The organism is Caballeronia sp. J97 (assembly GCF_905220305.1).
Classification (GTDB): Bacteria; Pseudomonadota; Gammaproteobacteria; order Burkholderiales; family Burkholderiaceae; genus Caballeronia.
Genome location: NZ_CAJMZL010000039.1, coordinates 1 through 56750 on the forward strand (window position 1 = coordinate 1; position 56750 = coordinate 56750).

The window sequence follows — 56750 nt, forward strand, 5'->3', positions numbered from 1 at the left end:
TAAATGCGGACCGACGGTCGGCCCGGGTTGCGAGCGCGATTTTGTCGTTCGAGATCGATCAGGTCTTGTTCTACGTTTGTCACATCCTAACGCATGAAAGTTTGACTTTCAACCAAATGTTCGACTTGTGATCATAGGGGTGTTCCCCAATCGCTCATGATGTTTGCTCGAAAGGAGTTGGCGACGACCGCGCGAAGGGAGCCGCTTGGCGCGTGTTTTCGTCTGTCGCATGGCGGTTGCACGGGTTCGTCCGCCGGTATTTCGGGGTACGCGAAAGATGGAATACAAGCGATGGATGACGGTAAAAGTCGAACAATCCGCCGATAAGCGTCGCAATCTGAAAGGCTTGATGTAAAATGTTTAAAGTCGAACACGAACCGACCGACGAGCGCGTGTGCTCTCAGGTCACCATCGAGGACACACCCCATCTATGTCGAGCAAAGAGCAACGGTCCGACCATATCCTCGACATGGTCGGCTCACGGCACTTCATGAGCATTGGCGATCTGGCCAAAGCGCTCGACGTGTCGGAAATGACCATTCGCCGCGACGTGCGCGATCTGGCCGATGCGGGGAAGGTGCGCACGGTCTACGGCGGCGTGGCGTCGCTCGAAAACAGCGGCGGCGTCGCGAGTTACAATGCACAAACCGAACGCACCCAGCATGCCGAAGAAAAGCGCCGCATCGCCCTGGCGGCGAGCCGGCTTCTGAGTCCGGGCGACGTGGTGATTCTCGACTCCGGCACCACGGTCCAGCAGCTCGCGGAATGCCTGCCGGCCGAAGGGTCCTATACCTTCATCTGCTATAGCCTGAACACGATCAATGTCCTGTCCAAGCGCGATGACACGACCGTCATCTCGCTCGGGGGCGTGCTGTCTCCGAAGTCCTTCACCTTCTCCGGGCCGGACGCGGTTCAGGCCATGCATCGGTATCGCGCGAACAAGGCGTTCATCGGCGCGACCGGCTACGAGCTGAAGCATGGACTCACCTGCAGCTATGTCGAAGACTGCTCGTGGAAGCAGGCGGCCATGAAATCGAGCGTCGAACGAATCCTGCTCGTGGACTCGTCGAAATTCGGCAAGGTTTCGACATGCAGCTTTGCCGGCGTGGAAGACTTCGACACCGTGATAACCGATGCAGGCGTGCCCGACCGCTACCGGTTCGATCTGGAATCGAAAGGCCTCAAGGTTTTGATCGCCGAGTGACGTGTGAGTGAAGCGTGAGTGCGCGTGGCTTGACGACCGTGAACGCATCGGTCGCCGTCGGTCAGACCCGCCGCAGAGACCGGCGCAGGTCGGAAAGCTCGCGAAGACCTTTCTCGGGGGTCTCGCGCGAAATGCACATGCTTCCTGCAACGAACATGTCGACCGTGTCCGGTGCGAAGGTGCGGATCGTGTCGGCGGAAACCCGTCCGTCGATTTCGATTGCGGTGTCGAGTCCCTGCCGCCGGATCATGTCGCGCAGCGCGCGAATCTTCCGCTCCGAGTACGGCACTTGTGACTCGCCCGGCACGCCCGCATAGCCGGGGTTCGTGAGCATCAGAAGCACGGTGTCGCAGCGTTCGAGCACGTAGTCGAGCGTCGTGAGCGGCGTCGACGGCTTCAAAGCGACGCCCGCGCGAACGCCCGCCGAGCGGATATGACCCAGCATCCGGTCGACGTGCGGCTCCGATTCGATCTGAAACGTGAGTTGCTGCACGCCGATATCGAGCAGCGCATCGATTAAATAGTCATGCCGCGTTGCCATCACATGCACATCGAACGCAAGGTCCGTTTTGCGCCGCAACTGAGCGATGGTCTCGATGCCGAGCGGCATGCTCGGGCTGAAGTGGCCATCGATGACATCCAGATGGACGACATCGAGCCCGGCCTCGGCAATCGACTGCGTTTGTCGTTCGAGATTGCACAGGTCGAACGTAATGAGCGACGGCGCAATCAGACAAGAACCTTTCCACGCGATGTCCACGTTCAGTGCGCCTCGAAGTCTTCGTTCGCGATGGTGTCGGCGTAGGCCGCGAACAGTTCCTTGTACTGGGCCGCGACGTCCGGGCGCGGCCGCGCGGCGCGCGTCTCGTCGAGCTCGACATAGCGCTCGCAGACATCGTAGAGCGTGACCGACGCGCCTTGTGCCCGCTGATGCACCGTCAGCGCGAGGAGCGCGGCCGCGAAAGCACCGCCTTCGTCGCACTTGACGCGGATGACGTCGAGATCGAACACGTCGGCGAGAATCTGACGCCATGCCGCGCTATTGGCGCCGCCGCCGGTCAGCCGGAATTGCGTCGAACGCTCGAAGCTTTGCGACAGCAACTCATAGCCCCACTTCAGTCCGAGCGCGACGGACTCCGCGCCCGCGCGCATGAGATTCGCGCGCGTCATGTTGTCCGCGGTCAGGCCCTTGACGACGCCGCGCGCACGCGGAAGCGCGGGAATGCGCTCGCCGCTGAAGAACGGAAACATGCGAACGCCGCCCGCGCCCGGCGTGGCCGACGCGAGAAGCTGCTCGACCTCGGAAATCTCGACCTCGAACAGTTGTTGCAGCAGGGTCGTCGTCGACGTCGCGTTCATCGTTGCGATGGTCGGCAGCCAGCCGCCGTCGAGACCGCAGAACACGTAGATGCTCGGGTCGACGGACTCGGCCATCTTGTCCGCGTGAATGTTCAGAACGCCCGATGTTCCGAGGCCGAGCGTTGCCCGGCCCGCGGCAACGTTGCCTGTGCCGAGCGCGCCCATGACGTTGTCGCCGGAACCGCACGCAACCAGCGTGTCCCGTGAGAATCCGAATTCCGCCGCCACTTCCGGCCGCACTTTGCCGATGGGCGCGAGCGGCGACACGACGCGCGGAACCGAACGCTCCAGTCGTCCGGACGGGTCGATCGTGTCGGTCATCTCCCAGGACCAGCTTCGCGAGACGACATCGAAATAGCCCGTTCCCGATGCTTCGCCGGCATCCGTCGCATATTCGCCCGTCAACCAGAAATTGACGTAGTCATGCGGCAAAAGAACGTGCTTGACCTTCTCGTAAGTCTGCGGCTCGTGCTGCCTGACCCATGCCACTTTCGATGCGGTGAAGCCGACAGGAATCGTCGTGCCGATCAGGCCTCGAATGCGCTTTTCGCCGCCGGCCGCGTTGAAGAGCTTCTCGTTCGCCGCCGTCGTCTCGGTGTCGTTCCACAGCTTCACGTTGCGCACGACCGAGCCGCTGCCGTCCAGCAAAACGAGGCCGTGCTGCTGACCCGAGACGGCGATCGCGCGTACATCGGCGGGGCTGCGGGTGGTCTGCGCGAAGAGCGCCTTCAATGACTGGCGCAGCGCGTCGATCCACCATTCGGCCTTCTGCTCACGGCGACCGTTGGCCTCGGAGATGATCGGATGACTGGCATGACCGCGGGCCACGAGCTCGCCGGTTTCCGGGTCTAGCAAAACCACCTTCGTGCCTTGTGTACCGCAGTCGATGCCAAGATACATGCTCTACCCCTGTCTGCCGTTTGAAGTGCGTTATTGAACGTCGATGAGAACCTTGATGACATCCGGCTGCGCGGACGCGGCCAGTTCGAACGCCTCGATGCTGTCCTTGAACGCGTAGCGGCGCGAGATCAGCGGCTTGACATTGATCTGACCGGACGCGATCAGCGCGATCGAACGCTCGTAGTCGTTTGCATAGCGGAAAATGCCGACGGTTTCGATTTCCTTCACCTGCATCGCGACGATGTCCATCGGCACCAGGTCTTGCGGCATGCCGACAAACACGATCTTTCCCGCCGGACGCAGGCAGTGCGGCGCGGCGGCGATGGCCTTCGCGTTACCGCTGCAATCGACGAACAGGTCCGCGCCGTTCGGGAAATGCTGCAGGACGAACTCCTTCAGGTCGACCTTCGCCACGTTGCACGTAATGAGGCGCTCGCCGTAATGCTCCGACAGAAAATCGAGCTTTTCCTGCTTTACATCGGTGATGACGACCCGGCTCGCGCCCGATGCCAGCAGCGCGAGCGCCATCAGCGAGCCGATCGTGCCTGCGCCCGCGACGACAGCGGTATCGCCCGGCGAAATGCCGACCTTGCGGGCGACGTGCGTACCGGAGGTCAGCGGCTCGGCCAGCACGGCTTCTTCGAGGCTGACGTTGTCGGGCAGCTTGAACGTGAGGCTCGCAGGGTGGACGACTGACTCGCGCAGCACGCCGTGAATCGGCGGCGTCGCCCAGAACCTGATGCTCGGGTCCAGGTGATAGTTGCCCTGCATCGCTTCCGGCGAGTTGGGGTCGAAAATGCCCGGCTCCATCGCCACGCGGTCGCCCGCCTTCAGATGCTTCACATTGCTGCCGACTTCCGCGATGACGCCGCTCGCCTCGTGACCGAGGACCATCGGCTCGTTGACGACGAAGTCACCGATGCGGCCGTGCTTGTAGTAGTGGACATCGCTGCCGCACACGCCGACGTTGGCGATCTTGATGCGCACATCGTGCGGACCCAGTTCCTCTTCGATTTCGATGTCGCGAATTTTCAGGTCGTCCTTCGCTTCGAGAACCAACGCTTTCATGTCGCTTCCTTTCATTAAATGAGTTCAGTTGCGGGCGCGAACTTATCCCTTGATGTCGCCCAGCTTCTTGTGCAGCGCAATGCAGCTATCGACGTTGGCTTTCGTGTAAAGCTCGGTTCCTTCGACCTGATGCAATTCGGTCTTCTTGTTCGTGAGAATGTCGTGCGCCATCTTCATCGACTTCTCGGCCAGCTCGTCCGCGCTCTGCAGCGCCGTCGACGTCATCTTGCCGTTCTTGATCAGCAGACAGGCCTCGGCCGTGCCGTCGGTGCCGTACACCAGCGGATACGGATTCATGCCCGAGCCTTTGAGCGCTTCGACGGCGCCGGCGGCCATGTTGTCGTTCATCGAAATCACCGCGTCGATCTTCGGGTTGGCCTGAATCCAGTCCTCCGTCAGTTGCATCGCCTCATCCTTGTTCCAGTTCGCCGTCTGCTCGTTGACGATCTTCACGTCAGGACGCTTGGCGAAGAATTCCTTTTGCCACGCTTCACGACGGCCGAGCGAGTGCGGATTGCCCGGCGGCCCGAGCAGGACCACGACCTTCGCGTCCTTCGGCACTTGCTTGAGCGCCAGTTGCGCATTCACCTGACCCAGCAGATACGGGCTGGAATCGACCGACGGCACCGAGTCGTCCTGGAATTTCGGGTTGGTCGCGACGAACTTCGTGCCGCTCTTCATCGCAGCCTTGACCGGGCCGATCTGCACCGCCGGATCGTACGGCTGAATGATGACGAGGTCGTACTTGTTGGTCACGGCGTTTTCGATGTTCGACTGCATCACCGTATTCTGGCTCTGACCGTCGAACACTGTCAGCGTGATGTCCGGATACTTCTTCGCTTCCTTGACCATCGAATTGGCCAGCCATGCGGCGAACGAATCGCTTTGCGCTCGCGCGAGATAAGCAACACGATACTGCTTGTTCTGTGCGATTGCTGCGCCCGTTGCGAAGACGCCGAGCGCCAGCGCGCATGCCACGAATTTCTTCAACTTCATTTTCTGTCTCCTTCGAGTTACGACGTTATGTGTGCTTCGTCTGAGTGCCGCGACCTGGTGGAACCAGGTCTGCGGCGATGGAATCGCGTTGATTGGTGCGTTAGTTGGTGGCTGCTTTGGCGGGCTCTTGCGTGACAGCCTTTTTCTTCTTCTTGCCGTGCTTCGACGAGATGTCGTAGGCCACGGCGAGCACGATGATGCCGCCCTTGATAATCTGCTGGAGATACGACTGAATGCCGAGCAGGTTCATGATGTTGCCGAGAAAGCCCATGATGAACGCGCCTGCCAGCGTGCCGACGGCCGTTCCGATACCACCCGAGAAACTCGTGCCACCGATGATCGCCGCGGTCATTGCATCGAACTCGAAGCCGATGCCCGCGTTCGGCAGACCCGCATTGACGCGAGACATGTAGAGCACCCCGGCCAGGCCGACGAGCGCACCGTTCACGAGGAAGGCCATCATCTTGATGCGGTTGATGCGAATGCCGGATGCTCGCGCCGCTTCCTGATTGCCGCCTATGGCGTAGATGTATCGCCCGAGTCGGGTGTGGTTCAGGAGATACCAGGTGAGCAATGCAATCGCCACGAGGAAGATGACCGGAGACGGCACGCCCAGCACCGAGCCCTGGCCCCAGCCGACATAGTTGTCGAGCTCGTAGATGTTCTGTCCTTTGGTGAGCATCAACGCCGCCCCTCGCGCCGCTGTCTGCATCGCGAGCGTCGCGATGAAGGCCGGCGTATTGAAGCGCGTGACGATCCAGCCGTTCACCAGTCCGCATGCCGAGCCGATTGCAATGCCGACTATCAGCGACGGCACGAACATGCCCGTTGCCTTGAAGAACATCACGGACAACAGCCCTGACAGCGCGAGCACCGAACCCGCCGAGAGATCGATCAGGCCGCAGATGATGAGCAGCGTTTGACCGAAGGCGAGAATCGTCGTAATCGAAATCTGCCGCGAGATATTCAGGAAGTTCGTCGTCGACAGGAACACTGGGCTGATGATCGAGCTGACGATGATCATCGCCACCAGAATCAGATAGATGCTGTACCTGCCGTTGGAAAACAGCGCCCAGCGAGCGCCCGGGGTTCGCGTAACCGTGTTCAATTTTCGTCTCCACCAAGGGTTGCCAGGCGCATGATTCCTTCCTGGCTGAATTCCGGCTCTTTCAGTTCACCTCTGATCCGGCCGGTCGCCATCACATAAATGCGGTCGCAGATTGCAATCAGTTCCGGCAATTCGGACGAGATGACCACCACCGCCCTGCCTTCCTGCGCGAGCTCGAAAATGAGCTTGTAGATTTCGAATTTCGCGCCGACGTCGATGCCGCGCGTCGGCTCGTCGAGAATCAGGATTTCGGGGTCGCAAAGCATCCACTTCGCGAGCATGACCTTCTGCTGGTTCCCGCCGCTCAGCAGCCCGATTTGCGTATTGAAGTTCGGCGCCTTGACCTTCATCCGGTGGCTCACGCCATCGACCAGCTTCTTCTCGAGCTTCGCGTCGCGATAGCCTCGCTTGATGAACTTGTCGAGCGAAACGAGCCCTGTGTTCTCGGTGATGCTGCGCATCGGCACGATGCCGTAGCGCTTGCGGTCTTCGGACAGCATCGCGATCCTGAGCCGGATCGCGTCCTGCACGGTCTTGATGCGAACCGGCTTGCCGTGCACGCGAACTTCGCCTTCGGTGTACGGATCGAGGCCGAACACGGTCCGGACCACTTCGGTGCGTCCCGCGCCCATCAGCCCGGCGAGGCCGATGATCTCGCCCTTGCGGACATTGAAGCTGACGTTCGAGAAGCGCTCGTCGTCGCCCAGTCCCTTGACTTCGAGCGCCGTTTCGCCGAGCTTGCGGACCGGCTTTTCCGGATACACGTTGTCGAGCTTGCGGCCGACCATCATCTGAATGATGGTTTCGATGTCGATCTGACTGGCGGGCCGCGTCGCGACGTGGCTGCCATCGCGGATCACGGAGATGTCGTCGGCGATCCGATAGAGCTCTTCGAAGCGATGCGAGATGTACACGATCGCCGCGCCCTTTGCTCTCAGCTCGTTGATCTTCTTGAAGAGAACATCGACCTCTTTCGACGTGATGGCGGACGTCGGCTCGTCGAAGATGATGATGTTCGCCTCGCGCGAGACCGCCTTCATGATTTCGAGCATCTGCAGGTCCGAGACGCTCAGCTCCTTCAGTTTCGTGTCCGGGCGGTAGTGCAGGCCTTCGCGTTCGAGCAGCGCCTTCGCGTCCGCATAGACCTTCTTCCAGTCGATCGAGCCCCAGCGCGTTTTCGGTTCGTCGCCGAGAAACAGCGACTGCGCGACCGTGATTTCGGGGATGTAGTTGAGTTCCTGCGTGACCATCGAGATGCGGTACTTTCTCGCGGTCAACGGACTGTCGATTTCGACCTTCTCGCCGTCGATGAATATTTCGCCGGCGTCAGGCTGGTAGATGCCGCTGACGATTTTCATCAGCGTCGACTTGCCGGCGCCGTTCTCGCCGCAAATCACATGCACCGAGCCTCTGCGGACCGAGAAGCTCATGTCTTTCAGGGCAATGACGCCCGGAAAGCGTTTCTCGATTCCGCGCAACTCCAGAAGCGGTGTGTCTCCCATTTCATTCGCCTTATATCTGTGTACAAGGAAGCGTCGAGTTCCGCGCTCACTTCGCGCTAGCGGAAAAGTGACGAGTCGCTCAACCATGAACGGACTTTACTCGTCGAACGTTCACAGTGCAACATGAATGTGATGATATCACCATCAATGTCAGGTGCGACAACAGGTTTAACACCGCGTAACGCATCTTGCAACTCGTTGATTTTGCGTTATTTATATTCGTTTTCTGCGAGTTGATCCGCAATCATCAGATTAGGGAATGCCCTGAAATTTATGGTGAAGATGCACCATTCAAGAATGATGGTGTTATAGTTGGATCAACGGCTTCCCTTTCCCGTCCGACAGGCGAAGCGGCACAAACAGAAGAAGCGCGTTCCCGGGCACCGGACTGCACCTACTTGAAGCGAAGCGTGACCATGACCGATTCGACACAACCGAAATTGCCGAACTTGGCGAGCGAGATACTCGGCGAAATCCAGGCTTCCCTGACCGGCGTGAATGCTCACGACCTCGAGGCGCTCGTGAGCGAGATCGAGCGTGCGCCGAGGGTGTTCTGCCTCGGCGCGGGCAGGTCCGGCATCCTCTTGCAGGCGTTCTGCATGAGGCTGAATCACCTGGGCGTGGAAGCGTTCATGGCGGGCGGCGTGCCGTGCCCGCCCGTGGAGGCCGAGGACCTGATCATCGTTGCGTCGGGGTCGGGCGAAACGCGCAGTGTCTCCGCCGTGCTGGAGCAGGGGCGCTCGGCGGGCGCCAGAGTGGCGCTCTTCACGGCGCGACGCTCAGGCGGCCGTTCGATGACGGCGGATGTGACCGTGGTCATCCCCGCGCCCAGCGGCCTGGTCAATCGCGAGCATCCGCAGAACCTGCAGCCGATGCGCACGCTGTTCGAACAGTCTTTTTTTCTGCTTTGCGAAGCAGTCGTATGCTGGCTGAAGCTGAAGAAGGGTATTGGCGAAGAAGAGATGGCTCAACGCCATGCCAATCTCGAGTGAGCAGAAAGAAGCGGAGCGCCCTTTGCGAAGCGCTCCGAAGAAGCCTCAGTTGACCTTCGCGGCCGCTGCGAGCGCCTGCACCGCGCTCTTGCTGTCCTGCTGCGAATGCATGAACTTCGTGACGACGTCGGTCATCGCGCCGGCGACCGCCTCGCTCTGCGCCATGCCCTGCGCGAGCGACGGCACGAGCGTGTTCGCCTTGATGGCGGATTGCTCGTCGGCATAGGAGCGCTTCGCGCAGTCGTCGAACTTGTCCATCGAAACGCCGACGCGCGCGGGAATCGAGCCTTTATAGAGGCTGAACTGCTCCTGGAACTGCGGCGACATCACCGCTTTCGCCAGCACGAGCTGTCCTTGCGTCGCGTTCTTCTTGCCGTTCTGGCCGAAGAAGGCGAGCGAGTCCGAATTGAACATGTACGAGTTCGCCGTGCCGGGGCGCGGCACGCACAGATAGTCCTTGCCCGGCATCTTGTCGGCGCGCGCGAACTCGCCCTTCGCCCAGTCCGCCATGAACTGCATGCCCGCCTTGCCGTCGATGACCATCATCGTCGCGAGATTCCAGTCGCGGCCGGTCGTGCCGTTGTCGTAATACGTGCCGATCTTGCGAACGATATCGAACACCTGAAGCATCTTGTCGGACGTGAGCGTCTTTTGATCCAGCTCGACGATCGCCTTGCGATAGAAGTCCGCGCCCTGCGAGAGCACCACGCCTTCCCACAGGTTCACGTCCTGCCAGGGCTGACCGCCGTGCGCGACCGCCGTGTAGCCGGCGGCCTTCATCTTGTCCGCGAGCGCGAAGAATTCCGGCCACGTATTCGGCGCGGCGCCGCCGACCTTGTCGAGAATCGCCTTGTTGATCCACAGCCAGTTCATGCGATGAATCTCGACCGGCACGGCGACGTAATGCCCGTCGTACTTGAGGTACTTGCCGACCTGCGGCGGAATCAGCTTGTCCCAGCCTTGCGCCGCCGAATCGATATCGACGAGCACGCCCTGCTCGGCCCAGTCGTGAATCGACGGTCCCTTGAGCTGCGCCGCCGACGGCGGATGTCCCGACACGACATTGGTCTTCAGCACCGTCAGCGCATTCGTGCCGCTGCCGCCCGCCACGGCGAAGTCCTTCCACGTGACGCCTTGCTTCTCGACGTCCTGCTTCAACACGCCGACCGCCTTCGATTCACCGCCCGATGTCCACCAGTGCAGCACTTCGATCTGATCGGCATGTGCGGCATGGAACGCGCCCGCCGCCGCCATGGCCACCAGCAAACTTCGTTTCATCGTCTGTCTCCTCGCTGCGCCCTTTCCGGATGCGATGGTGCGCATGATCGGCTTACTGGTCGTCCCAGCGCGCGACGCTCTGCTCCTGCACGCCGAGTCCTTCGACGGACAGCTTCATCACGTCGCCCGGCTTCAGATATTGCTCGGGCTTCATCCCGAGGCCGACGCCCGGCGGCGTGCCGGTCGTGATGACATCGCCCGCTTCGAGCACGACGAACTGGCTGATGTAGGACACGAGTTTGCTGATCGGGAAGATCATGTCGGACGTCGATGAATTCTGGATGCGCTTGCCGTTGAGTTCGAGCCACAGCGGCAGGTTCTGGACGTCGCCGAGTTCGTCCGGCGTGACGAGCCACGGGCCGAGCGGACCGAAGGTCGGCGCCATCTTGCCCTTCACCCACTGGCCGCCGTGTTCGAGCTGGAACGCGCGTTCGGAGACGTCGTTGCACACGCAATAGCCCGCGACATAGTCGAGCGCGCTGTCTTCGCCGACGTAATGCGCGCGCTTGCCGATCACGAGCGCGATCTCCACTTCCCAGTCGGCCTTGGTCGAGTTGCGCGGCAGCAGCACGCGGTCGTTGGGGCCGCTGATGCACGACGGCGCCTTGTTGAAGAGAATCGGCTCTTCGGGAATCGGCGCGTTCGTTTCGATCGCGTGCTGCACGTAGTTCAGACCCACCGCGATGAAGTTGCCCGGCCGCGCAATGCACGCGCCGATGCGCGGATTGCCTTCGACAACAGGCAATGCGTCGATGTCGAGACCGGCGAGGCGCTGCATGCCGCCTTCGGCGAAGAACGCGGGATCGAAGTCGTCGGTGATCGCGAAGGCATCGCGGATGCGGCCTTCGTCGTCGAGAATGCCGGGCTTTTCCTGACCGGCGTTGCCATAGCGCAGAAGTTTCATGACGTGATTTCCTTGAAGTTGGCGGAGAGCCTGCTGATTTCCAGCACGTAGACATTGCTTGGGTCGGCGTGTGCGCCGTGCCGCGCCCAGTCGGTTGCATCGAGTGTCGTGCGGCATGCTTCAATGCCCGCCTGCGTCGCGGCTTCGATCATCAGCACGCGGCTCGGCACGGTGAACGCGCGTTCCTCGGCTTCCGCCGTCTGCACGTTGCTCGCGGAGTCGTCGGCGCTGAAGAGATGCGCAGCGAGCACGTCGCCGCGTTCGAGCAGTCGCGCGAAGAGCGTGTCGACGGCGAAGCGTTGCAACGCGGCCGATGCTGAATCGTTCGCGCGCAGTTGCATCGTGAGCACATGACCGCCGGTGCTTTCGCCCCGCGTCCCGGCGATGCGGCAAATCGAGCGCGCCGTGTTGCGGAACTCCTTCACCGATGCACGCGTGAGCGGCGTCGGACGATTGAGGCGTTCGAGATACGCGTCGCCGGTGAGCACGTTCATGTCGCGTGCCTCGTAGACCGTGAGCCATTCCGGCGATGCGCGCTCGCCGCGATAACGTCGGCCGCGCAGAAAGCCATCGATCGAAAGACGCTCGGGAATGTGCTCCTTGTCGTGCCATGCGTAGAAGCCGTCGCGCCCTGCTTCGGCGACATCGTTCCAGATCAGCACGACCGCATTGCCCAGCAAAGACATGATGACGTTCCTCGCTTCAGGCCGCGTGAAAGAATTCGAGAATCGCGCCGATCTGGCCGCTGTGCATGTCGATGCCGGTCACGACAGGACAGCCGCATTCGATCGCCTTCGCGATGAGCGCCGTCGGCTCGCCCGGTGGACGCAACACGACATCGCCGACGATCTGCGCGCTGCTGAACGATTCGAACGGCGCGGGCATGCCATCGTCCGCTTTCATGCCGACCACCGATGCATTCACGATGATGTCCGCGTCCTTCGCGTCTGCGTCGCCGGCGACGATCTCGCATCCTTCGCACGATGCCGACAAGTGCGCCGCGAGCGCACTCGCCTTCGCGCGATCCACATCGCACAGCGCGATGCGCGCGGCGCCGGCATCGGCGAGCGACACCGCGATCGCCGCGCCCGCGCCGCCGCAGCCGAGCACAAGCGCGCGCTTCGCCTTCACGTCGTGGCCCTTCGCGAGCAGGCCGCGCACGAAGCCTTCTCCGTCGAACATGTCGGCGTGCCAGCGGCCTTCGTCGTCGCGACGCAACGCGTTCACCGCGCCGATGCGCCGTCCGCGCGAATGCACTTGATCGGCAATGGCGAGCGCGTGCATCTTGAACGGCGACGTCACCAGCAAGCCGTCGAGATTCTTCAGGCGCAGCAGCGAGGGCAGAACCGCATCGATTTCGCCTGCATCGATATGCATCGGCACCAGCACCGCGTCGATGCCCGCTTCCGCGAATTTGCGCGTATAGACCTCGGGTGAGCGCACCTGCGCGACCGGATCGCCGATGATGCCGTAGAGACGCGTGCGCCCCGTGATCGGCGCGGCGCTCATGCGCGGCTCCCGTACCATTCGGCGATGCGCCGCGAACGATGCCGCCGCTCGCGCGCCACCGTTTCTCCCTTGATGCCCATGAGGCCCGCCGCGAAGATGCGCGCGTCCATCTCATGCACGTCCGTGGCGACGGCCGGACGGAAATCCATGTGCGCGAAGACATCGCGTTCGATATCGATGCCCGGCGCGACTTCGATCAGCTCCAGCCCTTTGTCGCCGACACGGAACACCGCGCGCTCCGTGATGAACAACGCGGAGTTGCCGCGCTCGTGCGCGAGCGGCGCGCTGTAGCAGATCTGTTCGAGCGAACGCACGAACTTGCGATGCTTGCCTTCCTGCACGATGCGCGTCTTGCCGTCTTCCCACTGCACATCGAGCCCGCCCGCGGTGAGCGTGCCGCTGAAGATCACGCGCTTCGCGTTCTGACTGATGTTGATGAACCCGCCGACGCCGACGATCTTGTCGCCGAAGCGGCTGATGTTCACGTTGCCGTGCGCATCGACTTCGGCGAACGAAAGAAACGCGAGATCGAGACCGCCGCCGTCGTAGAAATCGAACTGCGACGGCTGCTCGATCATCGCGGCGAAGTTCTGCGCGCCGCCCGAATCGCGGCCCGTGATCGGCGCGCCGCCGATCAGGCCCTGCTCGTTCGTGAGAATCACCGAGTCGAGCAAGTCTTCTTCGGCGGCGACGGTCGAAAGACCCGTCGAAATGCCGGCGCCGAGGTTGCATACGGCATGCGGATACAACTCCATCGCCGCGCGCCGCACGATCACCTTGCGCGGGCCGAACGGGAGCGGACGAATCTCCGAAAGCGGCACGCGCAATTCGCCCGCGTAGCTCGGGTCGTAATCGGTCGCGTAGGTCTGACGCTGCTCCGACTCGACGACGACGAAGTCCACCAGAATGCCGGGAATCTTGACCTGCTTCGGCGGCAGCGTGCCGCGCCGCGCCATGCGCTTCACCTGCACGATGACGATGCCGCCCGCGCGCCGCGTCGCCTGCGCCATCGCGAGCATTTCGCCGAGCACGGCTTCCTGCTCCATCGTCACGTTGCCGTCTTCGTCGGCGGTGGTGCCGCGCAAAAACGCGATATCGATCGGGAAAGGTTTGAAGCGCAGCCATTCCTCGCCGTCGATATGCATCAGCTCGACGAGCATCTCTTCCGTCGACGGACTCTGACGCGCGCCCTGCTGACGCGGATCGACGAACGTGCCGAGACCGGTCTTCGTGATGAGGCCGGGACGGCCGCCCGCCATTTCGCGCATCAGTTGCGAAAGCACGCCCTGCGGCAACGTGTACGCCTCGATGCTGTCGTTCGCGGCCATCGTGACGAGGCCGGGCGAATCGACGAGCGCGCTGGTGATCGCGCGCTTCAACAAACCTTCGTGCGCGAGATGGCTCGCGCCGAGCGCCGCGCGATCGCCGATGCCGACCACGCTGATCGACGTGATGCCGCGCGGTTGCGCGTCGGCGAGAAAGCGCCGCTCCACCGCCGCGAGCAGCGCCTCGGGCACCGCGTGTCCGCCGCCCGATCCGCTGATCAGAATGGAATCGCCCGAGCGCACCAGTGCGGCTGCGTCGTCGCTGGAAATTCGTTCCATGAGTCGCCTCGTCTCCGTTTGTCTTTTGCGAGCCGTCATCCGGCCGACGGTCTCAATGTAACCGGTCTCATGAATGCATTCAAGATGCGTCGCTGGGTTTTCAGGGAATACCACTAGTCCGGCTTTACGAGCACATTTTGTCGAAACCGAGTGCGCTTTACTCGTGCTTTTGTAACCGGTATCATAAATTTCGATATCAACGGAATCGGGAGACAAGAGCATGGCTATCAAGGGTGTCGAGATCGGCGATGAATACCGCTTCGCGAAGACCGTCGGCGAGGTCGACGTGACCTTGTTCGCCGGCCTCACTGGCGACTTCAGCGACACGCACATTAACGAGCAGTACATGCAGGAGAAGTCGGCGATCGGCCGGCGCATCGCGCACGGCGCCCTGCTGGTCGGCTACATGTCGACGGCTTCGACCCTTTCCATCGCGCACATCATTCATCGCACGGATCTGGATGAATTCCCTGTTTCGGCGGGCTACGACAAGATCCGCTTCATCAAGCCGGTGCTGCTCGGCGATACGGTGACCGTGATCTACCGCGTCGCCGAAATCGATGAGCAGAAGCGTCGCAGCACCGCCGACATGGAAGTCGTCAACCAGCACGGCGAGGTCGTCGCGGCGGGACGTCATCTGATGAAGTGGGCCAAGAAGCTGTCGAACGCGTCCTGACAGCGGGCTTCGGCGCGGGTTCGCACGACGATTGCATCGCAGGTGGGTTGCTATAATCGCCGCACCCCGTCGGCGCACCCCGCGCACATCCCGATCATGGCAAAGAGCAAGAAGACGACGACCGAAGACACCGACGCCGGCAGAAAGCCGCGCTCGTCCGGCGTGACCTTGCGCGATGTCGCGCGGTTCGCGGGGGTGTCGTCGGCGACCGTGTCGCGGGTCATGAACAATCCGGAGGTCGTGTCCGACGAATTGCGCTCGCGCATCATGGTGGCGATCGATCACCTCGGCTGGGTGCCGCACGCCGCCGCGCGCGCGCTCGCCACGCAACGCACGGGCACGATCGGCGCGGTGTTTCCGACGCTCGCCAACGAGCACTTCGCCACCGCCATCCAGACTTTGCAGGAAGCCTTCGAGCAGGTCGGCTATACCTTGCTGCTCGGCTGCTCGCAGTACGATCCCGAGCGCGAGTACCGGCAGGTTCGCACGATGCTCGAACGCGGCGTGGATGCGATCGTGCTCGTCGGCGAAACGCATCATCCGGATCTGTACACGCTGCTCGCGCAACGGCAGGTGCCGTTCGTCAACACGTTCGTGTATCGCGAGGGCGCTGACTCCTTGTGCGTCGGCATCGACAATCATCAGGCATTCTTCGACTTCACGACCTATCTCATCGGTCTCGGACACCGCCGTTTCGCGATGCTGTCGCAAACCGCCGACTCGAACGACCGCGCCCGCGCGCGCCGCGAAGGCGTGCGCGACGCGCTCGCCGAACATGGCCTCGGCATATCGGCGGCGCATATGGTCGAAGGCTTCTGGGGCGCGCGCGTGGGACGGCAGTTGTTCTCCAGAGTGATGGATACGCCTCAGCCGCCGACCGTCGTGATTTGCGGCAACGGATCGTTCGCGATGGGCGCGATGCTCGAAGCCATGCAGAAGGGCTACGACATTCCGAATCAGCTCAGCCTCGTCGGCTTCGACGACTTCGAACTGATGGCCGAACTGCCGATTCCGATCACGACCGTGCGCGTGCCGAGCGCGGAGATCGGCGCGCAAGCCGCGCGCATGATTCTCGCCGAGCTCGCGCAAAAAGGCAGCGCGCAGAGCGTCAGATGCGAGGCGGAAATCATCGTGCGGGCATCCTCTGGCCCACCGCCCAAAGTGCGCCGCGCGCGCGCCTGATCCCCCCTCCACACCGCATCGCTCCTCACGCCCGGCTTCGATATCGAGCGCACGCCATCACGGCGCGCGCTTCGGAAGCGCGCGTTCGCCTTACCTTTTTGCAACCGGTTACATCGATGACGATAAACATGGCTTAGTGATTGTACGAATGTCGTGAGTTTTAGCTATTCAACTAAAATGAGACCGGTTACATTATAGTCGAATCCGCATTGGTTTCACAGCGTTGGGAGACATTCGCATGCAAAGAGACATCACGATGACCCACGAGAAGTCGCGACCCTGGTATCGCGACATCACCTGGACGCAATGGCGCGTGCTGATCGCGGCCTGGGGCGTGTGGGTCAATGACGCGCTCGACTTTCTCGCGATCACGTTCGTGCTGCGCGATATCGCCAGCGCCTTTCACGTCTCGCTCGATACCGCGTCGCTGCTGCTGCTTGCAACCTACGGCGTGCGCTGGATCGGCGGGCTGCTGTTCGGCGGTCTCTCCGACCGGATCGGGCGCAAGATCCCGCTGCTGATCACGCTGACGTGGTTCACGCTCGGCGCGGTCGCGACCGGCCTGTCCTGGAACTTCATCGCGCTGGCGGTGTTTCGTCTGCTGCTCGGCTTCGGCATGGCGCCGGGCTTCTCGCTCGGCGCGGCAATGGTTGCCGAATCGTGGCCGGAAAAGCACCGGGCAATCGGCATCGGCATTCTCGACACCGGCTGGGGCGTCGGCGCCATCGGCGCGGCGCTCGCGTATGAGTTCGTCTATCCGCATTTCGGCTGGCGCGGCATGTTCTTCATCGGCTTGCCGCCGTCCGTGTTGCTCGCGCTCTTCATCATCTTCTGCGTGCCGGAATCGCAGGCGTGGAAAAAAGCGCTGCCCGCGCGCGCGGTGACGTGGCGCAGCAATCCCGTGGTCGATCTGTTTTCGAAGTATCCGAAGCGCGTCTCGTATCTCGCGCTGCTGATCTTCGTGCTGTGCTTCGGTTCGTGGCCGTTTCAGGCGCTGCTGCCGACGTATTTGCGCGCAGCCGACCTCGCGCCGTCCGCGGTGAGCCAGATCACCATGGCATCGGCAGCGGGTCAGATTGCCGGCTTCATCGCCTCAGGCTTCATCGCCGAGCGGCTCGGCAGACGCAACGCCATCTCGCTGATGATCGCAATCGGCGCGCTGTGCGTCGCCGGCGTGATCTTGTCGACGGGCAACATCGCGCTGGCAGCCGCGTGCTCGTTCGCGAGCGGCTTCTTCCTGATCGGCTCGTCGGGTATCTGGGGAACCGTCCTCACCGAGAACCTGCCGCGCGACGTGCGCGCATCGGGCGTCGGGTTCCTCTATAACTTCGGCGTGATCGGCGGTGGCATTGCACCGTTCATCGTCTTGTCGACGATGCATCGCTTCGGCTTCTCGATGCCCGGCGCGATCATCGCCTTCACCATCGGTGCGGCGGTGGCCGGGATGATCGTCATTCGCTTCGTGCGCGAAACCAAAGGCCTCTCGCTCGACGACGTCGATCGCGAGAGCAGCAACTAGGCTCAGACGCGATGCAATTGCATGCCGCCGCCCACATCGATATGCACGCCGGTCGTGAACGGCAGGCCGCCCGTGGCCAGCGTGGCGACTACGTGCCCGACATCGTCGGACTGGCCCCAGCGTTCCATCGGGACGCCGCCCGCCTTGATGAACGGCTCGTAGCGCTCGAACGCGGGCGCGGTCATGTCGGTTTCGATGATGCCCGGACGGACTTCGAACGCCGCGATGCCGGCACTGGCGAGACGGCTCGCGAACAGCTTGTTCATCATCGCGAGCGCGGACTTGGTCATGCAGTAGTCCGCGCGGTTCTCGCCCACGATGGCTGCGTTCGCCGAACTGATCGTGATGATGGTCCGGAGACAGCCGGGCGTTGCCGTGGCCAGCATGCGCCGGGCGACGGCTTGCGTGAGAAAGAAGGTTCCCCGCAGATTGACGGCGACCGAACGATCGAAGCTCTCGGGCGTGAGATCGAGAAGATCGCCGCGCACCATCGATGTGACGCCGGCGTTGTTGACGAGACACGCAAGCGGGCCGAGCGCATCTTCGACGCGGGCGATGAGTGCCTCATGCCCGTCGATGCGCGCGATATCGCCGCTGAAGTACGCGGCCCGCACGCCATGCTGCGTGAAGGTCGCGAGGTCCGGACCTTCCGCTTCGAGGCTGACGAGGGCGAGGTCGAAGCCGCGAGCCGCGAGGCTTCTGGAAATGGCACGTCCGATCCCGCGCGCGGCACCGGTTATCAAGGCGACACCGCGCTTTCGATGTTCCATGAACACGCTCCGATGCAGTTACGCCACCCTTGCCGCTCTCCGATCGGGCAGCGCGGTGACGCTCGGTCTCAACGGCCACAGCTCGGCAAGCTCGGCGGCGGTGCTTTGCAGTCTCGGAGCCGTTGCTTCGATTTGCACGGCTGTCATGCGCACGCTCGGACCCGCGACACTGACGGTGCCGAGCGCCGGGCCCGTGCCGTTCACGCGAATAGGAACGGCCACGGCGGAAACGCCGGGCTCGGCCTCGTTGACCGCGATGGCATACCCACGCTGCTCCGTGAGCGTGAGCTCTTTCAGAAGATCGTCGATGGACCGGACGACATTGGGGCCTTGCCGATCGGCATCGCCGAAGCCCGTGTCGACGACGATCTGGATCGCCCGCTCGCGAGGCATCGTCGACAACCACGCCTTGCCGGTCGCCGTCGAGTACACGGTGACTTTTCCTGTCGCGGAACTGGGCGGCTGATAGATGAGGCCGGCGGTCGCCCCCTGCGCCTGGGCGAGCCACACGAGCGTGTCGCCATCCGCGACGGCGAGACGCACGAACTCGCGCGTCTCGTGCGCGAGCCTGTCGAGGATCGGCTGGCAGATGTTGGGAATGCCGGTGGCCGCATAGAACTTCTGGCCCATGACCGCGAGACGCATGGTCAGCCGGTAGAAGCTCGTGTCGGGTTCCTTGGCGACCCAGCCAAGATCGACGAGTGTCGAGAGCAGCCGATGAGCGCCGCTCTTCGGCAACGACAGACGTTCCGCGATCTCTCCGAGGGGCAAGGTGTTCGCGCCCTCGGCGAGAAGCCCGATGATGTCCAGACACCGCTCGGCGGGTATGTGCGACATAGTGATTTCGCTGATCAGGTTGAATTCATGTCGAGCGCGCTGGCGCGCCGAGACGGCAGATTTCGAGTGTATAGACCGCGGCGTCCGGCCGTGCGCGCAAGCCGGCGTCGCTGAGTTGCGGCGCGTCGATCAACGCGCGCGCCTGCCCGGCCGCGTCCTCGGTCGATGCTTCGACCAGCACGATCCACGCGGGGACATCGAACTCGCGGGTGCGCGATTCTTCGGTGTCGAGGAAGCTCGCCTGTTCCGACGCGAAGAGATGGCACGCCAGCACGCCGGTCGACGCCATCGCCCGCGGAAACGCCACTTCGCGCACATATGCCTCGGGCGTCGTCTCCGGCGCCGCGGCCCGATCGATGCGGATCGCCAGCACGTACCCGCCGGTGCTCTCGCCCACGCTGCACACGGGCCGGCATACGGCGCGCGAGGTATTACGAAAATGCGTGAGCGTCTTCGTGGTCGCCGGCGTCGGCGCATTCAGCCGCGCCATGTAGGCGGGCGACACCATCACGTCCGGATCGTCGGCTTCGTACAGGGTCAGCCATTCGGGCGAATGACCCGCCTTGCGATAGCGGCGGCCGCGTCGGAAGCCCGGAATGGCGAGCCGCTCCGGAATATGCTCCTTGTCATGCCATTCGTAGAATTGCTCGCGCCCTTGTGCGTCGATGTCGTTCCACACGAGGACGATGCCATCGCCCAGCAGCGCGGCGCTGGCGATGCGGTCGTCCGGTTGCTGATGGCCAGAGGGATTCATCGTCCGAGGAACTCAGGTTCTCGTTTGGCAAAAAACGCGTCCACGCCTTCGTGCAGATCGCGGCTATCGAAGATCTTTTGCTGAACGACGGTTGACAGCGACAACGCGGCATCGAGCGGCTGATCCTGCGCGGCATCGACGAGTTGCTTCGCGAACCGGTTCGACAGCGGCCCTCGCGCGCAGATCTCCCGCGCAAGCTCGCGCGCCGCCGCCAGCGCGGAGCCCTTCTGCGCGATACGGTTGACGAGCCCCCATGACAAAGCCTGCTCCGCGACGATGGTCGCGCCGGTGAAAAGCAGTTCCTTCGCCCGCGCGGGGCCGACGAGTCGCGTCAGCCGCAGCGAGCCGTTGCCCGCCAGGCCGCCGAGACGGGATTCGGTCAGGCCGAGCGTCACGTCCGCGCGGCACACCCGAAGGTCGCACGCGAGCGCCAGTTCGAGGCCTCCGCCGAGCGCGGGGCCGTCGATCGCGGCGATCGTCGGAACGGGCAGCCGGGCGAGGCGGCGCAGCACCATGTCCTCGAAGAGAATCTTCTTCTCGCTGGCGTCCGCGAAAATGTCCGCGAACTCCCTGATATCGCTGCCCGCGCAGAACGCGCGCGCCGATCCTCCGTGCACGATCACGCAACGCAGATCGGGCCGTGCCTCCAGCGCGTCGATGGCCCTGTTCAGCGAGCGCAGCAGCGCGCGCGTCACCAGATTCAGCGGGCCGCCCGCGAGACCGATCTCCGCGACACAGCCGTCGACCTGAACGATCGCCTCGCTCACGGCGCCTTCCGATGCGCTGTCCACGCGATGGCTGTTGTCGCTCATGCCTGCTCCGCGCTGGCCCGCGGCACTTCGATGCCATGCAGCACCCCCATGCGCGCGAAGTGCGCATAGATGGTGTCGACGTAACGGGCGAATTCGGGGGCGTCGCCGAGCACGATGGGCCGGGGGCGCGGCAACTCGACGACGATCTCGTCCACCACTTCGCCCGGCGTCGGGCTCATGACGAAGATCCGGTCCGAGAGGCCCACGGCCTCTTCGACACTGTGCGTGATGAAGAGCACGGTCGGACGACGGCGCATCCACAGCGCTTCGAGATCCATGCGGACCTGAAGGCGAGTGAGTGCATCGAGCGCGCCGAACGGCTCATCCATCAGGATCAGCGAAGGATCGTGCACGAGCGTGCGAATCAGCGACACACGCTGGCGCATGCCGCCGGAGAGTTGCCGGGGATACTTGTCGACGGCATGCTGCAAGCGCAACTGGGCAAAGAGCTCGCGTGCGCGCGCCTCGATCCGGTCGCGCGGCAGTCCGCGAATGTCGGCCTGAAGGAGCACGTTCTCCATCGCCGTGCGAAAGTCGAGCAACAGGTGATCCTGGAACGCGATGCCCACATCGGTCACCGGCTTGTTCACCGTGCGATCGCCCACGACGATCGTTCCTTCCGAACGTTCGAGCAGCCCCGCGACCATCAGCATGAGCGTGCTCTTGCCGCAACCCGACGGCCCGACGACGGAGACGAACTCTCCGGCCTTGATGTCGATGCTGAGCGTCCTGAGCGCACGGAACGGGCTTTCCGTGTTCTCGCCGAAGGTCTTGGACACGCCATCGATGCGGATCGGCACGCCGGCTGGCGTCATTTCGTTGCTTGCGGTTGTCGGCATGATCGGTTCGGAGGTCATGGTTTGAACGGCTCAGGCGGATTTCTCGACCGCGGCCAGCGGCACCTTCGAGCACAGCAGCGCCTTGGTGCCTTGCTGCACGATCTGGCCGTCCTGATTCACGATCTTCACGTCGAAGAGCGCGATCGCCTGCGTCGGTCTGGATTTGCTGTCGCGCAATTCGCGGATCGCATAGTCGACGAACATCGTGTCGCCGACGAACAGCGGTGCGACGAACTTCCAGTCGTTGATGCCGAGAAACGCGATCGCGGTCTCGCGCAGCTCGCCGGTGCGCGCCCACATCAGGCCGTGGGCGTAGGCGAGCCCCAGCATGCCGTGGGCGACGCGCCGCCCGAACTGACTGTTTTTCGCATAGACATCGCTCGTATGGAGCTCCGAAAAATCGCCCGTCAGGCCGGCAAAGCCGACCAGGTCCGCGTCGGTGATCGTCCGGCCCGGGCTGCGAAACCGCATGCCCACGTGAAGATCCGCGTAGCGGTAGCCGGTGCGTTTCTCGTCAGTCATATTCAGGTATCCGTATCGTCATGAACTATTTGCACGCGCGCATTTGGTTCGCCGGCGGCAAAAACTCGTCCGTGTAGTATTTCTTGGGGTCCTGCCCCGCGGGAAGCAGCTTGACCTGCGCCAGCAGATCCTGCGTTCTGGTCCACGACGCATCCTCGGCCTTGCCCAGGCTTTTCGCGCCGCCGCTGCAGAACAACGGCGTGATCGCGGCCAGTTCGGCGGCGGCGAGCTTCTCATTGACGTTGGGGAACACCGTCTTGAGATCCTTCACCGCCTTCGCGGGGTTGTCGATCGCGAAGCTCCAGCCCTTCAGGCTCGCCGCGACGAATTTCTTGACGACATCCGGATTGTTCTTCAGATATTCGTCGGTCGCGAAGATCGACGTGCTGACCGTCGGCACGCCATAGTCCGCGAAGCGAAAGTTCACGAGCTCGGCGCCCTGAGCTTCCAGTTGAAGCTGGTAGGAATCCATCGAGCCGAGGATGGCGTCGACCTGGCCCTGCAAAAGCGCGGGCACCATGCTCGCCACCGGCATGTTGATCAGCGTGACGTCCGACTCCTTGAGGCCGTTTGCCTGAAGGAACAGCGGCAGCATCGTCGTTTGCGACGAGCCGGAAGGCACGCCTACCTTGCGCCCGACCAGATCCTTGATCGACTTGATGCCCGACTTCTTCAGCGCCGAAACCTCGTTCGGGTTGGACTGGTAGATCGTGGCGATCACGCGCATCGGCGCGCCCTTGGCGATGAGCTGGCTCACGGCGACGGCATCGGCATAAGCGAGCTGCGCGCGCCCGTTCGCGACGAGCTGCGCGGTGTTGCCGGAGCCGTTGCCTTCGGTGACTTTCACGTCGAGGCCGGCCTGCTTGTAGAAACCTTCCGCGACCGCCGCCGCGAAGCCCGCGTTCGGACCGCCGGCAGTCCAGTTCAGTTGGAACGGAACCTCGGTATCGGCGACGGCCGTTCCGCAGAGACCCGCCGCGAGCGCGAGAGTCAGCGTAGCCGAAGCCAGTTTGCGGATGGTCGTATGCATATTGCGCGCTCCCTTTGTATTTGGATCGAGTGAATCCGTTTCTAGTAGGAAATGGGCGAGACCCCGAAGCGTGGGCATCGGGAACTCAGTTGAATTTCGCTCGTTGCCAGGGCGTCATCGCCCATTCGGCGAACTCGACGACGTAGTTGATCGCAATGCCGATCAGCGTCAGAACCGCGAGGACGGCGAACGTCAGCTCGACGTCCATCGTGCTCGTGCCTTTGAGCAGCACATAGCCGAGGCCCTTGTTCGAGCCGACGAATTCGGCCACGATCGCCGCAGTCGAAGCGATGGTGGCGGAGGTCTTGATGCCGGAGAAAATGACCGGCAACGCGGCGGGAAGGCGAAGGAAGCGGAACGTCTGCCATGACGATGCGCCCATGGATTTCGTCAGATACAGCAGACGGGTATCGAGAATCTGGAATCCGCTGATACTCGCCAGCAACAGCGGAAAGAAGGTCATCAGCACGGTCAGGAGCACCTTCGACTCCATGCCGAATCCGAGCCACACGAGGAACAGCGGCGCGACCGCGATTTTCGGCACCAGTTGCATGAACATGAGCGGCGGATAGACGATCTGCTTCGCCACGCGCGAGAGCGCGATCGCCAGCCCCAGCGGGATCGCCGTCACGACCGTCAGGCCGAAGCCCAGCAGGATTTCGGTGAGCGTGATCAGCGAGTTGGCCCAGATATCCCGCCAGTCGGTGACGATGCGCCCGAAAACGCCACCCGGACTCGGCACAAGGTAAGGCGGAATCTTGAAGACGGGAATCGCCACGGCCCACAGCAGGATGAGCACCACGAAAGTCGAAGGCGGCAGGCACAGCCAGCCGATTCGCCGCGCTCGCCGGAGGGCCAGGGAAGGCGGATGCGCTGCCGGGGCAGGCGCGGATGCGTGAGCCATGAGAACGCTCCTTGGGGAGTCGGTACGGTCTGATGATCTGTCGGATGCGGCGTGTCGCCTTCAGGATCGAGGCTGCGCCCTTAGATTGAATGTCGTTCAATCTTGCCGGGGTGACCATTGGGACAAACCAAGGGGTTATTGTTCAGATGATTTGGAAATCGCACGCGGATATCGCTTTACAGTCGATCGACTGTTTTCCCGCAAAACAGTCGATAAGCTGTAAAATCGATTTACAGCTTCAAGCCTGTAGGAGCACGCGGTGGACTATTCCCTGAAAACACTGAGCCAGTTGCGGCCGATCCTGCTCGGCTTCCGCAAGGCGGCCGGCCTGACACAAGCGGGCGTCGCCGCGCGTCTCGGTGTCACACAGCAGACTTATGCACAACTCGAAGCCAATCCCGCGGCCGTGAGCGTCGAGCGCCTGTTCAAGGTCCTGCGCGCGCTCGATGTGGAACTCGCGCTCAGCCGGACCGCAACCTCACGTCCGGCGAAAGCAGACGAAGCCGCCCTGGCCGGCCCGCCGCGCGTCGCCGCGAAAGCAACGCCCGCGCGGTCCCGGCCCGCGCGCAAGCGCGCCGCGGCGGCGAACGCGAAGAAGCGGGAGAACTGGTGATCATGGCGCGCCGCACGCAAACCGGACGGCTCGACCTGTGGATGAACGGCCTGCCGGTCGGACACTGGGAAACGGGCATCGCGGGCGAACGCCTCGTCTATCGCGATGACTGGATCGCCGATCCGCAGGGCCGCCCGCTATCGCTCTCGCTGCCGTTCACGCCGGGCAATCAGCCGTGGCGCGGGCAGGTCGTCACGGATTTCTTCGACAACCTCCTGCCCGACAGCGAGCCGATCCGCCGCCGCATCGCCACGCGCTTTCGCACCGGCGGCACCACGCCGTTCCAGTTGCTCGCCCAGCTAGGCCGCGACTGCGTCGGCGCTCTTCAGATGCTGCCGCCCGGCGAAGCGCCGGTCGATCTCGAAACCATCTCGGGCCGCGCGCTCAGCGAAGCGCAGATCGCGCGCCTGTTGCGCGAGACGACATCCGCGCCGCAGCTCGGTCAGCACGAACCCGTCGACGACCTGCGGCTGTCCATCGCCGGCGCGCAGGAAAAGACCGCGCTGCTGCGTCGCGGCAAGCGCTGGCTTCTGCCCGAAGGCAGCACGCCGACCACGCATATCTTCAAGCTGCCGCTCGGTCTCGTCGGCAACATGCGCGCCGACATGCGCACGTCGGTCGAGAACGAGTGGCTCTGCTCGAAGATCGTCGCCGCGTATGGCCTGCCTATCGCGCGATGCGAAATGGAACGGTTCGACGATCAGAAGGTGCTCGTCGTCGAGCGCTTCGATCGCCGCCTGTCGAGCGACAAGTCGTGGATCCTGCGTCTGCCGCAGGAAGACATGTGCCAGGCCACCGGCACGCCCGCGCTGCTCAAATACGAATCGGACGGCGGCCCGGGCATCGAACGGATCATGGATGTGCTCGCCGGATCGACCCGCGCCGGGCAGGACCGTCGCCGATTCTTCCTGACGCAAATGGTCTTCTGGGTGCTCGCCGCGACCGACGGCCACGCGAAGAACTTCAGCATCGCGCATCTGGCCGGCAACCAGTACGAATCGACGCCGCTCTACGACGTGCTGTCGGCGCATCCGGTCATCGGCACGGGGCCCAACCAGTTCGCCGCGCAACGCGTGCGGCTCGCGATGGCCGTTCGCGGCAAGAACGTCCACTATCTGATCGGCGAAATCCAGCGGCGGCACTGGGTCGCGCAAGGACGGCGCGTCGGGCTCGCCGCCGCCGACGCCGAGACGATGATCGATGAACTCGGCGCGCGCACACCCGAAGTGATCGACGAAGTGGCCGCGCGCCTGCCCGGCGGCTTCCCGATGGACGTGGCCGATGCGATCTTCGACGGCATGCGCCGGCTCGCCCGCAAGCTCACATCTGGAAGCGTTCGCGCGTAGTCACATAGTCGCTCGCGCCGAAGCGGCCGACGGGAAAATAGTGCTGCAGGCGCACGCGCCATGTATCGAGATCGATCAGATCGTCGCGCGCGTGAAGCGTCAGCACCTTGCCGATGAAGATATGCCGGCTCGCCGTCTCGAGGGTCTCCCACAACGCGCATTCGAACGCGACGGGCGCCTCGGCGATGCGCGGCGGCTTCACGCGCGTCGAGGCGAGCGCGGTGAATCCCACTTCGTCGAGCTCGCTCACGTCGGCGGCGAAGCGCTCGCCGCAGCGATGCATTTGCTGCGCGATGGCTTCATCGGCGAGATGCACGACGAACTCCTTTTCCCGCGGAATATTCAACGCCGTGTCCTTCAACGTGCCGTCGGCCAGCCGGTTGATGCTGATCATCACGATGGGCGGCTCTTCGCCGAGCATGTTGAACATCGAGAACGGCGCGGCGTTCACGGTGCCGTCCGCGCCGAGCGTCGTCACGAGCGCGATCGGACGCGGCACGATGAGGCTCGCCATCAGCTTGTAGCGCTGGTACTCGGTGATCGTTCCGAAGTCGATTTCCATGTCACTCCAATGCGGTTCGTTGCGCGGGATCGATGCCGAGCAGATGCGCGAGCCCTTTCGCGCCCGGCATGCGCGATGTCTCGATGCGCGCCTCCAGCTCGCACAGATGCGCGTTCATGTGCGCGACCGCGCCTTGCGCATCGCGTGCTTCGAGACAGTCGAGGATGGCGGTGTGCTCGTCGTGCTCGCAGGGCGCGTTGCCCACCGGCTCATACACGCCGACGATCAGCGAGCAGCGCGACACCAGTTCGGTCAGATACTGTTCGAGGATCGCATTGCCCGCGAGCGCGGCGATGCGCAGATGAAACGCGCTCGCGAGCCGCGCCCACGACGGCTGATCGAAGCGATGCATCGCCTCGTGCTCTTGCTCCAGCTGTTCGCGCAACGTGGCGATATCGGCGGCGCTCGCTCGCCGCGCGGCGAGTTCGACGAGCGCGCGTTCGACCGCCCGCCGCGCTTCGAAAATGGCGCGCGTCTCCTCGCGCGTCGGCTGCGCGATGACCGCGCCCTTGTTCGGACGCAGCACGACGATGCCGTCGTAGGCGAGCTTTTCCAGCGCGCGCCGCACGATCGCGCGCCCCACGCCGAACAACGCGCATAACTCGGGCTCGGGCAGCTTCGTGCCCGGCGCGAGCCTGCGGTTCAGCACGCCTTCGAAGATCGACCGATAGATGCGCGCGTCCGCGCTCTCCGCTTCGCGCTTCATGCGACATGCGCCGCCAGCGGCACGGCGTGCTCGACATGCGCCGCGATCGCGCCGGGCGTCGTGAGCCAGATGTCCTCGCGCGCCGCCGCGATATGCGCGAGCGCACGCCGCAAATGCCGCAACCGATACGGCTGCCCGACGATATACGGATGCAGCGCGATGCCCATCACCAGCGCCTGCTGCGCGCGCGCGCGTTGCGTCTGTTCGAGCATCTCGTCGAACTGATCGACGATCATGTCCGCGAAATCGCGCATGTCCATCTGGCGCGTCATGATCATCGGCAGGTCGTTGAGTTCCTGCGGATACGGGATCGACCAGAGCGGACCGCCGCGCGTGTTCATGCGCACGGGCCGGTCGTCGTGACACCAGTTGAGCGTGTAGCGATAGCCCGTCTCCGCCAGCAGGTCCGGCGTGCGGTGCGATTCGGAGATCCACGGCGAGAGCCATCCCGCGGGCGTCGCGCCGGAGCATTCGATCATGCGCGCGCGGCAATGCGCGAGCAGCGCGCGTTCGCCGGCTTCGTCGAGATCGCCCTGACGCCGCGCGTTCGTGTGGCCGTGCGCGATGAGTTCATCCCCGCGCGCGGCGCAGGCTTCGACCAGTTCGGGGCAGTGATCGTACAGCGACGTGTTGATGAGCGTGCCCGCGGGCATGTCGAGCGCATCGAACAGTTCGATGCAGCGCCACGCGCCCACGCGATTGCCGTACTCGCGCCAGCTGTAGTTGAGCACGTCGGGGTGCGGCGACACCGGCCCGAGCGACGCGCCCAGTCCCTCGCCGAACGCGAAGTGTTCGAGATTGAAGCCGAGATAGACCGCGAGGCCTGCGCCGTTGGGCCAGCGATACCCATCGCCATCGTGTATCGGGCGATAGGCGAAGCGCCCATGCGTCTTCAACGGATCGAAGTCGTTCATTGTCGAGTGTGGATGAACCGGTTTGGTTAGGTCATGCCCCAATGCGGACCCAGTCCGCACATCGATCGCACACGCCGGGTGCTTGCACGCGCATACGATCGGGGTCCGCGATCGTGTGCAATATGCGCGCCAATTCGTCGACGCGTCCTGTCGGCGCGTGCCCGGGCCATCGTGACGGCCTGCTCGAATCGCGAGCGCGAACGCGAATGGCATATGTCTTGCAATGACTGGCCCGCTCCATTCATCCGCGTCTACACACAGGACACGCCTTCATGGTTCATCCGGCATCCACGGTCGTTCACGCGAGCTTGGCCGATATCGAGCTCGTGCACGTTTCGAAGCGCTATGGCGATGCACTCGCCGTCGACGCCATCGACCTGCGCATTCCCGGCGGCGCGTATTGCTGTCTGCTCGGGCCATCGGGATGCGGCAAGACTTCGACGCTGCGCATGATCGCGGGTCACGAGTGGGTCTCCGAAGGCGACGTGCTGATCGGCGGGCGCAATGTCACGCGCGAGCAGCCCGTGGCGCGCGGCACCGCGATGGTGTTCCAGAGCTATGCGCTCTTTCCGCATCTCTCGGCGCTCGATAACGTCGCATTCAGCCTCAAGGTGCGCGGCGTCGCGAAGGATGCGCGCAGAAAGCGCGCGGGCGAGCTACTCGAACTCGTCGCGATGTCGGCCTATGCGGAGCGCAAGCCGGCGCAACTATCCGGCGGCCAGCAGCAACGCGTGGCGCTCGCGCGCGCGTTGCTCAACGAACCGCGCTGCCTCCTGCTCGACGAACCGCTCTCCGCGCTCGATCCGTTCCTGCGCGTGCAGATGCGCGCCGAGCTCAAGCGCTGGCAGAAGGAGCTCGGCATCACCTTCGTGCACGTCACGCACTCTCAGGAGGAAGCGATGGCGCTCGCGGATCTCGTCGTCGTGATGAGTGACGGGCATATCGAGCAGAGCGGCACGCCGCACGAGGTGTTCAACCGGCCGCGCACGGAATTCGTCGCGCGCTTTCTCGGCGGTCACAACGTGCTCGGCTCGAACGGACGGCTTTTCACGGTGCGCGCGGATCATCTGCGCATCGCGCCGCACGGCGTCGCGCCCGGATCGAGCGCGGGCGAAAGCGGCCTCACGCGCATCGGCGGACTCGCCTGCACGGTGCGCGAAGCCGAATACCAAGGCACGCATCTGCGCATGACGCTCGATCCGCTCGACGGCTCGCCCGAACTCGTCTGCGTGATCAGCGACGCCGACTACGATCCGCTGCGCACCGGCGCCGGCACGCGCGTGACGGCGTGGTGGGACGAGCAGAACGCGCATCCCCTTGCCGCGTGAACGCAGGCATACAACTTCAAATTCGAGGAGAGTCCCATGAACGACGATCGATGCAACGCAGGCGAAGAAGACACGACGAGCAAGGGCATCACGCGACGCACGTTCATCAAGGGCGCGGTGGCGGCCGCGGGCATCGCCGGATTTCCATATGTGCATGCGCAGGAGAAGATCACGCTGCGCTATCTGGGCACCGCGGTGAACCAGAGCGCGGAGATCGCAAAGAAGTTCAAGGAAGACACGGGCATCGAGATTCAGTACATTCCCGTCACGACGGATGACGTCACCAAGCGCATCATCACGCAGCCGAATTCGTTCGATATCGTCGACACCGAATACTTTTCGCTCAAGAAGCTGATTCCGGCCGGCACGCTCGCGGGCATGGACACGAAGCGCATCAAGCTCGCCGACAAGATCACGCCCGTGCTCACCAAAGGCGAGGTGAACGGCAAGAAGATCGGCGATCAGGGCACCGCGCCGAAGAAGGTGATGTTCCTCAAGGGCGCGCGCTCGACCGAATTCAGCGCGACGCCCACCGAATGGATGACGCTGATCCCCACGACGTATAACGCCGACACGCTCGGCATCCGCCCCGATCTCATCTCGCGCCCCGTCACGACGTGGGCCGACCTGCTCAATCCGCAGTTCAAGGGCAAGGCCGCGCTCCTGAACATTCCGGCGATCGGCATCATGGATGCGGCGATGGCGATCGAAGCGATGGGCCAGGTCAAGTACGGCGACAAGGGCAACATGACGAAGGCCGAGATCGACCAGACGATCAAGGTCCTGATCGAGGCGAAGCGCGCGGGACAATTCCGCGCATTCTGGCGCGACTTCAACGAGAGCGTGAACCTGATGGCTTCGGGCGAAGTCGTGATCCAGTCGATGTGGTCGCCCGCCGTCACCAAGGTCCGGACGATGGGCATCGCGTGCAAGTTCCAGCCGCTGAAGGAAGGCTATCGCTCCTGGGCGTCTGGCTTCGGCTTTCCGCGCTCGTTGCAGGGAAAGAAGCTCGACGCGGCGTATGAATTCGTCAACTGGTTTCAGGACGGCTGGGCCGGCGCGTATCTGATGCGTCAGGGCTACTATCCGGGCGTCACGGAGACGGCGAAGACCCATATGGAAGCGTACGAATGGGACTACTGGATGGAAGGCAAAGCCGCCGCCAAGGACATCCACGCACCCGACGGACAGTTGCTCGAAAAAGCCGGCAGCGTGCGCGACGGCGGCTCGTACACGCAGCGCATGGGCGCGATCGCGTGCTGGAATGCGGTGATGGACGAGAACATCTACATGGTCCAGAAGTGGAACGAGTTCATCGCCGCATGACGAGGAAAGCATAACGATGGCCTCTGTCGAATATCTCCAGCAGACGCAGGCAGCGTCGGTGCGCCACCGCCGCGTGAGCGCGTGGCTGCAGGCGACGCCGCTCACGCTCACCTTCGTGCTGTTCTTCATCGTGCCGCTCGTGATCACGCTGATCGTGAGCTTCTGGGACTTCAACGAATATCAGATCATCCCGGCGTTCACGCTGAAGAACTATGCGGCGATCTTCGACGGCTGCGGCTCTTTCACCGATGTCTGCGTGACCTTCAAGACGTACTGGTCGACGCTGAAGTTCTGCGCGATCGTCTGGGCCGTGACGCTCGTGCTCGGCTTCACGATCGCGTACTTCCTCGCCTTCCACGTGCGCACGACGGCGATGCAGACCGTGCTCTTCCTCGTCTGCACGATTCCGTTCTGGACCTCGAACGTGATCCGCATGATCTCGTGGATTCCGCTTCTCGGCCGCAACGGACTCGTGAATCAGGCGCTGATGTCGGCGCATCTCGTCGAGCGTCCCGTCGAATGGCTGCTGTATTCGAACTTCTCGGTGGCGCTCGCGTTCGTGCATCTCTATACGTTCTTCATGATCGTGCCGATCTTCAACGCGATGATGCGCATCGACCGGTCCCTGCTCGAAGCCGCGCGCGACGGCGGCGCGAGCGGCTGGCAGGTCATCCGCGACGTGGTGCTGCCGCTCTCGAAGACGGGCATCGTGATCGGCTCGATCTTTGTCGTGACGATCGTGATGGGCGATTTCCTGACCGTCGGCGTGATGGGCGGCCAGCAGATCGCATCGGTCGGCAAGATCATTCAGGTGCAGACGGGCTATCTGCAGTTCCCCGCGGCGGCGGCCAACGCGATCATCCTGCTCGCCGTCGTGCTGATGATCGTGTGGGCGCTCACGCGCGTCGTCGATATCAGAAAGGAGCTGTGACATGGCGGGCGCAATCACGCATCGCGAGCATCGGCCGGCGAGCTTCTACTGGCTCGCGCTCGTCTTCGGGCTCTTCGTGCTGTTCCTGTACGGCCCGGTCATCACGATCTTCATCCTGTCGTTCCAGGGTCCGGAAGGCGGCCTCACGTTTCCGATGCGCGGCGTCTCGCTGCACTGGTTCGCGGCGCTGCGCGACGGCGTCGGCGATATCGACATCTGGGCCGCGTTCGGCCGCTCGGTGAAGCTCGCGCTCGCGGTGACCGTGCTGACCGTGCTCTTTTCCGTGATGGCCGGTCTCGCCTTCCGGCGGCGTTTTCGCGGCGACACGGCCGTGTTCTATGTGTCGGTGGCGAGTCTCATCATGCCGTCGATCATCGTGTCGCTCGGCATCGGCCTGACCTTTCGCCTGCTCGACACACTCATCAAATATCTGGCGAACGAATGGGGCTTTCAGGCTTTCGCGGATAGCTGGAGCACGTCGATGGGCCTCTATACGTCCGCGCTCGGCGCGCATCTCACATGGACGCTGCCGTTCGGCCTGCTCGTGATGTTCGCCGTGTTCAACCGCTTCAACCCGGCGTATGAAGAGGCCGCGCGCGATCTCGGTGCGTCGCCGTGGCAGTCGTTCAGGCATGTGGTGCTGCCGATCATCGGGCCTTCGGTGATCGGCGTCGGCATGTTCGGCTTCACGCTGTCGTGGGATGAAATCGCCCGCACGTCGCAGGCGATCGGCGACGGCAACACGTTGCCGCTCGAATTGCAGGGCCTGACGACATCGGTCACCACGCCCGTGATCTACGCGCTCGGCACCATGACCACGCTGATGTCGCTCGCGGTGATGATCGGCGGATTGCTGATCGTGCGCTCGATATCGAAGCGGAGAAAGAAGCTGCGCTGAACGCGCTCAGGTCAGTTCGAGCACGCGCTCGCCGGCGAGGAACGCATGCACGAGCTGATGCGCCTGTGCCTTGTGCGCGGCCTGCCACGACGGCGCGAGCATGTCCGTGTCGAACATTCGCGAGATCGTGTACGCGTTCGACTTGTGGAAGTACGCGAGGCTCACGAGCGTGACATACAGATGCAGCGGATCGATTCCCTTGCGCAACGCGCCCATCGCTTCGCCGCGCCGGATGAGCGTGCGCAGCTTGTCCAGCACCGGCGAGGACATCGCCTGAATGACTTTCGAACGCTTCAGAAAACGCGCGCGATTCAGGTTTTCCCACGACAGCAGCACAGCAATTCCGGATGCGCCGCGAAGTGGCCTTCCGTGAAGTCGTAGAGCTGCAGGATGCCGGCGGCGGGATCGACCGTGCGCACATCGAGCGCGACCGCGAGTTCCGCTTCGCGCAGCCGGGCGAGCACATGCTCCAGCACTTCGACATAGAGCGCTTCCTTGCCGCCGAAGTAGTGATAGATCATGCGGATATTCACCTTCGCGCGGCTCGCGATCGTCTCGACGCGCGCGCCGCTGAAGCCCTTGTCGGCGAACTCCCTGATCGCGATCCTGAAGATGCGCTCGCGCGTCTTCGCGGCGAGTTGCTGGCGGCGCGTGGGCTCGTCCCGGGTGGCTCTGGCGGATGCGGCGGTGCGTGGCATGAATTCGGTCGATGAGTTGAATGCGGCGCGACGAACCACGATGGTACTCCGTCGCGCCGGCGCCGTTAGCGTTTGAACGGCTGCGTGAGCGCGGGCGGCGCGGTCTGCCGGCCGATCAGGCCCGCCACCGCCACGAGCGCGAGCAGATACGGCAGCATGATGAGCAGCGCCGTGGGCACGTGCAGGCCGAACATCGGCAACTGGAACTGCATGGCGGTAGCCGCGCCGAACAGCAGGCACGCGAGCGCCGTGCGGCCGATCCTCCAGTTGCCGAAGATGATCGCCGCGATCGCGAGATAGCCCGTGCCGTTCGTCATGCCTTCGGTGAACGTGTGAATGTCGCCGATGGAGATGAAGCATCCCGCCGCCGCCGACATCGCGCCGGAAAACACGACCGCGCCATAACGGATGCGCGCGACCGGCAAGCCGGATTGATCGACCGCGCGCGGCGCGACGCCCGTCGCATGAATCGCGATGCCGAGCGCCGTGCGGCGCATGACGATGGACGTTGCAAGCAGCACGGCGAGGCCCGCATAGAGCAGCCACACCTGCCCGAAGACCGGCTCGCCGACCAGCGGCAGGATCCCGAGCACCGGCGGCGACCAGTGCGCGAGTCCCGGGATCACGGCGCTCGACCGTTCGCCGAAGACCGCGCGATAGGCGAGCGTCGTGCCGCCGAGCGCGAGAATGTTGATGCCGATGCCCGTCACGATCTGGTTCGCGCGCAGCGTGACGCTGAGGAACGCCTGCAGCAGCGCGAGCGGAATCACGCCGAGCATCCCGCACAGAAGGCCGATCGACGGCTGCCCGGTCAGCCACGAGAACGTCGCGCCGAGAAACGCGCCGGTCAGCATCATCCCTTCGACGCTCATGTTGAGCACGCCCGCGCGCTCGCTGACGAGTTCGCCCGTGGCGGCGAGCATCATCGGCGCGGAAAGGCGAATGGACGCGCCCGCGAATACTGCGAGAAGTTCGAGGTTCATCGGCGTGCGTCTCCGTTGTCGAGCCAGAGCGCGCCGCCCGCGAGCGCGACCGTGACGATGCCCTGCACGATCAGCACGAGCGCCGAGGGCACCTGCGCGACCATTTCCATGTTGATGCCGCCCGAGCGCAGAAAGCCGAACAGCAGCGCGGCCGCGAACACGCCCGTGACCGAGCCGCGCGCGAGCAGGCCGACGACGAGGCCGTCGAATCCATAGCCCGACGAAAAGCCCGCCTTGAGCGAATACTGATCGCCTTGCAGCATCAACGCGCCGGCGAGTCCGCTGAACGCGCCCGCGAGCGCCAGCGCGCCGACGAGCGACGACGTGATCGGCAAGCCCGCGCGTTTCGCCGCGACGGCATTGAGCCCCGCCGCGCGCAACGCGAGACCGAAGCGCGTGCGCGTGAGCAGGATCGCGGATGCGATGGCGAGCGCGATAGTCACCGGCAAGCCGATGTTCAGGTTCATGCCGCTCGCGGCGAAGATCGCGGGGAGCTTGGTCGGATCGGGGATTTCGAGCGATTCGGGCAACGTGGCGGCGTTGCTCATCGGCTGACGCAGCAGCGCTTCGCTCTGCACGCACCAGTACAGGAGCCACACCGCGATGAAAGACAGCAGCAGCGTGCTGATCACTTCGTTGGTGCCGGCCTTCGCCTTCAGCACGCCGGGCACGCCGCCCCATATCGCGCCCGCGAGCGCGGCGCACAGCATCGGCACGATGAACGACAAGCCGAACGGAAGCGACGCGCAACCGCCGTAGAGGCTCATCGCCGTCGCGACGATGCCGCCGATCGCGAGTTGCCCTTCTCCGCCGACATTGGTCAGCCTCGCGCGATCCGCGATGACGAAGCCCGTGCCGACGAGCGCGAACGCGAGGCTGCGATTGACCGATGCGCCGATCGCGTAGGGCGAGCCCCATGCGCCGTCGGCGAAGGCGGCGAGCGCTTCGGCGATCGAGACATGCATCATCGCGATCAGCGCGAGCGCGGCGAGCATCGCGAACGCGACGGCGGCGGCGATCACGCCCGCCGCGCGCAATTGCGGCACGCGCGCGCGCCAGCTTTGCGCGCCGTGCGCCGCGCCGATCGTGCCCTGCAGTTTCATATGCGGATTCATGCTGTCTCTCCCGCGCCCGCCATCCACGCGCCGATGCGTCCGCGATGAGCGGCATCGGGCGTGCAGGTGCCCATGATGCGTCCGCGATACAGCACGACGATGCGATCGGCGACGCTCATCAGCTCGTCGAGTTCGGAGGAAATCAGAAGCACGCCGACGCCGCGATCGCGCGCCGCGCGGATGTGCGAATACACGGCGGCGACCGCGCCGACGTCGAGGCCGCGCGTCGGTTGCGCGGCGAGCAGGAACAGCAATGGATCGAGTGTCAGTTCGCGCGCGAGCACGGCCTTCTGCTGATTGCCGCCGGACAAACCGCCGAAACGCGCATCGGGGCCGCTCGCCCGCACGTCGAAGCGCTGCATCAGGTCGAGCGCGTCGGTGCGCATCGCGCGACGTTTCAGGAAGCCGGCGCGCGTATAGCGGTCGAGGTGATTGATCAGCAGGTTGTCGGCGAGACTCATGCCGGTGACGCAGCCGACGGCGTGACGATCCTCCGGCACGATGCCCACGCCCGCCTGCGTCAGCTCGCGCGGGCTCGCGTTCGTCATGTCCCGGCCCGCGATGAAGAAGCGCCCCGCCGATGCGTCCAGCATGCCCGCGAGCACCGCGCCCAGTTCGCTCTGACCATTGCCCTCCACGCCCGCGATGCCGACGATCTCGCCGCGATTCACGACGAGCGTGCAGTCCTGCAGACGCGTGACGCCCTGCGCGTCGCGCGCGCTGAGTCCGTCGACCTGAAGCACTTCGTCGTGCAGCGGACGCGAGTACGGCGACGCGCCTTTCACGAGCGACAGCCGCCCGGCCAGATCGTCGGGAGTGTCGTCGCCGTCGCGATGGATCATCGCGTGCACGAGCCTGTCGATCTCGGCCGCGGGCGATGCCGAGCGCGCCACCACGCGCCCGGATTGCAGCACGGTCGCGTGCGTGGCGATGCGGCTGATCTCCTTCAGCTTGTGCGTGACCAGCACCACCGCGCAGCCGCGCGCCGCGACGCGTTCGCATGTATCGAGCAAGGCGTCGATCTCCGCCGGCAGCAGCACGGCGGTCGGTTCGTCGAGCAACAGAAGACGCGGCTCGCGCATCAGGCACTTCACGATCTCCACGCGCTGCCGTTCGCCGACCGACAGATCCGCCACTTTCGCATCGAGCGGCAGTTCGAGACCGACGCTCGCGAGCACGTCGCGCACGCGCTGCGCCTCGCCCCGGCGATCGAGCCAGCCGCGCGCCTGCCCGAGCAGCAGGTTGTCGAGCACGCTGGCATCGTCGACGAGACTGAAATGCTGATGCACCATCGCGATGCCATGCGCGAGCGCCTCGCGCGGATTGCGCGGCCGGTACGGCGCGCCGTTCACGCGCATCGCGCCCGCATCCGGCTGATGCACGCCGAAGATCACGTTGCACAGCGTCGACTTGCCCGCGCCGTTCTCGCCCAGCAGACAATGCACGTCGCCGGGCATCAGGTCGAGCGAGACGCCTTCGAGCGCGGTGAACGTGCCGAAGCGCTTGCCGATGTCGTTGAGCGAGAGAATCGGCGCGGCGTCGGGCGATGGAGAAGGCAGCGCGCTCATCCTTCGGATACCTTGATTTTTCCGCTCAGGATGTCGTCCTCGATCTGCTTGAGCTTCGCGTCCATCGCAGGCGTCGACTTGCAGACGACCATGCCGGATGCCTTCGGTCCCATCGCGAGGCCGAACGCTTTGTAACCCGGCTGCCATTGCCCTTTCTCCAGTTGCTCGATCGCGTACTGCGCCTGATAGCCGACGCCGGTGATGCTGTACGCGATATACAGCGGATCGCTGCCGCACCGGTCCGTATAGCTGCCGATGATGTGCGTGTTCTTTTCCTTCGCGGCCTGTTCTAGCCCGCGCAAGCCGAGGTTGAGAATGTGATAGTGAACGTCGGCGCCCTGCGCGATCGCGGCGGCGGTCGCTTCGCGCGACTTCGCGACATTGTCGAAATCGCCGGTATAGCTTTCGAAGTACTTGATCTTCGGATTGACGTAGCGTGCGCCGTTGCCGAACTCCTTGCCCGCGTTGACGATCGACGGAATTTCCATGCCGCCGACATAGCTCACCGCGCCGTTCTTCGACAGCATCGCGGCCGCCGCGCCCGCGACGAACGCGATCTCGGCCTGCTTCACGTCATAGCCCGCGACGTTCGGCGGCATGTTCTCGCCCTTGTTGCCGCCGACGACGGCGAACTTCACGTTCGGAAAACGCTTCGCGATCTTGAGCACCGCCGCCTGCGTCTGTCCGCCGACACCGATCACGAGCTGGTTCTTCGTCGCGAGATTGGTGAGCGCCTGCTCCATGTCCGCGTAGTTGATGTTCTCGATGATCTGCGTCTTGAGCTTCGGCCCGAACTCCTTCTGGGCCGCGACGACGCCGTCGTAACCCGACTCCATCCAGCCCTTGTCGGTCTTCGAGCCGGGGATCAGCACGCCGACGCGCATCGCGTCATCGGCTGCGTGCGCATACGAGAGAAAGAACGCGGGCACGGCGAGCGCGACGACGCCCGACATCACCACGACGCGGGACACGAGACGGCGGCGCAGTTTTTCGCGCGAGGCTTGTTGCGGGCTGTGCATCACTGGCACTCCTTTTGCGTTGACTTTCGGTAAGTAGGTTATTCATGACTGAAATGCACATTGCAACTTCGATGCCAATGTGCGTTCGCCACGGTGAAGAACCGCTTGCCCGTGACGCGCGGACGGCCCGCGATTCACGTCGTCGCGCGCTGCGTTCGCAGCACTCGATTCGTCACCGATCCAACGCTTCGGAGAACCCGATGGACCACGCCTCGAACCCAAGCCCGGCAACGACCGGCGGCCCGCTCGGCGCATTCGCGCAGACGCGCTGGCACGCCACCGAAACGCTCGTCGACATGGCGGTGCAAGCGCCCGCGCCACGCATCGCGATGCTCGATTCCGAGCCGCAGAAAGTGCGCTTCGACATCGCGAGATCGGCGCTCGTCATCGTCGACATGCAGAACGACTTCTGCACCAAGGGCGGGTGGGTGGACCATATCGGGGGCGATTACGGTGCGGACCGCGCGCCGATTGCACCATTGCAGCGCCTCTTGCCGATCGCGCGACGCAACGGCATGCCGGTCGTCTGGGTGAACTGGGGAAACCGCCCCGACCTCGCGAACATGCCGCCCAACCAGTTGCATCTGTACAAGCCGAAGGGCACCGGCATCGGCCTCGGCGAAGCATTGCCGGAACATGGCGCGCGCGTGCTGGAGAAGGACTCGTGGGCGGCGGCGGTCGTCGATGAACTGAAGATCGAGCCGCAGGATATCCGCGTGGACAAGTACCGCATCAGCGGCTTCTGGGACACGCCGCTCGACAGCATCCTGCGCAACCTCGGCGCGCGCACGCTGTTCTTCGCGGGCGTGAACACCGATCAGTGCGTGATGCACACGCTCACGGACGCCAACTTTCTCGGCTATGGCTGCGTGATGCTGACCGACTGCTGCGCGACCTCGTCGCCGGCGTTCTGCACGGAGGCGAGCATCTGGAACGTGAAGAAGTGCTATGGCTTCGTCGCGGATTCGCTGCAACTCGCCGAAGCGTTGACCGGAGCCGCCGAATGAGCGCCTTCGTTCCGGGTCCGCGCCTCCGCGCAGACGCGACGGCGAGCGGAGCGCTCGATGGCCTGCGCTTCGCCGTGAAGGATCTGATCGACGTGGCCGGCGTCACGACGGGCGGCGGCAATCCCGACTGGCTCGCGACGCACGCGAGCGCCGAACGCCATGCGCCCTGCGTCGCGAAGCTGCTCGCTGCCGGTGCGCGTGTCGACGGCAAGACCATCACCGACGAACTCGCGTACAGCCTCGAAGGCGTGAACGTCCACTACGGCACGCCGCTGAATCCGCGCTGGCCGCATGCGTTGCCGGGCGGATCGTCGAGCGGATCGGCATCGGCGGTGGCGAGCGGCGAGGTGGATTTCGCGCTCGGCACCGACACCGGCGGCTCGGTGCGCGTGCCCGCCGCGTTTTGCGGCCTGTGGGGCATCCGCCCGACCCACGACGACGCCGCGCTCGAAGGCGTGCTGCGTTTCGCGCCGTGCTTCGATACAGTCGGCTGGTTCGCCCGCTCGGGCGAGATGCTCGCGCGCGTCGCCGGTGTATTGCTCGACGATGTGCCCGCTGTCGACGTGCCCGCATCGCTCGTGTCGTTCAAGGAGGCATTCGATGCGCGCGCCGCGAGCGAGCCGCACGATGCGCAGCGTTTGCGCGCACTGTCGCCGGCGCGGCATGAAACGGAGATCTTCGCGGGCGAGCAGGCTGCGTGGCTGCAGGTGTATCAGCAGTTGCAGGACGACGATATTCGCGCGTCGCTCGGCGCATGGATCGATGCGGCCACGCCGCGCTTCGGCGAAGACATCGCGGCGCGTTTCACGCGCATGAAATCGCTCGACGACGCTGAAGTCAGGCGATGCCGCGAGCTGCGCAAGACGCTCGCCGCGCGCATCGACGGCATCGTGAACGGCGCGCTCGTCGTGCTGCCGACGACGCCGCGCGCGTTGTTGAGCAAGGACGCATCGCCGGAATGCATCGGCGCGTTCTATCACGATGCGCTGACGATGAACAGCGTCGCCGCGTTCGCAGGCTTGCCGCAGGTCACCGTGCCTGTCGCGAGCGAACCCGCGGGGCCGCTCGCGCTTTCGTTCATCGGTCCGCGCAACAGCGACCGCGCCTTGATCGAATGTGCGCGCCAACTCTTTCCTTACCTATCGTGAGCGTGAACCTCATGCCTTCTTCCACCGACGACGCGCTCGATGCGTACGCCGACAGCGCGCTCGCGCTGCATTTTCCCGCGCTTTCCGGCGAGGCCGCCGCACGCGTGAAAGCACAGTTCGCCCGCATCGCGCAGCTCGCCGCGCCGGTGCTCGCCTACGGCGTCTACGCCGACGACGAACCCGCGCCGGTGTATCGCCCATGACAGTCCAACAACGTTTCGCGGATGGCGCGCTCGCCATCGCCCGCGCCTATGCCGACGGCGCCTTCAGCGCGCGCGAGCTGATCGAAGCGACGCTCGCGCGCATCGACCGGTTCGATGCGCACGTCAATGCCTTCACGACGATCACGCGCGAACGCGCGCTCGCCGAAGCGGATGCGCTCGATGCGCGACGCGCGCGCGGCGACGCATTGCCGCCGCTCGCGGGCGTGCCGTTCGCCGCGAAGAATCTGTTCGACATCGAGGGTCTCGCGACGATCGCGGGTTCGCGCGTGCTGGCCGATGCGCCGCCCGCCGCGAACGATGCCGCGCTCGTGAAGCGCCTCGCCGATCAGGGCGCGATAGTCGTCGGCGCGCTCAACATGGATGAGTTCGCCTACGGCTTCACGACCGAGAATCATCATGCGGGTCCGTGCCGCAACCCACACGATCTCGCGCGCTCGGCGGGCGGATCGTCGGGCGGCAGCGCCGCGGCGGTCGCGGCGGGCTTCGTGCCCGTCACGCTCGGCACCGACACGAACGGCTCCGTGCGCGTGCCGGCCTCGCTGTGCGGCGTGTTCGGCGTCAAGCCGACATATGGACGTCTGTCGCGACACGGCACCTATCCGTTCGTCGCGAGCCTGGATCACATGGGCGCGTTCGCGCGCAATGTCGACGATCTCGTCGCGGTCTACGACGCCCTGCAGTTCGCCGATCCGCGCGATCCGGCCTGCGCGCAGCGCATGTTCGAATCCGCGACGGCGCGGCATGGCGCATTGCGTGTCGCGCGTCTGGGCGGCTACTTCGACGAGCACGCGAACGACGAAGCGCGCGACGCATCGCACGCAGCGGCCGACGCGCTCGGCGCGACGCGGACGGTCGAATATCCCGACGCCGCGGCGGCGCGCGGCGCGGCGTTTCTCATCACGGCGGCCGAAGGCGGCCAGTTGCATATGGAAAGTTTGCGCACGCGTTATGACGAGCGCGAGCCCTTGTCGCGCGATCGTCTGATCGCGGGCGCGCTGCTGCCAGCCGCGTGGGTCGTGCAGGCGCAGCGCGTGCGCGCGGCGTTGCGGCGGCGCGTGCTCGCGTTGTTCGAACACTACGATGTGCTGATCGCGCCGGCGACGCCGATGGTCGCGCCGCATATCGGCGACGAGTTCATGGAGATCGACGGCGAGCGGCTGGCGGTGCGGCCCAATCTCGGCTTGCTGACACAGCCGGTGTCCTGTCTCGGCTTGCCGGTCGTCGCCGCGCCGATGCGCACGAGAAGCGGCTTGCCGATTGCCGTGCAGCTCATCGCGCCGCCGTGGCGCGAGGATCTGGCGTTCGAAGCGGCGCGCCGGCTCGAAGCGGCAGAGGTCGCGCATTGCCCGCCGCCGCCATCGTTCGATGCAGCGGCGATGTCGCAAGGAGCGCACGCATGATCGAGATCAATCGTCCGGATGTGCTCGCTGAAGTCGAAGCGGCCTTCGATGCCTACGAGCAGGCGCTCGTCAGCAATGACGTCGCCCGACTCGATACGCTCTTCCACGATGCGCCGCAGACGCTGCGTTATGGCGTGACGGAAAACCTCTACGGCTACGAGGCGATCCGCGCATTTCGCGCCGCGCGTCCCGGCAAAGGACTCGCGCGCACGGTGACGGCGCGCGTCGTGACGACGTATGGCGACGCGTTCGCCGTGACCAATATCGAGTTCCGGCGCGAAGGCGAGCCGCGCATCGGCAGGCAGAGTCAGACGTGGGTGAAGATGCCCGAGGGCTGGCGCGTCGTGAGTGCGCATGTGAGCTTGATGGATGGGTAGGGTCAGCCGTCAATCTCGATACGCAATGAGTCGAACTCGATTGCGATCTCCGCGCCGACTGTCGAATAAAGATAGACGGTGTGAATTGCTCGCCTTGTGTCGTGCGCCGATTTCGCGAGAAGAGTTTGCGCTTGCTGAAACGCTTCGCTATCGGGCTCGACGACTTCTATAGAGTTCACGATGTTCAGCACGCCACCCGGCTCGATCCCGAGCCGCGTGACGCCGCCAAACGTAAGCGTCGCAGTGACGCGCTCGTAATCGAACAGACCGAGGACAAGCGTGTCCGGAAGTCTGGGGTCGATCACGCCACGGAATGATCGCTTCCAGATACCAATCATGGAAATGGCCATGCGCAGATAGCTCGTTGGAAATCTCGTTCATGTGCCGCTCGTCAGGTCGCAGGGCCAACTTCGACGAACCGCATTTGCTCGAATTCGACGAGCACTACCCCCATTCAGGAAACGCCATGTCACCTCCTATCTCGACAGGACTGCTCATCCTATCGGCAGGCGAACTGGCTTTCGTGAGCGTGTCTCGATAAAAACGAACGCAGGAAAACGACGGTGTTTCCGCGCGCGCGGTCGCCTAGCCGGTTCATCCGCGAAAAACCCCTAGCGCTCAGGCATCACCGTTTCGCGCGCATCCATCGCCCTGGACCATTCCAGCAGCGCGGCCGCCGGCAAGGCCTCGGAGAACAGAAAGCCCTGAAGCTCGTCGCAGCCGATTCCGCGCAACGTATCCGCCTGATGCTCGCTTTCGACGCCCTCGGCCACCACGCGCAAGCCGAGCTCGTGTCCCAGATCGATGATCGCCTTGACGATCGCGAGATCCGCGGGCGCATCGAGCATGTCGTGCACGAACTTGCGGTCGATCTTCAGCCGGTCCAACGGGAAGCGGTTCAAGTAGCTCAGGCTCGAATAGCCGGTGCCGAAGTCATCGAGAGAGAGCTTCACGCCGAGCGCGCGAATCGCGCGAATCGCGGACACGTAACTTTCGGCGCTGTCCATCAGCACCGTTTCGGTGATCTCCAGTTCGAGGCAATGCGGCGGCACGCGATGCGTCGCCAGGCTGCGCGCGAGCGTGCCGATGAGTTGCGGGTCGCCGAGCTGGATCGCCGAGACATTGACGGACGCGGCGAGCGCGAGGCCGTCGTGCTCGCGCCAGGCGGCGACCTGCCGGCACGCTTCGTCGATCACCCACGCGCCAATGGAAATGATGAGCCGAGTCTCCTCCGCCACGGGGATGAACTGCGTCGGCATCACCTTGCCGAGCAGCGCGCTGTCCCAGCGCAACAGCCCTTCGACGCTCGTCAGCATGCCCGTGCGCGCATCGAGGCACGGCTGCCACGCGAGCCTCAGTTCGCGCCGCTCCACCGCCGTGCGCAGACACACTTCGAGCGAGAGCCGGTGCCGGGCGTGCTCCGCCATGTCCGCCGAGAAGAACTTGACGAGATTGCGCCCCGCGGCCTTCGCCTGATACATCGCCGCGTCGGCGTTCTGCATGAGCGTGTCGATGTCCGCGCCGTCATCGGGATAGAGCGCGACGCCCACGCTGCACGACACCTGCAAGGTCATGCCGGCGACGTCGTGGGGTTGCCGCAACAGCGCGACGAGACGTTGATCGATGGTGCGCATCACATCGCTCGCGTTGCTCACGTCGTTCAGGATCACGGTGAATTCGTCGCCGCCGAGACGGCTGACCGTGTCCTTGCTGCGCACCGCCTGAAGCAGACGCCGCGACACCGAGCGCAGCAGGCCGTCGCCGACATGGTGGCCGAGCGAATCGTTGATGTTCTTGAAGCGGTCGAGATCGATGAACAGCACGGCGACACGCTTGCCAGCGCGTTGCGCCTGCGCGATCGACACTTCGAGGCGCGTGCCGAACAACGCGCGGTTGGGCAGTTCCGTGAGCACGTCGTGCTCCGCGAGAAACTGGATGCGCGCCTCGCTCTTCTTGCGGTCGGTGATGTCGATCAGCGTGCAGATGTAATGCGACACGCTGCTGCGCTTGTCGCGCACGGTGCTGACCATGAGCCACGCGGGATAGCCGCCACCCTCGCGCCGCCGCACCTCCGCCTCGCCGTTCCATGTGCCGCTGCGCTCGATGCGATCGACGAGCCGCGCGACGATGCCGCGCTCGTCGCCTTGCGCATCCGCGACGATGAAGCCGGGCGTTTTGCCGACGACATCGTCGCTGCGAAAGCCCGTCGCGCGGTAGAAGGACGGATTGGCGGTGACGAGACGGGCGTCGGCATCGAGGATCACGATCGCTTCCGACGACGCTTCGAACACCCTGCCCCACAACTCCAGACGCTGCTCCATCAGCTTGATCTGGTTGATCGGCGTGAAGGCCGTGAGAATCGCATCGCGGCCCTGAAAGTCGAGGCGGCGCGCGGACAGCATCGCCCAGGTCGGCTGCGCGGTCGCTTTCCAGTGAACCTCGAATTCGTCGATGGCCTCGCGGTCGGACAACTGCTGGAAAAAGCGCGCACGCGTCGACGAATCCAGTCCGAAGGCCCACGGATCGGTCGCGCAGCCGTTGAGCCAGAAGAGGCCCGGCTGATTCGCATGCAGCACTTCATGGCCCGGGATCGCGGTGACGACCATCGGCACCGGCGTCGCCTCGACGAGCGCGTATTGCGCCGCCGATGCGCGCGTCGTGGCCGCGAGCTCCTTCTGCACGTCGCGTTCGTGATCGAGCTGAGCGAGCATCTCGTTGAAGCCGCGCACGAGTTGCCCGATCTCGTCCTGGCTGTGCCAGACCGCTCGCTGCGAGTGATCGCCCGTGCGCCGGACGAGGTCCATCACGCGCGCGAGCTTGCGCAACGGCGACGAGATCTGCTGCGCGACGCAATAGACCATCGCGAGAATGCCGCACAACAGGAAGAGCGCGGTGCCGAGATGCAGCCACATCCGCGAAAACAGCCCTTCGACACGCGCATGCAGCAGTTCGTCGAGATGCTCGCCCGTCAGGCCCCAGCTCACGCTCGCGCTGGCGACGAGCGCCTGTTGCGCCGTATCGACGACGGACAGCGCCGCGGCATCGGGCGCGCCCTCGCCATCCACGACGATGCGCGCGGCATGACGAAACGCCTCGACGGCCGTGCGCATGCGCGCCACCGAAGGCGCCAGCGACGTTTCCAGCTCGTGATTCGCCGCGCCCGCTTCCGAGAAATCGGAGCGCAAGCCCTGCATGACCGCATCGAGCTGACCTTCGAGCACGAGATAGCGCGTGCGCACTTCCTCGCGCGAGCGCGCCGTGCTGAGGCCCTCGTGCAGATGTCTGCCGATATCGTTGGCCGCATCGAGCAGGGCCGGATAGCGCAGGATCGACTGGGACATCGCGTAGTAGCTGTCGAGGTCGGGGTCGAGAATCAGGTTCGACTGGTTCCCGATGCGCGTGATGAGCTCGCGGCACACGTCGAGCGCGGCCGTCGTCGTGGCCGCATTCGGCCGCGTTTCGCGCGACAGCGCATCGAGCGCGTCGCGCAAGTCGCGATTGAGCGCGGCGCTCTTCATGTGCTCGCCGTATTGCGCTTCGTCCTTCGCAAGACCGGCGATGGTCGCCTGCCAGTTCTCGCGCGACCGATGCTGCCCCGCTCCCGCGAGCGCGACATCGATCAGCGCGTTCTTCACGCCATGCACATACGCGTTGCCGACGATCTCCTTGTTCGAGAAGTCGATGGCGAGATATTTCTCGTGAATCAGGATGCCGCTGATATAGATCACCGCGCTCAGATCGAGCAGGTAGATGAGCAGCAACTTGTGGCCGACTCTCAGCCGCGCGAGCAGCCCGAAAAAGATGTTGCGCTTCATGAACCGTATTCCTCCGCCCGAGACACGGTCCTCGCGCCGATGCATGACGCGGCGCGACCGGCGGCCGGATCGAAGGTGACGCACCAGGAAGGTCCCATGCATGGTCGGCGCGCCGGCTGAAGGTCGAGCCGGACCGATATGCCGTGCTAACGGCCAGCCTTTATGCAACTTTAGTTTTCGATTGATTTTCCCTATTTGAGTGCTTGATTGCTCGTTCGCGGTGCGCGAGCGGCGACGCCATGCACCAGCGGATCGCGCATTCGACGGCGCGCGCCGGGCTCAGAACTCCCGCAAGGTCAGCTCGACGTGCTTCAGCCTGCGCACGATGCGTTCGACGAATTCGCCCGTCACGTGCGGCAATGCGCGCTGATTCGGAATGATGATGCCGACGGTCAGCTCGTTGACGTTCTCGTCGTCGATCGGCCGCCACACGACATCGCCGCGCGACAGTTCGTCGAGGAACGCGAGCTTCGAAAAGAACGAGATGCCGCGCCCCGACGCGATCAGGCGCTTGAGCAGCGTCGTCGAGTTGCAGGTCACGCTCGGTTGCAGCAATTCCCAGAACGCCGGGAAGTCGGTGCTCGTGACGCCCTGAATCGGCGAGCGGCCTTCGAGGCGCAGAAACGCGTGATGCTGGCACTCGTCGAACGTGATGCGCTCCTTCTTCGCGAGCGGATGCGACGACGCCATCACGACGCCAGGCGGCAACGGCACTTCGGTCACGACATCGAGCCCGGCGGGCAGCTTCGTGATGTAGGTGATGCCGACGTCGTACTCGCCGCTCAGCACGCGCGGCGGGACGTCGTGCGGCGGCACGGCGGCGATCGAGTACGTGACCGCCGGATAGGCGTCCGAAAACTCCTCGACCGTCGCGGGCAGGAAATCGACGAACAGCGAATCCATCGCCACCACGGAGACGTGGCCCTTGCGCTCGCCCTTCAGCTCGTCGAGCTCGCTGCGCATCAGGTGGAAGTCGTTCAGCGTGCCGCGAATGTGCTGCAAGACGCGCTCGCCGGCGGCATTCAGGCGGATGCCGTTGGGCAGGCGGTCGAACAGCTCGGTGCCCATCTCGGATTCGAGCTTGAGTATCTGCCGGTTCACCGCGCTCGACGCGACATAGAGATTCTGCGCGGCCTTGCGGATCGATCCGCACCGCGCGACCTCGACGAAATACCTCAAAACGTTCGCGTGCATCGCCCGCCCTCAGTCGATCACCCGCACCGGCCACGACGCGACCACGGGATGATCGAAGGCTACCTTGCCGACGTCCGACGCGCCACCCGGCGAGCCGAGCGCGCTCACCTCCGCGCCGAAGAACGCGCGATTCACCGCCGCGAACGCCGCTTGCGCATGCGGCAGCTCCTCTTCGTGATAGATCGCCTCGGTCGGGCACACCGACACGCACACGCCGCAGTTGATGCATTCCTCCGGATGAATATAAAGCGTGCGCCCGCCTTCGTAGATGCAATCAACCGGACAGCACTGCACGCAGGCGCCGTCCTTCACATCGATGCAGGGCGACCCGATCACGTAGGCCATCAGCGTCCCCTCCAGTGCGGCTTGCGCTTTTCCTGGAAGGCGCGCACGCCTTCGTGCGCGTCCTCGGATTGCAGCGCGCTGACGAGCGCGGGCAGCCGCAGCGCCTGCGCCTCGCTCGCGGACAGCGTCGCGGTGCGCCGCACGACCTGCTTGATCGCCTGCACCGAGAGCGGCGCGCACGCCAGCACGCCTTCGACCCAGCGCTCGACGGCCGCGTCCAGCCCGGCGCGCGGCACGACCTCGTTGACGAGGCCCATCGCGAGCGCTTCGGTTGCGGTGACGCGGCGGCCGGTCATGAGCATCGCCATCGCCTGCCGGTATGGAATCTGCCGCTGCAGCAGCGTCATGCCGCCATCGAGCGGCATGCGGCCGACGAGCGCTTCGGGCAGACCGAAGCTCGCGTCCTCGCACGCGATCACGAGATCGCAGCCGAGCACCATCTCGAAGCCGCCGCCGAGCGCGTAGCCGTTGACGCGGGCGATCACCGGCACGTTCAGCGTCTCGCGCAGCGCGATGCCGCCGAAGCCGCCGGGACGCGGCGCGGCCCAGTATTCGAGGCCGCTCATCGACGGATTCTTCAGATCGGCGCCGACGCAGAACGCGCGCTCGCCCTCGCCCGTCAGAACGACGACGCGCACGTCGCGATTCTGTTCGAGCTCGGCCCAGATGCGCTGCAGTTCGGCTTCGGTTTGCAGATCGACCGCATTGAGCGCTTCGGGCCGCGCGAGCGTGACCGTGGCGACGTGCCGATCGATGACGAGGCGCACGCTCATACGGCCTCCGTGGTCGTCACGCCGCGCAGTTGCTCGAGCACTTCGGCGGTGTGCTGACCGAGGCGCGGCGGCGCGCGGCGCAGCGCGACCGGCGCGTTCGACAGCTCGATCGGGCTGCCGATCAGGCGCACCGGCTGCCCTTCTCCGTCGCCCTCCAGCACGAGCCGGTTGTGCAGCGTCTGCGGATCGACGAGCGCCTCGCGCAGATCGCGCACCGGCGCGCACAGCAGATCCTGTTCTTCGAGCCGCGCGAGCCAGTACTCGCGGCTGTTGCTCGCGAAGCGCTCGCGGAAGGTGCGCTGCAGCTCGGCCTTGTGCGCGAACTGCTGGTTCAGGTTGCAGAAGCGCGGATCCGTCGACATGTCCTCGATCTGCAAGGCCGCGCAGATGTCGCGCAGCGGGTTCGCCTTGAATGCGCCGACCAGCACGAGCGGGCCGGTCGTCGTGTCGAATACGCCGGAGAGCGGCATCGCGGCCCAGTTCACTTCGGAGTCGGCCATCATGATCATCGCGGCTTCCTGCATCTGCATCGCGAGCATCGAGTTGTAGAGCGACACGTTGACCTTCTGGCCCTCGCCCGTCCGTTCGCGATGCAGGAGCGCGAGCAGGATGCCCTGCACCATGTGCATGCCCGCCGAGTAATCCGCCAGCGCAGTCGGATAGACCGAGACCGGCAGCGACTCGTCGGCGCGGCGCGCCATCACGCCGGTCATCGCCTGCGCGAGCACGTCCTGTCCGCCCTTGTGCGCATACGGGCCGGTCTCGCCGAAGCCCGTGCCGACCGCATAGACGATGCGCGGATTGAGCGCGCGGCAATCGTCGTAGCCGAGCCCGAGCCGATCCATCACGCCCGCGCGGAAGTTGCTCACGACGACATCGGCCTGCGCGATCAGCGCCTTCAGCGCCTCCATCTGCGATGCATCGCGCAGATCGAGCGCGACGCTGCGCTTGTTGCGATTCAGGCTGCAGAAGATCGGGTTGTCCGCGCCCGCGACCGGTTCGAACGTCGAGCGGCTCAGATCGCCCGCGCCGTGCCGCTCGACCTTGACGACATCCGCGCCGTAGTCGGCGAGCATCTGCGTGCAGACGGGGCCCATCATCACCTGCGTGAGGTCGATCACGCGCACGCCCGCCAGGGGCATATTGGCTTGCTTCATCGTTTTCTCCGCGTGACTCATGCTGCTTCCCTCGCATCGATGTGCACGGCGAGCGGCGGAACGTCCGCGTTGCGTCCGCTCTGGTCGCCCGGGTCCGCGCCCTGCGCGCGCAGCGTCTTCTGCAGCGCGGGCACGTCGACATCGCGCACTGTCACGCCCGCGTTCAGCGCGAGCGCCGCCGCGACGCCCGCCGCCTCGCCCATCGCCATGCAGGGCGGAATTTCGCGCGACATCTTCTGCGCCTGCGAGGTGGCCGAGTAATGACGGCCCGCGACGAGCAGATTGTCGATCTCCTTCGGCAGCAGCACCCGATACGGCATGTAGTAGTCGCGGCCGCGCGCGATGCTGTCGGCAAAGCGCGTGCGCTGCGCGAGGTCTTCCTTCGTCATCACGTATTCGCCTTGCAGCAGGCGCGTCTGACGCACGCCGGTCTGCGGCGCGACATCGATCACGTAGCAGTTCTCGAAGCCCGGCAGCTTCTCGCGCGCGAACTCCACGACCGCGTGAATGTGCTTGCGGCCCTGCATTTCCGCGCGCGTGAGGTCTTCGGGCTTGAGGCCGTCGAGACCGGCCATGTGCGGACAGTTGCACCACACGACGCCCGGCAGCGGCGTCTTGAGCCACCAGTAGCCCCACGAGCCGCCGAGAATCCGCTTGATCTGGCGATCGAGGACCGCGAAAGCTTCCGGCTCCTGCTCCTCGAAGCGCTCGGCCGCCTCCGTGTCGACGCCGCCCAGGCGGAACACCGTCGTCGTGATGTAGCTGCCGCCGACATGCGGCACGCCCGCCGACGCCGCGACATCGAGATCGCCGGTCGCGTCGATGACGACATCGGCGAGAATCGCTTCGCGCCCGCTCTTGGTCTCGCAGATCACGCCCTTGACCTTGCCGTCCTCGACCAGCGTGCGCGAGAACCACGAATGCAGCCGCAGTTCGATGCCGAGCGCTTCGACCATTTCGAGCGCGACGCGCTTCATCGCGTCGGGATCGAAGGCCGCCGCGAAGCAGACCGGGTGCGGGTTCTTCTGGCTATGGAAGTCGAAGGTGCCCCAGCGCCCCCATTTGCGATACGCAGCCGGGTCCTCGCCCCATTCGTCCGCGCGCGGAAAGTACGCGAGCTTGCGCGCCGCCATCCGTTCGATGAAGGTCATGCAGGTCCCGCGCACCGAGATCTCGTGCAGATGGTTGTCCCACATGTCGTCGAGCACCAGCACCATGCCGCCCGACGCGAGACCGCCGAGATGGTTGTAGCGTTCGAGCAGGATCACCTGTGCGCCGTTGCGCGCCGCCGCGAGCGCCGCCGACAGTCCCGCCGGGCCGCCGCCGACCACGACGACATTGGCTTGCGCAGCCACGCGCACGTCGCGTGCGGGTTCCTGAATCCAGTCGCTGATCATGTTCATTTCGTCTCCTGTCTGTGATGGATCGTGTCGCGTGCGTTCAGCGGGCGCCTTCCGGCTGCCACTTCACGAGCCAGCGCTCGAGCACCGCGATCACGAGGAAAAAGCAGCCCGAGAGCACGGCGCTCATGATGATCGCCGTGTAGAGCAGCGCCGAGTCGAAGGCATAGGTGGCCTGGATGATCATTGCGCCGATGCCTTCGGTCGCGCCGATCCACTCGCCCACCACCGCGCCGATCACCGACATCGACGCCGCGATGCGCAGCGCGGAAAAGAGATACGGCAGCGAGGCATAGAGGCGCAGCTTGAAGAAGATCTCGCGGCGGCTCGCCGAGAGCACGTGCATCAGTTCCATCGCCTGCGGGTTGACCGCTTCGAGACCGCGCACCATGTTCACGAGCGTCGGAAAGAAGCAGACGATGGCCGCGATCGTGATCTTCGGCTCCAGTCCGTTGCCCATGATGAGCACGAGGATCGGCGCCTTCGCGACCACCGGAATCGAGTTGATCATCACCGCGACCGGATAGAAGATGTCCTGCAGCGTCTTGTTGTGCACGAAGATCGTCGCGAGCACGATGGCCGCGAAGTTGCCGAGCAGAAAGCCGAGCGAGGCTTCGACGGCGGTCGGCACGAGGTTCTGCAGCAGGACGTCGCTCTTCGCGAAGAGCGTCTCGAACACGAGCGCGGGCGACGGCGCGATGAACGGCTTCACATGAAAGCCCGCGACGATCGCCCACCACGCGAACACGAGACTCGCGACGCCGAGCGCCGGCAGCATGCGTGCGCGCCACATCTGCTGGCGACGCCGCGCGCGCCACGCCTGCGACTCCTCGTCCGGCATGGCGGCCGGCACGTTCAGGTTCATTTCGGACGTAGCCATCAGCAAGTCTCCAGTACGCGCCGCAGGTGCGCGGTCAGTTCGACGAATTCGCGCGTCTCGCGAATATCGAGCGTGCGGTCCTCGGGCAAGTCCACCGGCACGATCTCCTTCACGCGGCCCGGATTCGCGGCGAGCATCAGCACGCGCTGGCCGAGGAACGCGGCTTCATAGATGCTGTGCGTGACGAAGAGCGTCGTGAGGCCCAGTTCCTTCCACACGCGGCGCAGCTCTTCGTTGAGGCGGTCGCGCGTGATTTCATCGAGTGCGCCGAAGGGCTCGTCCATCAGCAGCACCTTCGGGTCGCAGACGAGCGCGCGAGCGATCGCCACGCGCTGGCGCATGCCGCCCGACATCTCGTGCGGATACGCGTCCTCGCGTCCCTTCAGGCCGACGAGTTCCAGCAGCTCGCGCGGCGTCGCCCGTCCGGCGCGCGCCTTGCCTTGCGCGACTTCGAGCGGCAGCGCGACGTTTTCGATCGCCGTGCGCCACGGCAGGAGCGCCGCGTCCTGAAACACGAAGCCGATGTCGCGCCGCTCGCGCGCGGCCTGAGGCGCCGAGCCGAGCACGCTGATGCTGCCGCGGCTCGGCTTCACGAGATCGGCGACGACGCGCAGGAAGGTCGACTTGCCGCAGCCCGAGGGCCCGAGCAGAGTGAGGAACTCGCCTGCCGCGATATCGAGGCTCAGGCCTTCGATCGCGGTGACGCTGCGGCGGTCGGTGAAGAAGCGCACGTTGATGTCGCGGCAACTGACCGCGCAATCGACGTCTTGCGGCAACGCGAAGTGCGAGCTGGCCCGCTCCGCGCGCGGCGGATTCAAAGTTGCGGCATGCATGGGTCACACCTTCAGGCGAGAGGATTGAGTGGCCTTGAGGACGTCCATCGTCATGACGTCGTCGACTTTCGGCTGCGCGGCGCGGAACTGCCCGAGCTGGCCGTACATCGCGATCTGCTCTTCCCAGACGTGCGGGTCCATCGCGCCCCAGCCCTGGGTCTGCGTCGTCTGGTTGAATGCGTAGCTCATCAGCGAATCGATCGCGACGCGTTCGTCCGCGCGATTCAGGTTCGGATAGTCCTTCACCAGGAGATCGACGGCCTGATCGCGATTCTGGTTCGCATACATCCAGCCGCGCGCGGTGGCGCGCAAAAAGCCCTGCACGGTTTCGGGATGGTCTTTCAGCGTCGCCGTCGTCGCGTAGTACGGCAGCGCGTAGAGGCGCACGCCGGTGTCCCACAGACGCAGATCGACGCGGTCCGCACCGAGCGCCTTCAACGCCGACGTGTTGGTCTGCCAGCCGGTGACGGCATCGACCTGTCCGGCGACGAGCGGCATCATGTCCGCGCCGATCGGCACGATCTTCACCTGATTCTCGGGAATCTTGTTTTTGGCGAGCAGCGCGCGCAGCAGCACCATGCCGGTCGACTGAATGCCGATGCGCTTGCCGATCATGTCCTGCGCCGTGCGGATCGGTGCCTTCTTCAGCGAGAAGAACGTGTACGGATGCTGCTGCAGCCCGACCGCGATGCACTTGATCGGCAAGCCCTCCGAAACGGCCAGCATGATCGACGGGCTCGATGAAATCTCGCCCGTCTGAAAGCGCCCCGACGCGACAATCGCAACGCCGTCGATATTCGGGCCGCCCGGCTGGATATGAAAGTCGATGCCCTCCTGCTCGTAATAGCCGAGGCGCTTCGCCACCACCTCGCCGACCTGATTTCCGCCCGGCACCCAGCCGAGCTGCATGTTGACGGTCGTGAGACCGCCCGCGAACGCGCGCACCGACAGCAGGCCGCCGCCCGTCGCCAGCGCACCGGCGCCGAGCGCACGCAGCACGCGCCGCCGTCCCGCGTTTTCGATCATTGCCATCTTCGTCTCCGGTGTCTCGTGCATGAGAAAAAGCCCTCTGATGCGTGTCTTTCGTCTGATGGGTGATGCCGATGGAACCCATTGTCAGCAGCCAAAAGTGTCCCCGCATAGCATCATTTTTTGCGATGAGTGATGCCGAAATTAGCTCGGGGTGGGTTAACCCGGCGATGTGACACGCCAAAAAGGCGTACGCAATGTGTGCGGGCGCGGGCTTCGCGTGCGCTAAAAATTCGCTCGCTGGTGGCCAAATTCGGTGCTATCCGGCGTGTTTTTTGTTCCGCAAGAATTTGTCGCAACCGGGGCGAATCGCATCGGTCGATACATCCCGCGCGTCGGGCAGGACACTTTCAGAGCCGGACCGGGAGGCCAGCCGGTTTGCTTCGGCATCCTGATCGATTGCGACATCCCGTTCAAACTCAAATGACAGGAAAACCATGAAACGACGTTTGTTGATCCTCGCCGCGAGCGCGCTGTGCATAGAGAGCGCGTTCGCCCAGAGCAGCGTGACGCTTTATGGACTGGTTTCGACGGGCATCGTCTATGCGAACAATCAGCGCGGCGCGGACAAGCAGGGGCATTCGACCTGGCAATTCGCGAGCGGCCCGATGCAGACGCCGCGCTGGGGCATGAAAGGCGCCGAAGACCTGGGCGGCGGCGTCAAGGCGATCTTCACGCTGGAAAGCGGCTACAACATCGGCAACGGCACGATGTCGCAGGGCGGGCGCGAGTTCGGGCGGCAGGCGTTCGTCGGGTTGTCGTCGAATACGCTCGGCACGGTCACGTTCGGGCGTCAGTACGACGAGGCGGTGACGCTCTGCGTGTTCGAATCGGCATGCCAGTTCGCGGCCTACGGCGCGCATATCGGCGACAGCGACAACGTCTTCGATACCTTTCGCATCAACAACGCGGTTCAGTACAAGACCATCGACTACGGCGGCTTTCAGGCGGAAGCGCTATATGGCTTCTCGAACAAGGCAGGCGGTTTCTCCGACAACAACGCGTACAGCGCGGCGGCGCAGTACCGCAGAGGCCCGCTCACGCTCGGCGCGGCATTCCTGCTCGTCAACGATCCGAACGACGCGAACAACCCGAACGGCGCGGTGGTCGGCGACTACGGCTTCACGTCGCCCTTCGTGACCAATCCCGCGACGGGCGCGGGCGTGCGCCGGCAGATGATGTACGGCGCGGGCGGCGCCTATGCGTTCGGCACGGCGAGCGCATCGTTTCTCTATACGAACGCACGCTTCGATTACCTCGACGAATCGAGACTGACGCTGCAGAACTTCGAAGTCTCGCTGACGGATTACGTGATGCCCGACTTGCTGCTCGGCGCGGCGTATATCTACACGACGGGCCAGTACCATCCGCAGGATGCGACGCCCGCGTGGCATCAGGTGAATGCGGGGCTCAACTACTTCCTGAGCAAGCGCACCGACCTGTTCCTCGTCGGCATCTATCAGCATGCCGCGAAGGACGCCCCGTATGCGCAGATTTACAGCCTGTCGCCATCGACGACGAAGACGCAAGTCTCCGCGGTCGTCGGCATGAGGCACCGGTGGTAGCGCCGCCGGCGCATCGCGTCAGCGCTTCGCGTTGAGCCTGCGCCACAAGGTCGTCTTGCTGATGCCGAGCGCCTTGCAGACGGCGTCGCGGTCTCCGCCGAACGCCGCGAGCGACGCGCGAACCTGATCGGCTTCCACCGAGCGGCTCAGGTCGCGCAGCGACAGATCCCCGTTCGCGTCGGAATCGACTTCGAACAACTCGGGCGCGATCGCTTCCAGTTCATCGATGGTCAGCGCGACGGGCGCGTCCATGTCCGATATCTCCACCGCGATGCGCTCGACGATATTCTGCAACTCGCGCACATTGCCGGGCCACGGATATCGGCTCAGCGCCGGCCGGAGCGGCGCAAGCACGCGCGCCGCCGCTTCGCCGCCGGGCACGCGCAGCGCGAGCGCCTTGTCGCGCGTCGCGGCCTGCATCAGCAGCGCCGTCGCGAGAGGCAGGATGTCGCTCGCGCGCGCCCGCAACGGCGGCAACGCGACGCTCAGTATATTGATGCGATAGAAGAGATCGGCGCGAAACGATCCGTCGGCGACGCCTTCGGCGAGTGTGCGATGCGTCGCCGCGATCACGCGGATGTCGACGCGCGTCGGCTCCGTCGAGCCGAGACGGATGACTTCTCTTTCTTGCAGCACGCGCAAGAGGCGGCTTTGCAGCGACGGCGGCATCTCGCCGATTTCATCCAGGAACAAGGTGCCGCGATGCGCCGCCTCGATCAGGCCCGCCTTGCCGCCCTTGCGCGCGCCGGTGAAGGCGCCCTCTTCGTAGCCGAAGAGTTCGCTTTCCAGCAGCGCCTCGGGAAACGCGCCGCAGTTCATCGCGACGAACGGAAAGTCCTTGCGGCGGCTCAGGCGATGCATGCTTTGCGCGACCATTTCCTTGCCCGTGCCGCTTTCGCCGAGGATCAGCACGGTGGCGTCGGATTTCGCATAACGGCGCACGAGCGAGCGCACCCGTTCGATCGCTTCCGACTCGCCGATCACATCCTCCAGCCGATAACGCGCGACGAATTCCTGCGCGCCCTGCCGCGAGCGCAAGGTCCGGTCGAGCCGCTCGACCGCGCGCGATTCCTGGAACGTGAAGATCGTGCCGCCCGACACGCCGTCGCTCGCGAGCGGTCCGCGATGTATGGCGTAGCTCACGCCGCGCACGGCGCCGAACACGTCGCCGTCGGCGGCGGGCAGCACGCCATCGAGCTCGGGCGCGACCTCGAGCAGCGCCTGGCCGACGGCGCGCGATGCGTCCGCGATGCCGAGCGCCGTGGCCAGCCGGCGATTGATCGCTTCGATGCGCCCGAGCGCATCGACCGCGACGACGCCATCGCGC

General features: G+C 64.6%; 54 protein-coding genes and 1 pseudogene (1 of these 55 running past the window's edge). 17 read left to right on the plus strand and 38 right to left on the minus strand.

Annotated elements, in window-relative coordinates:
* Positions 1-430 precede the first annotated feature (430 nt).
* The gene (locus tag U4Y90_RS31700; protein WP_321800653.1) at positions 431-1204 is read left to right on the plus strand and encodes a DeoR/GlpR family DNA-binding transcription regulator; all 774 of its coding nucleotides are present in this window, start codon (positions 431-433) and stop codon (positions 1202-1204) included.
* 61 nt (positions 1205-1265) lie between these two features.
* On the opposite strand, the gene U4Y90_RS31705 is transcribed toward U4Y90_RS31700, so the two are convergent.
* From U4Y90_RS31705 to U4Y90_RS31730, 6 genes are all read right to left on the minus strand, one after another.
* Entirely contained in the window at positions 1266-1964 is a 699-nt protein-coding gene (locus U4Y90_RS31705; RefSeq protein WP_321800655.1) for a ribulose-phosphate 3-epimerase, read from the minus strand.
* 2 nt (positions 1965-1966) lie between these two features.
* Positions 1967-3463, minus strand: coding sequence for a xylulokinase (xylB, locus tag U4Y90_RS31710; RefSeq protein ID WP_321800656.1), 1497 nt, complete (start codon positions 3461-3463; stop codon positions 1967-1969).
* Between the two features lie 30 nt (positions 3464-3493).
* A complete protein-coding gene (locus U4Y90_RS31715; RefSeq protein WP_321800658.1) occupies positions 3494-4531 on the minus strand; it encodes an NAD(P)-dependent alcohol dehydrogenase in 1038 nt (345 codons plus the stop codon).
* A gap of 42 nt (positions 4532-4573) precedes the next feature.
* The gene (locus U4Y90_RS31720; RefSeq protein WP_321800660.1) at positions 4574-5527 is read right to left on the minus strand and encodes a sugar ABC transporter substrate-binding protein; all 954 of its coding nucleotides are present in this window, start codon (positions 5525-5527) and stop codon (positions 4574-4576) included.
* Positions 5528-5627: 100 nt separating this feature from the next.
* Positions 5628-6635 carry an ABC transporter permease gene (locus U4Y90_RS31725; protein ID WP_321800662.1) on the minus strand — a complete coding sequence of 336 codons (1008 nt, stop codon included), beginning with the start codon at positions 6633-6635 and terminating at the stop codon, positions 5628-5630.
* Positions 6632-8137, minus strand: a complete 1506-nt coding sequence (locus tag U4Y90_RS31730) for a sugar ABC transporter ATP-binding protein (RefSeq protein WP_321800664.1) — start codon at positions 8135-8137, stop codon at positions 6632-6634. The genes U4Y90_RS31725 and U4Y90_RS31730 overlap by 4 nt, the downstream gene beginning before the upstream one ends.
* Positions 8138-8325: 188 nt before the next feature.
* Between U4Y90_RS31730 and hxlB the strand changes: the two genes are divergently transcribed.
* A complete protein-coding gene (gene hxlB / locus U4Y90_RS31735) occupies positions 8326-9129 on the plus strand; it encodes a 6-phospho-3-hexuloisomerase (RefSeq protein ID WP_321800665.1) in 804 nt (267 codons plus the stop codon).
* Positions 9130-9174: 45 nt separating this feature from the next.
* Here the strand turns inward: hxlB and U4Y90_RS31740 are convergent, their stop codons facing one another.
* From U4Y90_RS31740 to U4Y90_RS31760, 5 genes are read right to left on the minus strand one after another with little or no spacing between them, the layout of a single operon-like run.
* A complete protein-coding gene (locus tag U4Y90_RS31740; protein WP_321800667.1) occupies positions 9175-10407 on the minus strand; it encodes an ABC transporter substrate-binding protein in 1233 nt (410 codons plus the stop codon).
* 52 nt (positions 10408-10459) lie between these two features.
* Positions 10460-11311 (minus strand): fumarylacetoacetate hydrolase family protein, encoded by an 852-nt coding sequence (locus U4Y90_RS31745; protein WP_321800669.1) that lies wholly within the window; start codon positions 11309-11311, stop codon positions 10460-10462.
* The gene (locus U4Y90_RS31750) at positions 11308-11997 is read right to left on the minus strand and encodes a DUF4286 family protein (RefSeq protein WP_321800671.1); all 690 of its coding nucleotides are present in this window, start codon (positions 11995-11997) and stop codon (positions 11308-11310) included. Before U4Y90_RS31750 ends, U4Y90_RS31745 begins: the two co-directional genes overlap by 4 nt.
* A gap of 16 nt (positions 11998-12013) precedes the next feature.
* Positions 12014-12820, minus strand: coding sequence for a shikimate dehydrogenase (locus U4Y90_RS31755; protein ID WP_321800672.1), 807 nt, complete (start codon positions 12818-12820; stop codon positions 12014-12016).
* Complete coding sequence (locus U4Y90_RS31760; RefSeq protein WP_321800674.1) at positions 12817-14424, minus strand: acyl CoA:acetate/3-ketoacid CoA transferase; 1608 nt, start codon at positions 14422-14424, stop codon at positions 12817-12819. The genes U4Y90_RS31755 and U4Y90_RS31760 overlap by 4 nt, the downstream gene beginning before the upstream one ends.
* Positions 14425-14644: 220 nt before the next feature.
* On the opposite strand from U4Y90_RS31760, the gene U4Y90_RS31765 reads away from it, so the two are divergent.
* The 3 genes from U4Y90_RS31765 to U4Y90_RS31775 all read left to right on the plus strand — a co-directional run bounded on the left by U4Y90_RS31765 (position 14645) and on the right by U4Y90_RS31775 (position 17801).
* On the plus strand, positions 14645-15100 hold the full coding sequence (locus tag U4Y90_RS31765) for a MaoC family dehydratase (protein WP_321800675.1): 456 nt from the start codon (positions 14645-14647) through the stop codon (positions 15098-15100).
* A 96-nt stretch (positions 15101-15196) separates the two neighbouring features.
* Positions 15197-16282, plus strand: coding sequence for a LacI family DNA-binding transcriptional regulator (locus tag U4Y90_RS31770; protein ID WP_321800676.1), 1086 nt, complete (start codon positions 15197-15199; stop codon positions 16280-16282).
* A gap of 238 nt (positions 16283-16520) precedes the next feature.
* Entirely contained in the window at positions 16521-17801 is a 1281-nt protein-coding gene (locus tag U4Y90_RS31775; RefSeq protein WP_321800677.1) for an MFS transporter, read from the plus strand.
* A gap of 2 nt (positions 17802-17803) precedes the next feature.
* On the opposite strand, the gene U4Y90_RS31780 is transcribed toward U4Y90_RS31775, so the two are convergent.
* From U4Y90_RS31780 to U4Y90_RS31815, 8 genes are all read right to left on the minus strand, one after another.
* Positions 17804-18571 (minus strand): 3-ketoacyl-ACP reductase, encoded by a 768-nt coding sequence (locus U4Y90_RS31780; protein ID WP_321800678.1) that lies wholly within the window; start codon positions 18569-18571, stop codon positions 17804-17806.
* An 18-nt stretch (positions 18572-18589) separates the two neighbouring features.
* Positions 18590-19408: an IclR family transcriptional regulator gene (locus U4Y90_RS31785; RefSeq protein WP_321800680.1), complete on the minus strand. Its 819-nt coding sequence runs from the start codon at positions 19406-19408 to the stop codon at positions 18590-18592.
* A gap of 25 nt (positions 19409-19433) precedes the next feature.
* On the minus strand, positions 19434-20162 hold the full coding sequence (locus tag U4Y90_RS31790) for a DUF4286 family protein (RefSeq protein WP_321800681.1): 729 nt from the start codon (positions 20160-20162) through the stop codon (positions 19434-19436).
* Complete coding sequence (locus tag U4Y90_RS31795) at positions 20159-20974, minus strand: enoyl-CoA hydratase/isomerase family protein (protein WP_321800683.1); 816 nt, start codon at positions 20972-20974, stop codon at positions 20159-20161. The genes U4Y90_RS31790 and U4Y90_RS31795 overlap by 4 nt, the downstream gene beginning before the upstream one ends.
* Entirely contained in the window at positions 20971-21813 is an 843-nt protein-coding gene (locus U4Y90_RS31800) for an ABC transporter ATP-binding protein (RefSeq protein WP_321800684.1), read from the minus strand. The genes U4Y90_RS31795 and U4Y90_RS31800 overlap by 4 nt, the downstream gene beginning before the upstream one ends.
* Positions 21814-21843: 30 nt before the next feature.
* Positions 21844-22335, minus strand: a complete 492-nt coding sequence (locus U4Y90_RS31805; protein ID WP_321800685.1) for a MaoC/PaaZ C-terminal domain-containing protein — start codon at positions 22333-22335, stop codon at positions 21844-21846.
* 25 nt (positions 22336-22360) lie between these two features.
* Positions 22361-23365, minus strand: a complete 1005-nt coding sequence (locus U4Y90_RS31810) for an ABC transporter substrate-binding protein (RefSeq protein WP_321800687.1) — start codon at positions 23363-23365, stop codon at positions 22361-22363.
* A gap of 85 nt (positions 23366-23450) precedes the next feature.
* Complete coding sequence (locus U4Y90_RS31815) at positions 23451-24269, minus strand: ABC transporter permease (RefSeq protein WP_321800688.1); 819 nt, start codon at positions 24267-24269, stop codon at positions 23451-23453.
* A 259-nt stretch (positions 24270-24528) separates the two neighbouring features.
* Here U4Y90_RS31815 and U4Y90_RS31820 point away from each other — a divergent pair, with 259 nt between their 5' ends.
* Together U4Y90_RS31820 and U4Y90_RS31825 are read left to right on the plus strand one after the other, a co-directional pair.
* Positions 24529-24882 (plus strand): helix-turn-helix transcriptional regulator, encoded by a 354-nt coding sequence (locus U4Y90_RS31820; RefSeq protein ID WP_321800690.1) that lies wholly within the window; start codon positions 24529-24531, stop codon positions 24880-24882.
* Entirely contained in the window at positions 24882-26228 is a 1347-nt protein-coding gene (locus U4Y90_RS31825; RefSeq protein WP_321800732.1) for a type II toxin-antitoxin system HipA family toxin, read from the plus strand. The genes U4Y90_RS31820 and U4Y90_RS31825 overlap by 1 nt, the downstream gene beginning before the upstream one ends.
* On the opposite strand, the gene U4Y90_RS31830 is transcribed toward U4Y90_RS31825, so the two are convergent.
* Genes U4Y90_RS31830 through U4Y90_RS31840 form a run of 3 tightly spaced genes read right to left on the minus strand, consistent with a single transcriptional unit; the run spans position 26203 to position 28410 of the window.
* Positions 26203-26790 (minus strand): flavin reductase family protein, encoded by a 588-nt coding sequence (locus U4Y90_RS31830; protein WP_321800691.1) that lies wholly within the window; start codon positions 26788-26790, stop codon positions 26203-26205. The genes U4Y90_RS31825 and U4Y90_RS31830 overlap by 26 nt on opposite strands.
* 1 nt (position 26791) lies before the next feature.
* Complete coding sequence (locus U4Y90_RS31835; RefSeq protein WP_321800693.1) at positions 26792-27496, minus strand: GntR family transcriptional regulator; 705 nt, start codon at positions 27494-27496, stop codon at positions 26792-26794.
* Complete coding sequence (locus tag U4Y90_RS31840) at positions 27493-28410, minus strand: polysaccharide deacetylase family protein (RefSeq protein ID WP_321800695.1); 918 nt, start codon at positions 28408-28410, stop codon at positions 27493-27495. Before U4Y90_RS31840 ends, U4Y90_RS31835 begins: the two co-directional genes overlap by 4 nt.
* A 272-nt stretch (positions 28411-28682) precedes the next feature.
* Between U4Y90_RS31840 and U4Y90_RS31845 the strand changes: the two genes are divergently transcribed.
* Genes U4Y90_RS31845 through U4Y90_RS31860 form a run of 4 tightly spaced genes read left to right on the plus strand, consistent with a single transcriptional unit; the run spans position 28683 to position 32893 of the window.
* Positions 28683-29738, plus strand: a complete 1056-nt coding sequence (locus tag U4Y90_RS31845) for an ABC transporter ATP-binding protein (protein ID WP_321800696.1) — start codon at positions 28683-28685, stop codon at positions 29736-29738.
* Between the two features lie 36 nt (positions 29739-29774).
* A complete protein-coding gene (locus U4Y90_RS31850; RefSeq protein ID WP_321800697.1) occupies positions 29775-31064 on the plus strand; it encodes an ABC transporter substrate-binding protein in 1290 nt (429 codons plus the stop codon).
* Between the two features lie 16 nt (positions 31065-31080).
* Positions 31081-31995, plus strand: coding sequence for an ABC transporter permease (locus tag U4Y90_RS31855; RefSeq protein WP_321800698.1), 915 nt, complete (start codon positions 31081-31083; stop codon positions 31993-31995).
* A gap of 1 nt (position 31996) precedes the next feature.
* Positions 31997-32893 carry an ABC transporter permease gene (locus U4Y90_RS31860; RefSeq protein WP_321800699.1) on the plus strand — a complete coding sequence of 299 codons (897 nt, stop codon included), beginning with the start codon at positions 31997-31999 and terminating at the stop codon, positions 32891-32893.
* 6 nt (positions 32894-32899) lie between these two features.
* Here the strand turns inward: U4Y90_RS31860 and U4Y90_RS31865 are convergent.
* The 5 genes and pseudogenes from U4Y90_RS31865 to U4Y90_RS31885 form a co-directional block, all read right to left on the minus strand.
* A pseudogene (locus U4Y90_RS31865) lies at positions 32900-33591 on the minus strand (TetR family transcriptional regulator).
* A gap of 65 nt (positions 33592-33656) precedes the next feature.
* Complete coding sequence (locus tag U4Y90_RS31870) at positions 33657-34574, minus strand: ABC transporter permease (protein ID WP_321800701.1); 918 nt, start codon at positions 34572-34574, stop codon at positions 33657-33659.
* Complete coding sequence (locus U4Y90_RS31875; RefSeq protein WP_321800703.1) at positions 34571-35689, minus strand: ABC transporter permease; 1119 nt, start codon at positions 35687-35689, stop codon at positions 34571-34573. The genes U4Y90_RS31870 and U4Y90_RS31875 overlap by 4 nt, the downstream gene beginning before the upstream one ends.
* Positions 35686-37257 carry an ABC transporter ATP-binding protein gene (locus U4Y90_RS31880; RefSeq protein WP_321800704.1) on the minus strand — a complete coding sequence of 524 codons (1572 nt, stop codon included), beginning with the start codon at positions 37255-37257 and terminating at the stop codon, positions 35686-35688. Before U4Y90_RS31880 ends, U4Y90_RS31875 begins: the two co-directional genes overlap by 4 nt.
* Positions 37254-38279: a BMP family protein gene (locus tag U4Y90_RS31885; RefSeq protein WP_321800705.1), complete on the minus strand. Its 1026-nt coding sequence runs from the start codon at positions 38277-38279 to the stop codon at positions 37254-37256. The genes U4Y90_RS31880 and U4Y90_RS31885 overlap by 4 nt, the downstream gene beginning before the upstream one ends.
* 197 nt (positions 38280-38476) lie before the next feature.
* Between U4Y90_RS31885 and U4Y90_RS31890 the strand changes: the two genes are divergently transcribed.
* The 5 genes from U4Y90_RS31890 to hpxZ are packed head-to-tail and all read left to right on the plus strand — an operon-like array spanning position 38477 to position 42432.
* Complete coding sequence (locus tag U4Y90_RS31890) at positions 38477-39283, plus strand: cysteine hydrolase (RefSeq protein WP_321800706.1); 807 nt, start codon at positions 38477-38479, stop codon at positions 39281-39283.
* Positions 39280-40431 carry an amidase gene (locus tag U4Y90_RS31895; protein WP_321800707.1) on the plus strand — a complete coding sequence of 384 codons (1152 nt, stop codon included), beginning with the start codon at positions 39280-39282 and terminating at the stop codon, positions 40429-40431. The genes U4Y90_RS31890 and U4Y90_RS31895 overlap by 4 nt, the downstream gene beginning before the upstream one ends.
* An 11-nt stretch (positions 40432-40442) precedes the next feature.
* On the plus strand, positions 40443-40634 hold the full coding sequence (locus U4Y90_RS31900) for an AtzG-like protein (protein WP_321800709.1): 192 nt from the start codon (positions 40443-40445) through the stop codon (positions 40632-40634).
* A complete protein-coding gene (locus U4Y90_RS31905; RefSeq protein WP_321800710.1) occupies positions 40631-42055 on the plus strand; it encodes an AtzE family amidohydrolase in 1425 nt (474 codons plus the stop codon). Before U4Y90_RS31900 ends, U4Y90_RS31905 begins: the two co-directional genes overlap by 4 nt.
* A complete protein-coding gene (hpxZ, locus tag U4Y90_RS31910) occupies positions 42052-42432 on the plus strand; it encodes an oxalurate catabolism protein HpxZ (RefSeq protein WP_321800711.1) in 381 nt (126 codons plus the stop codon). Before U4Y90_RS31905 ends, hpxZ begins: the two co-directional genes overlap by 4 nt.
* Positions 42433-42434: 2 nt before the next feature.
* Here the strand turns inward: hpxZ and U4Y90_RS31915 are convergent, their stop codons facing one another.
* From U4Y90_RS31915 to U4Y90_RS31960, 10 genes are all read right to left on the minus strand, one after another.
* A complete protein-coding gene (locus U4Y90_RS31915; RefSeq protein ID WP_321800712.1) occupies positions 42435-42782 on the minus strand; it encodes a hypothetical protein in 348 nt (115 codons plus the stop codon).
* 261 nt (positions 42783-43043) lie between these two features.
* Positions 43044-46247, minus strand: a complete 3204-nt coding sequence (locus U4Y90_RS31920; protein ID WP_321800714.1) for an EAL domain-containing protein — start codon at positions 46245-46247, stop codon at positions 43044-43046.
* Positions 46248-46526: 279 nt separating this feature from the next.
* Complete coding sequence (locus U4Y90_RS31925) at positions 46527-47441, minus strand: LysR family transcriptional regulator (protein ID WP_321800715.1); 915 nt, start codon at positions 47439-47441, stop codon at positions 46527-46529.
* A gap of 9 nt (positions 47442-47450) precedes the next feature.
* Positions 47451-47786: a ferredoxin gene (fdxA, locus tag U4Y90_RS31930; RefSeq protein ID WP_321800716.1), complete on the minus strand. Its 336-nt coding sequence runs from the start codon at positions 47784-47786 to the stop codon at positions 47451-47453.
* A complete protein-coding gene (locus tag U4Y90_RS31935; RefSeq protein ID WP_321800717.1) occupies positions 47786-48559 on the minus strand; it encodes an enoyl-CoA hydratase-related protein in 774 nt (257 codons plus the stop codon). Before U4Y90_RS31935 ends, fdxA begins: the two co-directional genes overlap by 1 nt.
* Positions 48556-49716: a CoA transferase gene (locus U4Y90_RS31940; protein WP_321800718.1), complete on the minus strand. Its 1161-nt coding sequence runs from the start codon at positions 49714-49716 to the stop codon at positions 48556-48558. Before U4Y90_RS31940 ends, U4Y90_RS31935 begins: the two co-directional genes overlap by 4 nt.
* Before the next feature lie 17 nt (positions 49717-49733).
* Positions 49734-51119, minus strand: coding sequence for an FAD-dependent oxidoreductase (locus tag U4Y90_RS31945; protein WP_321800719.1), 1386 nt, complete (start codon positions 51117-51119; stop codon positions 49734-49736).
* A 37-nt stretch (positions 51120-51156) separates the two neighbouring features.
* Complete coding sequence (locus tag U4Y90_RS31950) at positions 51157-51996, minus strand: ABC transporter permease (protein WP_321800721.1); 840 nt, start codon at positions 51994-51996, stop codon at positions 51157-51159.
* A complete protein-coding gene (locus U4Y90_RS31955) occupies positions 51996-52829 on the minus strand; it encodes an ABC transporter ATP-binding protein (RefSeq protein WP_321800723.1) in 834 nt (277 codons plus the stop codon). Before U4Y90_RS31955 ends, U4Y90_RS31950 begins: the two co-directional genes overlap by 1 nt.
* 3 nt (positions 52830-52832) lie before the next feature.
* Positions 52833-53861, minus strand: coding sequence for an ABC transporter substrate-binding protein (locus tag U4Y90_RS31960; protein WP_321800724.1), 1029 nt, complete (start codon positions 53859-53861; stop codon positions 52833-52835).
* Between the two features lie 434 nt (positions 53862-54295).
* Here U4Y90_RS31960 and U4Y90_RS31965 point away from each other — a divergent pair, with 434 nt between their 5' ends.
* Positions 54296-55423: a porin gene (locus U4Y90_RS31965; RefSeq protein WP_321800725.1), complete on the plus strand. Its 1128-nt coding sequence runs from the start codon at positions 54296-54298 to the stop codon at positions 55421-55423.
* An 18-nt stretch (positions 55424-55441) separates the two neighbouring features.
* Here the strand turns inward: U4Y90_RS31965 and prpR are convergent, their stop codons facing one another.
* Positions 55442-56750, minus strand: partial view of a propionate catabolism operon regulatory protein PrpR gene (prpR, locus tag U4Y90_RS31970; RefSeq protein WP_321800726.1) — the 3' portion only. 626 nt of this gene lie beyond the right edge of the window; the window shows 1309 of its 1935 coding nt (coding positions 627-1935); its start codon lies off the right edge, out of view; the stop codon is at positions 55442-55444.

Bases quoted from the DNA above. Each gene is read 5' to 3' on its own strand.
- U4Y90_RS31700 (WP_321800653.1), top strand. From the start codon at position 431: ATGTCGAGCAAAGAGCAACGGTCCGACCATATCCTCGACATGGTCGGC.
- xylB (WP_321800656.1), bottom strand. From the start codon at position 3,463: ATGTATCTTGGCATCGACTGCGGTACACAAGGCACGAAGGTGGTTTTG.
- U4Y90_RS31715 (WP_321800658.1), bottom strand. From the start codon at position 4,531: ATGAAAGCGTTGGTTCTCGAAGCGAAGGACGACCTGAAAATTCGCGAC.
- U4Y90_RS31720 (WP_321800660.1), bottom strand. From the start codon at position 5,527: ATGAAGTTGAAGAAATTCGTGGCATGCGCGCTGGCGCTCGGCGTCTTC.
- U4Y90_RS31730 (WP_321800664.1), bottom strand. From the start codon at position 8,137: ATGGGAGACACACCGCTTCTGGAGTTGCGCGGAATCGAGAAACGCTTT.
- U4Y90_RS31740 (WP_321800667.1), bottom strand. From the start codon at position 10,407: ATGAAACGAAGTTTGCTGGTGGCCATGGCGGCGGCGGGCGCGTTCCAT.
- U4Y90_RS31745 (WP_321800669.1), bottom strand. From the start codon at position 11,311: ATGAAACTTCTGCGCTATGGCAACGCCGGTCAGGAAAAGCCCGGCATT.
- U4Y90_RS31750 (WP_321800671.1), bottom strand. From the start codon at position 11,997: ATGTCTTTGCTGGGCAATGCGGTCGTGCTGATCTGGAACGATGTCGCC.
- U4Y90_RS31755 (WP_321800672.1), bottom strand. From the start codon at position 12,820: ATGAGCGCCGCGCCGATCACGGGGCGCACGCGTCTCTACGGCATCATC.
- U4Y90_RS31760 (WP_321800674.1), bottom strand. From the start codon at position 14,424: ATGGAACGAATTTCCAGCGACGACGCAGCCGCACTGGTGCGCTCGGGC.
- U4Y90_RS31765 (WP_321800675.1), top strand. From the start codon at position 14,645: ATGGCTATCAAGGGTGTCGAGATCGGCGATGAATACCGCTTCGCGAAG.
- U4Y90_RS31770 (WP_321800676.1), top strand. From the start codon at position 15,197: ATGGCAAAGAGCAAGAAGACGACGACCGAAGACACCGACGCCGGCAGA.
- U4Y90_RS31775 (WP_321800677.1), top strand. From the start codon at position 16,521: ATGCAAAGAGACATCACGATGACCCACGAGAAGTCGCGACCCTGGTAT.
- U4Y90_RS31780 (WP_321800678.1), bottom strand. From the start codon at position 18,571: ATGGAACATCGAAAGCGCGGTGTCGCCTTGATAACCGGTGCCGCGCGC.
- U4Y90_RS31785 (WP_321800680.1), bottom strand. From the start codon at position 19,408: ATGTCGCACATACCCGCCGAGCGGTGTCTGGACATCATCGGGCTTCTC.
- U4Y90_RS31790 (WP_321800681.1), bottom strand. From the start codon at position 20,162: ATGAATCCCTCTGGCCATCAGCAACCGGACGACCGCATCGCCAGCGCC.
- U4Y90_RS31795 (WP_321800683.1), bottom strand. From the start codon at position 20,974: ATGAGCGACAACAGCCATCGCGTGGACAGCGCATCGGAAGGCGCCGTG.
- U4Y90_RS31800 (WP_321800684.1), bottom strand. From the start codon at position 21,813: ATGCCGACAACCGCAAGCAACGAAATGACGCCAGCCGGCGTGCCGATC.
- U4Y90_RS31805 (WP_321800685.1), bottom strand. From the start codon at position 22,335: ATGACTGACGAGAAACGCACCGGCTACCGCTACGCGGATCTTCACGTG.
- U4Y90_RS31810 (WP_321800687.1), bottom strand. From the start codon at position 23,365: ATGCATACGACCATCCGCAAACTGGCTTCGGCTACGCTGACTCTCGCG.
- U4Y90_RS31815 (WP_321800688.1), bottom strand. From the start codon at position 24,269: ATGGCTCACGCATCCGCGCCTGCCCCGGCAGCGCATCCGCCTTCCCTG.
- U4Y90_RS31830 (WP_321800691.1), bottom strand. From the start codon at position 26,790: ATGGAAATCGACTTCGGAACGATCACCGAGTACCAGCGCTACAAGCTG.
- U4Y90_RS31835 (WP_321800693.1), bottom strand. From the start codon at position 27,496: ATGAAGCGCGAAGCGGAGAGCGCGGACGCGCGCATCTATCGGTCGATC.
- U4Y90_RS31840 (WP_321800695.1), bottom strand. From the start codon at position 28,410: ATGAACGACTTCGATCCGTTGAAGACGCATGGGCGCTTCGCCTATCGC.
- U4Y90_RS31845 (WP_321800696.1), top strand. From the start codon at position 28,683: ATGGTTCATCCGGCATCCACGGTCGTTCACGCGAGCTTGGCCGATATC.
- U4Y90_RS31850 (WP_321800697.1), top strand. From the start codon at position 29,775: ATGAACGACGATCGATGCAACGCAGGCGAAGAAGACACGACGAGCAAG.
- U4Y90_RS31855 (WP_321800698.1), top strand. From the start codon at position 31,081: ATGGCCTCTGTCGAATATCTCCAGCAGACGCAGGCAGCGTCGGTGCGC.
- U4Y90_RS31860 (WP_321800699.1), top strand. From the start codon at position 31,997: ATGGCGGGCGCAATCACGCATCGCGAGCATCGGCCGGCGAGCTTCTAC.
- U4Y90_RS31870 (WP_321800701.1), bottom strand. From the start codon at position 34,574: ATGAACCTCGAACTTCTCGCAGTATTCGCGGGCGCGTCCATTCGCCTT.
- U4Y90_RS31875 (WP_321800703.1), bottom strand. From the start codon at position 35,689: ATGAATCCGCATATGAAACTGCAGGGCACGATCGGCGCGGCGCACGGC.
- U4Y90_RS31880 (WP_321800704.1), bottom strand. From the start codon at position 37,257: ATGAGCGCGCTGCCTTCTCCATCGCCCGACGCCGCGCCGATTCTCTCG.
- U4Y90_RS31890 (WP_321800706.1), top strand. From the start codon at position 38,477: ATGGACCACGCCTCGAACCCAAGCCCGGCAACGACCGGCGGCCCGCTC.
- U4Y90_RS31895 (WP_321800707.1), top strand. From the start codon at position 39,280: ATGAGCGCCTTCGTTCCGGGTCCGCGCCTCCGCGCAGACGCGACGGCG.
- U4Y90_RS31900 (WP_321800709.1), top strand. From the start codon at position 40,443: ATGCCTTCTTCCACCGACGACGCGCTCGATGCGTACGCCGACAGCGCG.
- U4Y90_RS31905 (WP_321800710.1), top strand. From the start codon at position 40,631: ATGACAGTCCAACAACGTTTCGCGGATGGCGCGCTCGCCATCGCCCGC.
- hpxZ (WP_321800711.1), top strand. From the start codon at position 42,052: ATGATCGAGATCAATCGTCCGGATGTGCTCGCTGAAGTCGAAGCGGCC.
- U4Y90_RS31915 (WP_321800712.1), bottom strand. From the start codon at position 42,782: ATGGCCATTTCCATGATTGGTATCTGGAAGCGATCATTCCGTGGCGTG.
- U4Y90_RS31920 (WP_321800714.1), bottom strand. From the start codon at position 46,247: ATGAAGCGCAACATCTTTTTCGGGCTGCTCGCGCGGCTGAGAGTCGGC.
- U4Y90_RS31925 (WP_321800715.1), bottom strand. From the start codon at position 47,441: ATGCACGCGAACGTTTTGAGGTATTTCGTCGAGGTCGCGCGGTGCGGA.
- fdxA (WP_321800716.1), bottom strand. From the start codon at position 47,786: ATGGCCTACGTGATCGGGTCGCCCTGCATCGATGTGAAGGACGGCGCC.
- U4Y90_RS31935 (WP_321800717.1), bottom strand. From the start codon at position 48,559: ATGAGCGTGCGCCTCGTCATCGATCGGCACGTCGCCACGGTCACGCTC.
- U4Y90_RS31940 (WP_321800718.1), bottom strand. From the start codon at position 49,716: ATGAAGCAAGCCAATATGCCCCTGGCGGGCGTGCGCGTGATCGACCTC.
- U4Y90_RS31945 (WP_321800719.1), bottom strand. From the start codon at position 51,119: ATGAACATGATCAGCGACTGGATTCAGGAACCCGCACGCGACGTGCGC.
- U4Y90_RS31950 (WP_321800721.1), bottom strand. From the start codon at position 51,996: ATGGCTACGTCCGAAATGAACCTGAACGTGCCGGCCGCCATGCCGGAC.
- U4Y90_RS31955 (WP_321800723.1), bottom strand. From the start codon at position 52,829: ATGCATGCCGCAACTTTGAATCCGCCGCGCGCGGAGCGGGCCAGCTCG.
- U4Y90_RS31960 (WP_321800724.1), bottom strand. From the start codon at position 53,861: ATGGCAATGATCGAAAACGCGGGACGGCGGCGCGTGCTGCGTGCGCTC.
- U4Y90_RS31965 (WP_321800725.1), top strand. From the start codon at position 54,296: ATGAAACGACGTTTGTTGATCCTCGCCGCGAGCGCGCTGTGCATAGAG.